The following is a 55,140-nucleotide window of genomic DNA, read 5'->3' as shown; positions in this document are numbered from 1 at the left end:
TGAAGGAGTTTTCTTTGAAAAATCAGTCAGTTGGAGCTAGTCCCTCACTACCGTCTCAGGCAGCGAGGGCGCGAACTATACGGACTACTGTGCTTCTGTGCAAGACTTTTTTCAGCTATCGCACAGCCCTCTTATTTTGAGGGGAATATTGAGGCCGCATCCGACCTCCCGACGATCACTTGTCCATGTTAGTTCGCACTCCCGCATAACTAACATAGTGTTGAGAAACACAAATACCAAAGGGAATCCTTAGAGATTAGTGCAGCTCCCTATCCTTCGCCTTTTCATCACTGGTTTTGTCGTTTCGATTGTCAGGTTTAGGGTGGACCCTTCCCCACAGCCACATTGCGGGCCCAGAAAGCGTGTAAAGCACAGCCAATGTCAGCAGTACCCCAGCTGGGTCTATGGTCACCAGACTAAACACAAGGATCACCGCAAGCATCATTACAAAAGGCACTCTGCCTTTGAAATCCAGCCCCTTAAAACTTGTGTAACGGAAATTGGAAACCATCAGAAGTCCAGCAGCAGTCGTTACCAGCGCGGCAATCATTGCAAGCCCGGTCCCAACTTCCACATCGTGCCCAGCCCAAACCATGCTGGCGACAATGGCCGCTGCAGTAGGACTGGCAAGACCGATAAATACCCCTTTGTCGACAGTATCCACCTGGGTATTAAAGCGAGCCAAACGCAGAGCGGCGCAGGCGGCATATAAAAATGCTATTGCCCAGCCAAATTTGCCTAAAGTTCCCAGCCCCCAACTAAACGCTACCAGTGCGGGGGCCAGGCCGAAGGAGACCATGTCCGACAGGGAGTCATATTGCACTCCAAAGGCACTTTGGGTATCGGTCAAACGCGCTACCCGTCCATCGAGACCATCCAGGACCATAGCCACGAAAATTGCGATCGCGGCGGCCTCAAAATTGCCGCTCATACCGGCAACGATCGCATAAAAGCCGCTAAAGAGGGCTCCGGTAGTAATCAAGTTGGGCAGGAGATAGACCCCCCGTGCGCGGACCTTCTTACCATTTTCCGCAACCTCTTCCTCAATGTGCTCGTCGACAGGCAGACGAATTTCCTCATTCAACCCGCTGGCTGGATCTTCGGACTGCTTATCATCGCCATGAACGCTCATAGACTCTCCGTTAATGCATTTTGCAGTCAGCGAGTGTACGCCATTGCCCTGTGCGCGCACAGGGCAAAAAAAAACGGCGGGAAAACCCCGCCGTTTTTTTAGTTTGGGAAGGATCAGCTGTTGCCTTCGGTCCGGTCAATAATTTTATTGGCTTTGATCCAGGGCATCATGGCACGCAGCTTGGCACCTACCTGTTCGATTTGATGCTCTGCACCAATACGACGCTCCGCCTTCAGGCGCGGCTGCCCAGCGAGAGATTCCAACATAAAGTCCTTGGCGAATTTCCCGGTCTGAATATCCTTCAACACTCGCTTCATTTCAGCTTTGGTTTCATCGGTAACAACCCGAGGCCCGGTAACATAATCGCCGTACTCAGCGGTATTGGAAATAGAGTAGCGCATGTCGGCAATGCCGCCCTGGTACATCAGATCGACAATAAGCTTCAGTTCATGCAAACACTCGAAATAAGCCATTTCCGGCGCGTAGCCCGCTTCAACCAGGGTTTCAAAGCCCGCAGTTACCAGTGCAGAAACACCACCACACAATACTGCCTGCTCTCCGAAAAGATCTGTTTCGGTTTCTTCTCGGAAATTGGTTTCGATAATCCCAGAGCGGCCACCACCATTCGCAGAGGCGTAGGAGAGGGCCAACTCTTTAGCCTTACCTGAGGCATCCTGATAAATTGCAATCAGGGTTGGCACACCACCACCTTCAAGATAGGTCGAGCGCACAGTGTGGCCGGGGCCTTTTGGTGCAATCATTATGACGTCCACATCGGCTGGCGGCTCAATCAGTTCAAAATGAACATTAAAGCCGTGGGCAAAGGCGAGCGCCGCACCAGATTTTAAATTAGGGGCCACCTGCTCCTTATAAATATTGGCCTGGTACTCATCCGGCGCTAGGATCATTACCACATCTGCATCTTTAACAGCGCTCTCCACCTCGGCCACGCGCAAGCCGGCATTTTCGGCTTTACTCCAGGAACTGGAGCCCTTGCGCAGCCCAACAACAATATTCTCCACACCAGAATCTTTGAGGTTATTGGCATGGGCGTGCCCCTGAGAGCCATAACCGATAATGGCAACATTTTTTCCGCGAATTAAGGAGAGCTCACAATCTTTATCGTAATAAACTTGCATGATTAAATTCCTGTTTCCTGCTATCTAAACACTTAATACTTTTTCACCGCGGGCGATTCCCGAAACCCCGGAGCGTACGACTTCCATAATGGTGTGCTCACCCAATGCCTGTAAAAATGCATCGAGCTTTTGACCAGTGCCGGCTACTTGCACCGTGTACATGCTGCTGGTGACATCCACAATCTGCCCACGAAAAATATCTACACTGCGCTTAACCTCATCGCGCTGTGCTCCATTTGCGCGAACTTTTACCAACAGTAATTCCCGCTCAATATGGGAGCCTTCGGTGAGATCAACCAACTTCACCACGTCGATTAATTTATTTAGATTTTTTGTGATCTGCTCAATCTTGTGGTCATCACCGATAGTCACCAAGGTGAGACGCGACAGGGTGGCATCCTCGGTAGGTGCCACCGTCAAACTTTCAATGTTATAGCCGCGCTGGGAAAACAGTCCCACAACTCGGGATAAGGCTCCCGGTTCGTTCTCCATCAAAACCGAAATAATTCTACGCATCGCCTTAACCCCTATGTCCGTTCGGTTTTGCTCAGCCACATATCGCGCATGGAGCCGCTCGGCATGACCTGCATCGGGTAAACATGCTCAGACGGGTCAACATAAACATCGATAAATACCGTACGATCTTTATGCGCAAAGGCTTCCTGCAGTTTTGTGTGCAAATCCTCTCGCCGCTCAATCTTCACGCCCAAATGGCCATAGGCCTCGGCGAGTTTGACGAAATCCGGCAGGGATTCTTCGTAGACACTATTGGATAGGCGCCCCTCGTACTGCATTTCCTGCCACTGCTTCACCATACCGAGGGCCTGGTTATTGAGGCACAGAATCTTGACCGGCAAATGGTATTGAGTGGCGGTGGACAATTCCTGAATGCACATCTGGATACTGCCCTCACCGGTCACACAAACGACCTCTTTATCGGGGTGGGCAATTTTCACCCCCAGTGCAGAGGGCAGACCGAAGCCCATAGTGCCGAGGCCACCGGAATTGATCCAGCGGCGCGGCTTGTCGAAGTGATAGTACTGGGCTGCAAACATCTGGTGCTGTCCAACATCAGAAGTAACGAAAGCATCCCCCTCGGTTATATCGTAAACCGCGCGAATCACCTCCTGCGGCATGATCAAGGCACCGTCAGTCTTATAGCGCGGGGCCGTATAGAGACCATGGCGCTCACGCCAGTCGTCGATCTGCCGCCACCAGTCAACGATGGCCGACTGGTCCGGCTGCTCCTCGCTGGATTTGAGCGCTTCCAACATATCCGCCAGTACAGACTGGACAGTACCCACGATAGGAATATCGGCGACGATCGTTTTGGAAATAGAGGCCGGATCCACATCGATATGGATAATCTTGGCCCCAGGGCAGAATTTACTGGGGGTATTGGTGACGCGGTCATCAAAACGCGCCCCTACCGCCAGTATGACATCGGCGTGGTGCATCGCGGTATTGGCCTCAAAAGTGCCGTGCATACCGAGCATACCGAGGAAGCGTTTATCGCTACCGGGGAAGGCACCGAGCCCCATCAGTGTATTGGTCACGGGGTAATTCAGATGGCGAGCCAACTCGGTGAGCAGTTCGGAACCCTCCCCCTGTATTACACCACCACCGGCGTAAATCACCGGTCGCCGGGCTGACAGCAACAGCGCCACCGCCTTGCGTATTTGTCCGCTGTGCCCCTTGCCCGCCGGAGTGTATGAGCGCATGCGCAGCTTCTCCGGGTAGCGGTATGGAAAGCGCTCGGCGGGATTGGTCACATCCTTGGGCACATCGATAACCACCGGGCCGGGGCGGCCAGTAGTAGCTATATAGAAGGCTTTTTTGACAATCTCGGGAATATCCTCGGCATTCTTTACCAGGAAACTGTGCTTTACGATTGGGCGTGAACAGCCAACCATATCGGTTTCCTGAAAGGCATCCTCACCAATCTTGTCGCTGGGTACCTGGCCCGAAATCACCACCATGGGGATTGAGTCCATATAGGCAGTGGCAATCCCAGTTATCGCATTGGTGGCCCCTGGACCAGAGGTCACCAATACCACGCCCGCTTTGCCTGTAGAGCGTGCATAGCCGTCTGCAGCGTGGGTAGCGCCCTGCTCGTGACGCACCAGGATATGCTTGATGGACTTCTGTCTGAAGATGGCGTCATAGATATGCAGTGCCGAACCGCCCGGGTAGCCGAAAATCAAATCTACCCCTTCATCCTGCAGCGCGCGAACCAACATATCGCCGCCGGAAAGTAATTCCACTTGAGTCTCCTCAATTTACCTAGTTGGTAGGATAGCCATCACCAAAGAACCGCTAACCGAACGAACAACAAGAATGTTGAACGGCAATTGTAAAGGAAAATGGTGACAGATATCAGCCTGTTGCGTGTTTACATGCCGATTTTTAGGATGGAATCATCGCGCGCAGTAAAACACCCAGCCTGAGACCGACACGTCAGTGTCAGAATTGCAGGCTAGCAGGCCTCCAGGGGTAGGGAGAGCCTCTCGACGGAATTGCGGCGGAAGGGTGGTCCACCTGAGCTAGTGTCCTGGCCGCGGGTGTGCGGAGACGACTACTCGCCGAGGAAACAGTCGATTTTGCCAATCCAACCTTGACTGTCAATAGACATGAATGAAAGTGTTAAGAGAGTTACAGGAAAGTCCACCGATACCGGTACAATATGCCAGTTAAGGAAAGATAAAACGATGAGGGGTAATCCGATGCGCATCGCACTCGCAATGCTATTCTCCGGCCTGGCACTGGCCGCTCAAGCCAACGGCATCTACAAGTGGGTAGATGAGGACGGTGTGGTGCATTTTGGTGAGCAGCCACCTAACAGCTCCGAAGTCGAGGTGATTAAAAAGCCCAAGTCGGAACGCTATAAAAAGTGGGAAGCGGAACAACAGGCCGCACTGGCCGCAGAAAAAGCCAAACAGGAGGCTGCCAAGCCCACTCCTGAGAAAAAAAGTACTGCAAAACAAGAGCCTCAGGACCCGTCAAAGGTGGATGAGCAAGTTGCCCGCGCCCAGGCAGAGGCCCGCGCGCAACGCTGTGAATCCTCGCAGAAGAATTTGAAAGCCCTGACGACTCATGCGCGCGTACGCGAAATCGACGAGCAGGGCAATCAACGCATGCTGGGTGAGGACGAACGTCAGGAGCGTATCTCTAAAGAAAAACAGAGCATTCGCGATAACTGCTAACGCTCTCGGCGGCTACAACTCCTTGTAGGGCATATCGTTAAACTGCTCCAGGCTGTAGCGCTCGGTGTAATAACCGGGTTCAAACAGCCTGTCAGCCCTCGGCACGGTCACCCGGGCAATACTCAGCTGCTTGACCAGATAGGGGCCGTCCTGATCGGCGTCGCGGATCATCAGCCCATAGAATTCGAAGGGTATCCAGTGGCGTCCAGGCGGAAGCTCAACCGCATACTGGGTACTGCCAATAGGGGTCTGCTCATCGTTGTAGAGGGAGCCACGGAAATAAAAGCGGCCTTGCTGCAGTACCTCCACTTCAGCTTCCACCAATAGGTTGCCCTCACTGGTGAGCGAATCCCGCAAATTACCGGTGTAGCTGCCGGTATCCTCAGACAGTGTAAAAGCGGCGGCATCGCGTAGCCCGTCGATATCCGTATCCACGATGATTTTATAGATACCCGTTGGCAGCGACTGGCCCTGGTAAACACCTGCCTCCATTTCCGCTTCATAGACCAGGTCCCCATTGCTATCCGCGAAGGTCAGGGCACCCAATACATGTTGATCGTCCAATACCATCAGGGCAGTCAGGTCCGCCGGCACCTTGGCTCCATCACTATCGGTCTGATAGGCATAGACCCGCACGGTATCCCCGTACAGATAAAATTTCTGATCGGTCCATAGGGTCAGGGTATCTCCATTATCACTATAGGTTGTGCGTTGATCGGGGGCGTGGGTCTGGGAAATTGGATCTTGCGAGGCGCTCTTGATTGCGCGGTTTTCCGGTGGGTAGCGATGGAATTTGGCCAGATCGGAAAGCAAGGATTGGTGCAGTTCGGTCTTCACTGGCCGTGCTTGGATCTCCTGCCACACCTGCACGGATTTATCCTCTACTGGATCCTCCTCAACGAACTCGATCCGTCGTAACTCCGCCAGCTTTGGCCGGTGGGTATCTACCCCACCCGCCTCGGCCTTGGCAACAACCGCAGTGGAGACTTCCCCAGCCTCTCCAGTGAACCAATAAGCCACTGCTGCGGCGATCAAGACAATAGATCCCAGGATGGCTAGGCGCCCCTTGAGGCGGTTGTTGCTGGCGGACATGGACTATCTCCCGCAAAAATTACTGAGTACAGGCAGCGATGCGGCCTGCGCTGTTTTTACCAACCCCGCAATCCAGACCGTCGGGGATACCGTCGTAATCTGGAGACAGAATACCGCCATTGCGCTGGGCATCGTGATCGGTATAGATACTGGCCAAGTTATAGGAACGGGCCGTACCCTTGTTGTCATTATTACAGGAGAAGGTGGCACTGCCGTAGGCAATCCCCATAAAGGTGTCGTACTGTTTCAGGTTTGACCAGAGGTTACGCTTGCCGGAACCGGAACAATTCATCTGAGAAGCGAGGTTGATGTAGCCGTCATCTTCGCCATTCAGCAGAGCAGAGGAAACACTTTCCACGCCGGGAAAACCTGCATAGCCACCGATGGTATAGACAGGGGCGCCCAGGTTAGTACCCACATAATTGCGTACCGTGTAAATATCGTTGGTCTGCATATAGCGTACCGCGGAGCACTCCCGGCCGAAGAAGAGGTCGTTGATCACCTCGTCATACCAAGTGCCATTACATATCCGGTCCACACCTTCGGTGCCGGTGATTGCGCCACCGGTAGTGAAAATCGCAGCCACTCCACTAATCGCACTATCAAAATCCACGGTTACCGCGTTGGTGTCACTCAGGCTGGCAACCTGCACTTCCTTGGTCACGGTTTTACAGCTCTTGCTGCCATACCAGGTTGTCGAGCACTTCTCGACTTCCTGCATTTCTGTATCGGTATCGTACTGCTCGTAAGCACGGTTGTAGTAAGGTGATCCCTCAACCGAATTACCAGCGATATACATCATCTGGGCAGCACCTTGGCTGTGGGAAATAATCCAGAAAGTATCATCGGCGGAACACTGGTTTTCGTGTTCGAATCTATCTCCCGCTCCACTGCGGATCTGAATAATTTGCCGGGCAATTTCACCGGATGTTTGATCGTGCCAATAGGGAAGTTCGCCTTCGTCGGTAGAGTTATACCCCACCACTCCGTAATTTCCGCCATTGACGAGTAGCTGATCGATGAAACTACTGTTTTTATATTCATCGAAATAGGTTTCACTCCAGTAGTCCAGTGCCGGCTGCACTAAACTCCCATTATTATCAGTGCTGGTTGTGTGCCCCTCGACTCCATGTCCATGGACCAGGATATAGCAGTTCTCAGCTACCGCTGAAGAAGCACCCACCATCGCAGCAAAAAAAACAGACAGGCCTGCGCCCAGTCGATTAGACAGTGTCATGGTTGTCGCCCTTTATAATTTTATAAGTGGAAATTTTCTGACCGCAGAGTCTCGAGGTATCCGTTTCGCAACACTCTGCAGACAACTGCAAGTTATCCGGTGAGGCTGGTATCGCAATAGGATTTTTGGCGCCAGAGGATGATCCAGTACGCCACGTGAGGCGACCAGCTCGTCATAATTCACATTTTTGTTTTCGTTGTTTGATGTGCCTTTGCTATGATCCAGTTAACGCCACCCGGACGGCAAAGAGTCATGAGAGACCAGAATAAAAATATGTCCGGCCATGCCGGCGTGCCTAAAATTTTCGCACCTTATTTTGTTACTGCCGCTGCGCGGCTAGGTATTCCTATTGGCACATTGATCGAGCGACTGCCATTCACTTTTAGCTGGAATCCCCGCGAAAGTGAACGGCTCAGTTATAGCGAGTTCAATGCGCTGATCGAAAACTTGGTGGCACTCTCCCCGGTTTCTTCGCCGGGGCTAAGCTTCAGTCGCTTTCCCATTATTTTGTGGCTGGAGGAAACGATTATCGAGGCGCAGCCCTCTCTTCGACGTCCACGGGAAATCTTGCGGCCTGCGGAAATTGTTTTATCACAAACCCTGGCACCGCTACTGCGTTTCGAAACCAAGCAAGAAAATGAATTCGAAATTCTCACTTTACACTGGCGTCTGGAATTATTTAACGAGTCAGTAAACTATTTCTTCGCCGAGATGTTGATGGCCCGTATCGCAGAATTACTGCGTACCCTAAACCCTCAATTTACCGAGGTATGCGGTGTTAAGTTGCGCAGTCCAAAGCCAGAGGATGATTCTATCTACGCTCGGATATTCCAGAGCCCGGTAGAGTTCGACTGTGAAAGCAACGCCATTATTCTCAGTGCAGAAACCCTGGACTTCCCTATTCCCAGTTATCATAAGTTGCTGCGCAGCCAGAGCCGCAATGTTTTAAAAACCGTTCTACACAACACCCTATCGAGCTACAATTTGGCGGCAAGCCTACGCTCCTGGCTGGAAAAGCATATCGTTCGCGAGGAAGTCACCATCAAACAGGCTGCCGCCCACTTCCGCACCAGTGGACGCACCCTGCAAAGGAGACTGAAAGAACAGGGGGTTACTTTTCAGGAGTTAAAAGAAAGTGTCACCCTGGCACTAACTAAGCGGCTACTGCTGTCATCCAGCGAATCCGTCGAAAGTATCGCTATAAAACTGCATTTTGCAGAGCGTGCGGTTTTCACCCGTTTCTTTAAAAAGCACGAGGGGGTAACCCCCAGCGAATACCGCCGCAGCAATGCCTCAAGGGATTTTCTCGACGCTTAGCTGCTTAGCTGCTTAGCTGCTTAGCTTAATAGCATCGCTCACGGTGCCTTTAACTTCCGTGAGCTTGAGCCTGTATCTTTTTGTAGTCTCGCCCTAAATACAGATACATGGCGGGCACAACAAAAAGTGTAAACAATGTACCAATGGTCATTCCTGAGGCGACCACCAACCCCATGGCAAAACGAGCCCCACCGCCGGGCCCGGAAGCAATCAGTAGGGGCACCATTGCCAACACCAGAGAGGCTGTTGTCATCAATACGGGGCGCAGCCGGATAGAGGTGGCCTCCTCTATAGCGGTGCGCTTATCCAGCCCCCCCATTTGTAATTTATTCGCGAACTCCACTATCAATATTCCATGTTTGGAAATAACACCAATCAGAGTCACTAGTCCCACCTGGGTATAAATATTGAGTGTGGTTAGACCAAGGCTGACAAAAATCATCGCGCCACATACGCTCATTGGCACAGTCACCAGCATAATGAGTGGGTCGCGCCAGGATTCAAACTGGGCTGCCAGTACAAGGTAAATCACTATCAGTGCGAAGAAAAAAGTTACTACTAATTCCGAGCCTTCCGTTTTGAACTGGCGGGACTGGCCGGAGTAATCCACCGAGTACTCCGCGGGTAGTATTTCGCTAGCTGCGCTTTCCAATACCCCAAGTGCCTCTCCCAGAGTCACACCGGGGCGTGGCACTCCGGAAATTGTCACCGCATTGAGTTGCTGGAAGCGTTTTAATTGTTGTGGCTCCACGGTTTGACGCAGATTGATCAGAGTATTGACCGGTACAAGATCGCCATTGATCGCACGAATGTAATATTGCTTCAATTGATCAGAGGTGAGACGGTCCACCCGCTCAACCTGTGGAATCACCTTATAACTACGATTATCGAGGGAAAAACGGTTAACGTAGGCACCAGAGAGCATGGCTCCCAGATCTCGGCTGAGATCCACCATGTCCACTCCCATGGTGGCAGCCTTTTCCCGATCTATTTCTATAACGATCTTGGGTTTATCAATTTTCAGATCGGAATCCAAAAAAATAAATTTTCTACTCTGCAATGCCTTCGCCATAATCTCACTGGCAACATCGGCGAGATTTTCCATAGGCTCTGTCGCCCCGATCACAAACTCCACTGGTAACTGACCACCCGCGGTGGGCAGGCTTGGCGGCACCACCACTGCCACTTTGAGTCCGGCAATCTTGCGGACATCTTCACTGATCAGCTCCTGCATTTCTTCGGTATCGCGCTGGCGTTTTTCCCAAGGTCCTAACACAAAACCCGCGGTGGCATTGTTGACGCCACTGCTAAAAGTACCTGCACCGTTGAGCAAGAAAATATTTTCTACCTCAGTGTAGAGATCGGCAATATCCACTAACTGCCCACTGTATTGCTCGACATAATCCAGAGTGGCATAGGCATCTGCAGTGGAGATAGTGAGAATCAAGCCCCGGTCCTCAGTGGGTTCCAACTCTTGAGGGGAGGTAATAAACAGGAAATAGCAACTTACCAGAACAATCAGTCCGAACAGCAAAATAACCCCGCGCTCTTCTAGCGCGCTGTGCAAACGTTTCTCAAACCCTTTTTGCAAATGGGCAAAGCGCCGTTCGAGCCAAGCCTCCAAGCGCGTGCCGCCACCCTCCCGCGGTTTCAGAATTCTTGAAGCCATCATCGGCGAGAGTGTCAAGGCTACAACGCCGGATAGCAGCACGGCACCCGCGAGGGAAAACGCAAATTCAATGAACAGGGTTCCGGTAAGGCCGCCGAGAAAACCAATAGGAATGTAGACGGCGATCAAAGTAGTGGTCATCGCTACTACTGGCCATGCCAGTTCGCGCGCCCCAACAATGGCCGCCTCTCGGGGCGAGAGCCCTTCTTCAATATGACGATGCACATTTTCCAAAACAATAATCGCATCATCCACCACTATGCCAATGGCCAGCACCATACTCAGCAGCGTCAATAAATTGATAGAAAATCCCATCAATAGCATTAGAAACATTGCGCCGACCAAGGAGAGAGGAAGAGCGATAGCTGGAATTAAAACACTGCGCAAAGAACCCAAAAACAGGTAGATCACCACGATAACGATGATCACCGCTTCAACAATGGTACTCACAACTTCAGAAATAGAATCCTGAATATATTCAGTGCTGTCATAGGGAATTTCTCCCAGCATTCCCTCGGGTAACTGCGGGAAAATTTCACCCTCCAGTTTTTGCCGCACCTGTTTGATAACATCCAGGGAGTTAGCATTCGGAGCCACTTCGATAGCGATAAAAGTGGCGGACTGCCCATTGAATGTCACCGAGCTATCGTACGTCTCGGCACCTAACTCAATATCGGCAATATCACCGAGCCGCACCAACTGGTCACCACTGGCGCGGACCACCAAATTTTGAAAATCTACCTGGCGGGAAATATCTGTATCCGCTCGAATTTCCATCGCCACTCTCGAACCCTTGGTCGCACCTACTGCAGATAGGACATTGTTGTTGCGCAGGGCATTGGACACATCATCGGGAGTCACCTCTAGCGCTGCCATTTCTTTGGGTTTTAGCCAGGCGCGCATGGCAAAAGTGCTATCGCCAAGCAAGCGTGCACGTTGCACACCGGCAACAGTAGCCAGCTTGGGCTGTACGACCCGGACCAGATAATCGGTGATTTGGTTATTGGCGAGAATTTCCGAAGAGAACGATAAATACATGGCGGCAGTGGTCTCCCCCTGCTGCATCTCTACACTGGAATCTTCAGATTCCTCGGGCAGATCACTGCGCAGTTTATTAACCTTGGCGACTACCTGTGTGAGCACTTCGTTCGGGTCATAGTCGAATCGCACATAGGCATTAATGGTGGACAGTCCCTGAACACTAGTCGACACCATATAATCAATGCCATCTGCCGTAGCAATCTCCTGCTCCAGTGGTGTGGTAATAAAGCCCTGAACCAGATCGGAATCGGCGCCCACATAAACGGTGGATACTGTAATAACCGCATTTTCCAATTCCGGATACTGGCGAATATTTAATTCAGTAATTGAGCGCAAGCCCAGCAGAAAAATAAAAAGGCTGACTACTGAAGCTAATACCGGTTTACGAATAAATATCTCTGTGAAGTTCACCGCAACTCCCTGCAGAAATTAACTATTCCCAGGCGTGGGAGATGGGTTTTCCGGTGGCTTGTTTTCATTATTGATCACAGCTTTCTCACCATTGCGCAATTTGAGCAATCCACTACTGGCCACCTCATCACCCTGCAATAACCCCTGTACAATTTCCACCAAATCACCACGCTCCTCTCCAGTTTTAACAAATCGCTTATTTGCGATGACACTGCTATTAGTAGCGTCCTTTTCCAGTACAAAAACCGAGACGCCGTAAGGAGCAAATAACAAGGCCGTGCGGGGTACGACAAGTACACGCCGGTGAGCTTCTATTTGCACGGAAACCTGGGCAAACATACCGGGGCGCAGGTGTTTCTTGGGGTTTTCCAGTGTCGCCTGTATCAGGAAGTTGCGGCTGGCCATATCCACTCTGGGATCTACGGCAGTAATCTTTCCGCTGTAGGTATTCTTAGGAAAGGCATCGGTAGTCAAGCTAATTGGCATGCCCTCTTTAACTAAGGCGTATTTCTGCTCCGGAAGGGAAAAATCGACAAAAATCGGATCCAGCTGCTGCAGCGTCACCACCGCATCTCCGGGGCTGACATTCTGGCCCAGGTCTATGCGCCGAATACCCAAAACACCATTAAATGGCGCCAGGACTCGCCGCTGATCGACCCTGGCGCGCTGTACTTCGATATTGGCCACTACCTGATCTAAGGTACTGCGCGCAGTATCTAGGTCTGCTTCGGTGGTCACCCCGCGCTCGGTGAGGGTTTTAATACGTGCATAATTGCGCCTTGCCAGACGCAGCTCAGCATCCAGAACCTGTAGCTGAGCCTTTTCCGGCTCAGCGAAGATTTCCAGTAGGAGATCATTTTTATGCACATACTGACCGGACTTAAAGTGGATGGCACTCACAACACCCTGGGCTTCAGTGGTGACTTCAACACCATTAATTGCGCGGACTGTCCCCACTCCACTTAAATCCTCCCGCCAATTTTGCACCTGGGCCTTTGCCGAGGTCACCGTGGGCGCCGGTAACGCCATAGTGTCCAGATATTGGTTCACCATACGATGGACAATAAATTTATACGCAAAAATGCCGCCAAACAGTACCAGGCAACCAAGCAGCATTAGCATCATGCGCTTACTGATAATTTACCCCCGATCGTTTACAACAATTCCGCAGTGAATAAGCTGGAAAGTAAGACAAGCCCCAACTCAGCAGGCCACTCATTTCAGTTTATAAAGAAAATCCCGTGTATACCGGCAGACACTGATGGGGTTGCAGAAGAAAACGAACTTAGGTGACAGGGGAGGAAGAGATATGCCAACACTCATGCGGAAAATAAAGCAAGAACGCAGGCAAAAACAGCAGTAGAGCCTAGCTCACGGGCCAATGAAACAGATAGAGACTTATCTGTTTCATTGGCGGAGTAAACGTCAAGATAATTGCTTAGCGAAATACCGCCCGATCGTCCTCTACATCCGCGTGGATAGTGGTTCCGGGCGTAAACTTACCGGCAAGTACATCCTGCGCCAGTGGATTTTCCAGCCAAATCTGAATCGCCCGTTTCAGTGGCCGGGCGCCATAGACCGGATCAAATCCCACCTCCGCGAGCTTGTTCAGCAAGCCCTCGGAGACCTCCAGTTTCAGGTCGCGTTCACTCAGGCGGCGACACAACTGGCGCAATTGAATTTCCGCAATGGAACGCACTTCCGCCTTATCCAATGGATGGAACACCACCACTTCATCGATGCGGTTAATAAACTCCGGGCGGAAATGATTGCCCACCACCTCCATCACCGCATTTTTCATCTGGCGGTAGCGGATTTCTGCATCCAGATCGTCGCCGTTTTGGGCACTGGCGAATTTCTGAATCAGATCGGATCCCAGGTTGGATGTCATTACCACAACGGTATTGCGGAAATCCACAGTACGCCCCTGACCATCGGTCAGGCGTCCATCATCCAGCACCTGCAGAAGAATATTGAACACATCCGGGTGCGCCTTTTCCACCTCATCGAGCAGTACCACCGAGTAAGGCTTGCGCCGCACCGCCTCGGTCAAATAGCCGCCCTCCTCGTAACCCACGTAGCCAGGAGGTGCACCGATCAGGCGCGCTACAGAATGCTTCTCCATAAACTCCGACATATCGATGCGCACCATGGCATCTTCGGTATCGAAGAGAAATTGCGCCAACGCCTTACAGAGCTCTGTTTTACCAACGCCTGTGGGGCCCAGGAATAAAAATGAGCCATTGGGGCGATTAGGATCGGCGAGACCCGCGCGGGAGCGTCGCACCGCATTGGCCACGGCGTCGACTGCTTCGCCCTGCCCTATAACACGCTTGTGCAGTTCATCTTCCATACGCAGCAGCTTTTCCCGCTCGCCCTCAAGCATTTTGGAAACCGGTATACCAGTCCAGCGGGAAACGACTTCGGCCACCTCTTCATCGGTTACCCGGTTGCGCAATAGGCGCGGCTCTTCTGTGGCCTCATGGGTAGCAGCAGACTTTAACTGCTGCTCCAGCTGTGGAATGACTCCGTATTGCAGTTCCGACATACGGGTCAGGTCCCCGGCGCGACGCGCCGACTCCATATCCAACTTGGCCTGCTCCAATTTCTCTTTTAAGTCGTGGCTACCGGCGAGCTGGGATTTCTCGGCTTTCCAAACTTCCTCAAGGTCAGAATATTCTTTTTCCAGCTGGTGAATTTCCTCCTCCAGCTTAGCTAGACGCTTCTGCGTAGCCTCATCGTCTTTATCCTTCTTGACCGCCTCGCGTTCGATTTTCAGCTGGATTAAACGGCGCTCCAGTTTATCCATGGACTCCGGTTTGGAGTCTATTTCCATACGGATGCGGCTGGCCGCTTCGTCGATCAGGTCGATGGCTTTATCGGGCAGCTGGCGATCGGTGATATAACGCTGGGACAGTTTGGTAGCGGCAATAATGGCCGAGTCGGTGATATCTACGCCGTGGTGCACCTCGTAGCGCTCTTTCAATCCGCGCAATATGGCAATGGTGTCTTCCTCGGTGGGCTCGTCCACCAATACCTTTTGGAAACGGCGTTCCAAGGCGGCATCTTTTTCGATGTACTTGCGATACTCATCCAGGGTTGTGGCGCCAACACAGTGCAATTCACCCCGCGCCAGTGCCGGTTTGAGCATATTGCCGGCATCCATAGCGCCTTCAGCCTTGCCAGCCCCCACCATGGTGTGTAATTCATCAATAAAGAGAATAATCCGCCCTTCCTGCTTGGAGAGTTCATTGAGTACCGCTTTTAAGCGCTCCTCAAATTCCCCGCGAAATTTGGCGCCGGCCAATAGAGCGCCCAGATCCAGAGACAGCAGACGCTTGTCTTTGAGACCTTCAGGCACTTCGCCATTTACGATCCGTTGGGCAAGCCCCTCGACAATCGCAGTTTTACCCACACCGGGTTCACCAATCAAAACTGGATTGTTTTTGGTGCGGCGCTGTAGCACCTGAATCGTGCGACGAATTTCATCGTCGCGGCCAATCACCGGGTCGAGCTTGCCGGAGATCGCGCGTTCGGTCAGGTCCAGGGTGTATTTATCCAACGCCTGGCGCGCTTCTTCCGCATTAGGGTCGTCAACTTTTTCATCGCCACGCACTTTTTGTATCGCCGCCTCTAATTGTTTTAAGTCGCCATTGGCGTTGAGAATTTTAGAAATTTCCCCCGCAGCGGAATCAAATGCCGCGAGCAAAACTGTCTCACTGGAAATAAAACTGTCACCATTTTTTTGCGCTTTTTTATCCGTGAGATTCATCAGGCGCATAAGCTCCTGCGACATGCCCACATCCCCTGTTGGGGAGCTGATCGTTGGCAGCTGATCCAATCTTTTGGCTAAATCGTTGCGCAGGCCATTTAGATTAAACCCCGCCTGGGATAAAAATGCGGGCACACTGCCGTTATTTTGGTTAAGCAGCGCTAGTAGCAAATGTTCTGGGTAAATTTGGTTGTGGTCCCTGCCAACGGCCAGGGATTGTGCATCGGCAAAAGCTGCCTGCAGCGGGTTTGTCATTCGGTCTATGCGCATGAATGCAACTTCTCCTACTCGGGATTTTGTGTAGCACTGCGTCGATAGCAACCGGGAGGCGCCACGCTTCAGTGTAGTGATGAGAAGTAAAATAGGGGCGGGGGAAAGGTTTTCAATGATTTAAATCAATTGGTGGGAATTTCTGACATAAGTTGTTAATACACAAAATAATTTTTGCCAGAATGCAGTTTTAGCTTCCCACCTCGACTTGATTTGTGTGCGCGGCGCCCCAACAACGATCAGATGAAAACGGCGCGCTCTGCCATAGCCTTACCGTAAGTGAGACCGTATAAGTGAGACCATAAGTGGAGAGAAGCGCGAGCGACATAGAGAGTAAAATAAAACCCACTCGCTCTGGTTCTTTTAATCAGCTTTCATCATTAGCCAACCAGATTAACGAAGCCATACGACCGGTGGTTTTTTCCCTGCGATAGGAAAAAAAGCGTTCGGCCTCACTCACTGTGCAGTGTTCACCACCATAAATGTTCTCAACGCCGAGTTCAGCCAGTTCAGCTCGCGCCAAGGCATAGATATCGGCGAGGAAATGCAAAGGCTTCTGGCTGTGGGGGCGGAAACACTGGGCAATCGCCTCGGTGTGCGCGCCACTCTGGGCATGCTCGAAAAAGGCTTCCAAAACATCGACTCCCGTTTCAAAAGCCTCGGGGCCAATCGCGGGGCCCAGCCAGACCAGTAATTCTTGTGGGTCGCATTCGAGTGCCGCAACTGTATTTCGCAATATGCCCTCGGCTAAGCCTCGCCAGCCCCCATGCGCCGCCGCTACCTTGGTGCCAGCCTTGTCGCAAATAAGTACCGGTAGGCAGTCAGCGGTGAGAACTGCGCAGACGGCCCCACCCCCAATGTTAAAGCTGGCATCGGCGGTACGTACAAGCCCGTCAGCCTGTGCCTGAATAACCTTGTCACTGTGAATCTGTTCCAGCCACTGAGGCACCGCCGGCAGCTTCAACTCCTCCAACAACTGCCGCCGATTGGCCTTCACTGCAGGTTCCTCATCCCCCACATGAGCGCCGAGATTGAAGCTGCTAAAAGCCCCGCTGCTGGCACCGCCATTGCGCTGGGTAGTCACCGCGCGCACCCTGGCTGGAGCCGGCCAAGAGGGAATCAGGTAATGATCGATGGACATGGTATTTCTGCTTTATAACGATGTTGCGAAACGGACAGTGACTGTGCGCTTCACCTCAAGTGGCTAGGGCCACTGACATTCACTCGCGCTGGTCCCTACCGAGAAGATCGAGCAACTGGAGCATATCCGTTGGCATGGGAGCACACCAGTGCATATTTCCCCCAGTCAGTGGGTGGACCAGAGCCAACTCTGCAGCGTGCAAGGCCTGACGTGGGAATCCCTGCAGTGCCTGGACCAGCTCTCTACTTGCCTCTGCGGGCAGCTTAGGCCTGCCCCCATAAATCGGATCGCCCACCAAAGGATGGCGAATATGGGCCATATGAACGCGAATCTGGTGGGTGCGCCCAGTTTCCAACTTACAGCGCAGTAAAGTGTGAGCGCGAAAGCGCTGTTGCACCTGATAGTGGGTGATGGCTTCTTTGCCACCAAAGTCCAATACGGCCATTTTCAGGCGATTTTGCCGATGGCGACCGATAGGTGCATCGACGCGCCCCGGCCCGGTTATAAAGCCTTGCACCAGGGCATCGTATTGCCGACTGACCGTTCTCCGTTTCAACTGGTCTACCAGATGAACTTGCGCTGGCAGAGTCTTGGCGACAACCATCAAACCGCTGGTGTCCTTGTCCAGACGGTGCACAATGCCCGCACGGGGAATCTTTTCCTGGTTTGGACAGTGGTGCAACAGGCCATTCAACAGGGTGCCATCGGGGTTGCCGGCAGCTGGGTGAACCACCAGGCCAGCGGGTTTGTTAATCACAATGAGGCTGTCGTCCTCATAGACAATATTCAGGTCCAGGTCCTGGGCGGTCCAGCTCCCCTGAGGCTCCAGCTCTGCACGCAAGCTGAGCCGCTCACCGCCAAATAGCTTATCCTTGGGCTTGGCAGCAGCACCATTTAGGGTGAGTTGCCCGCCTTTGATCCAGGATTGCAGGCGAGAGCGGGAATAATCGGGAATTAATTCGGCTGCCGCTTGGTCTAATCTTTGACCAGCCATTGTGGCCGGTACTTCAATATCGAGTTTTAGGTGGTCATTCATCAAACAATTGCAAATACTTTGGGCAGCTCCGGGACTGTGTTTAAATGTCCGGAGCGCCAGATTAATCTTGGCGGATAGTTTAATAAGGTAGAGTGTGAGAATGATAGAGCGAGGGGCTATGCAAGCCTGGAAAATGCTGTGGCTGGCCTTGGTGTCCGCAATATTGGTTGCCTGCGCCAACACCGATGATTCAGAAGAGGGTCTGCCCACCGGCAACCGCACTGAACAGGCCTTCTACGAGGCTGCCCAGCGGCAACTGCGCACCAGCCAGTGGGACCTGGCGATCAAGAACCTGCGCGCCCTGGAAGACAACTTCCCCTTCGGCAACTACGCCGAACAGGCCCAGCTGGAGTTGATCTACGCCTACTACCGCAACTATGAGAACGATGCCGCCATCGCCGCCGCGGATCGTTTTATCCGACTGCATCCGCAACACCGCAACGTCGATTACGCCTATTACATGAAGGGGCTCTCCTCCTTCACCGAGGGCGCCGGCCTGTTTGAGCGCTTTATGCCCACCGATCTAACCAATCGCGATCCTGGCGCTGCGCGTGAGTCCTTCGCCTACTTCTCACAGTTGATGGCCCGCTATCCAGAGAGCCGCTACGCTGCAGACGCACAGAAACGCATGATTCACCTGCGCAACCTGCTGGCCCGCTATGAGATTCACGTGGCCAACTACTACTTCAAGCGCGGCGCCTACCTCGCCGCCGCCAACCGCGGCCGCTATGTTGTGGAGAACTTCCAGCAGACTCCGGCTGTGCCCGATGCGCTCGCAGTAATGGTTCAGGGCTACCACTTGATGGAGATGCCCGAGCTGGAGGCCAACGCCCTGAGCGTACTGCGCAACAACTACCCCAAGCACCCGGCTTTCAATGAAGATGGCACCTTCAACTACGCCTTCTTCAAGGGCGCCAGTGGCCGCAGCCTGGTCCACCGTGTAACTCTGGGGCTGTTTGAAAAATCTGACCCACAAGGCTTCGACAGCCGTGAGCTGTACAACCCCGAATACAATCGCGGTGAGGCTCCCCTCCCACCGGAGCTGATGTAAGCACCCCTTTTAAACGTAAAAAACGGCGCCTTATGGCGCCGTTTTTACATTCTGGGCTGGCTTATTCTCCAGCCTTCCAACCGTTGGTAATCGGATAGCGACGATCCCGCCCGAAGCCCCGTTCGGAAATCCGCACACCCACAGCGGCTTGGCGACGCTTGTATTCATTGCGTGCCACCAGGCGCACCACCCGCTCTACAATGCTGCGCTCAAAGCCCTGCTTGATAATTTGTTCGGCACTGTAATCCCTATCGACGTAGAGATTCAGAATCTCATCCAACACTTCATAGGGAGGCAGGCTATCAGTATCCGCTTGATCGGGAGCCAATTCAGCGCTTGGAGGCCGTGTAATCACAGTCTCTGGAATGACCTCCGAGACCGTATTGCGATAGCGCGCCAGCTCAAACACCAGCACCTTGGGCACGTCTTTTAAAGCGTTAAAACCACCCACCATATCGCCGTATAGGGTGGCATAACCAACCGCCATTTCACTCTTATTGCCGGTGGTCAGCACCATGGCTCCCTTCTTATTGGAGATAGCCATCAATAGCACTCCACGAGTTCGGGCCTGTAAGTTTTCCTCGGTGGTATCCCTTTCACTGCCGGCAAACTCTTCCGCCAAAGCTCCCATAAAGGCATCGAAAATGGGCTCGATACCAATCTCCCGGTATTCGACACCCAGGCGCTGAGCCTGATCGGCAGCATCGGTCTTACTCAGATCCGAGGTATAGTGGAACGGCATCATCACCGCTTCCACCCGCTCCTTGCCCAGCGCATCCACGGCAACTGCCAAAGTCAGGGCCGAGTCAATCCCGCCTGAGAGCCCCAGCACCACACCGTTGAAACCGTTCTTATTGACGTAGTCGCGCACCCCCAATACCAGCGCCTGGTAAACCGAAGCCAAGTCTCCCATAAGCGGGGCCACCTCGCCGGGCAATAAAGTCACTCTACCGTTCTGCTGGGAAACCGATACGGGTAATAATTGCTCGGCAAATTCTTCTGCCCTGGCGCAAACCTGCCCCTGAGCATCTACAGCCATGGTGCCCCCATCGAAGACCAATTCATCCTGGCCTCCACACCAATTTACATAAACAATCGGCGTTTCAACCGCACGCGCTTGCCTGGTTATCAACTCCTGACGCTGCAAAGCCTTACCACGATGGAAGGGGGAGGCGTTGATATTCAGAATCAACTTAGCTCCGGCCTCTACGGTCTTCTGTAAAGGCTCTGGATGCCAGATATCCTCGCAAATACTAAAGCCAATCGGGATACCCTTGATATCCACCACACAGGGCCCATCCCCCTTGGTGAAATAGCGTTTCTCATCGAAGACCTGATAGTTCGGCAGTTTTTGCTTGGCGTACTCCGCCACCAACTCCCCATCGGCAATCAGGCCTGCCATATTAAATAGCCTGCCATTGCGATGGCGGGGGTAGCCAACCAGAATCGCGCAGGGCAACTGAACCGCTTTCAAAGCTTCCAGTGCAGCATCAATACGAGTTTGCATACTGGGTCGCAGCAGCAAATCTTCCGGAGAGTAGCCACACAGAGTCAACTCGGGAAACAAGACTAGATCGGCACCCATTTCGCGGTGGGCCCTGTTAGCCACCTCGATAACTCGGGCGGTGTTACCGGGAATATCTCCTACGAGAGAATTGATTTGTGCCAGCACTAGCTGCAAAGTAGACATGGTTAAACCTCGGACAAGACAGGCCGCCATTGTAACCCCTGTGGGCTGTAACAGCAGCGGCCACCACAACAACAAACCGGGAAGACATCTTGAGTAGTGCCAGCAACACCAGTACCTCCCCCTCGTTTCAACACCATGAGTTATTGCGCATCTGCGCAATCTACCGGCTGTCTATCGCCCTGGTATTACTGGGCGTTTTCTATTCGGATATCGGCGCCGGTGCCTTTGGCGATGATGCACCGTTACTTTTCCTATACACAGTTGTGGTGTATGCCATTCTTAATTTTGGTTGGTTAATTTTTTTACGCCAGCAGGCCTATCAAGTGGGCACAGGCCAAATCGGTATCATTTTGGCCTGTGACATTTTGGTTTTCCTTTTATTGATAGAATCCAGTGGTGGCCTCAACTCGGGCCTTGGTTATCTACTGCTTATTAACTGCTCGATAGGTTCCATCCTCTTGGATCGCCGTATGAGTGCCTTCTTTGCGGCGCTGGCTAGTCTCGGAGTGATCGGACTGCAGTTATACAATTTGATCTCAGGCCGGGGTACCAGCCAGGATATCGTCGCTGCGGGAAGCCTGGGACTACTACTATTCGCCACGGTAAGCGCACTCCAGTATTTGTCTGCACGCATCCGCAGCGCCAATTTGCGTGCGGACCAACAGAGCCGCCAAGCCGCACACTTACAACGCCTGGCCCAGCAGATTATCGAACGTATGGGTACTGGGGTTCTGGTGATGGGCCCCGGCGGCCAACCCGAGCTGGTCAACCAGGCCGCCCGGCGACTCTTAGGAGAGCAGTTACACAGTGAAAGTAAAGCGGGGAGCGCATTACGCCAATCCATTCTCCAATGGCGCAACAATGAAGGACCCGATACTCCCCTGCTACAAGCGGAAAATGGCAGTGAACTGCACCTCAACTTCGCCAAGCTCAAACATGAAAGTGGCAGTAGCACACTGGTTTTTATGGAAGATAACCGCAAGCTGGCGGAAGCCGCACAGAAATTGAAGCTCGCCTCTCTAGGGCACCTCACCGGCTCTATCGCCCATGAGATTCGCAACCCACTGTCAGCTATCAGCCATGCCGCCCAGTTGTTGTCCGAATCCTCCCAATTGCGCGAGGAGGATCACTATCTTACCGAGATCATTTGCAGACAGAGCCAACGGGTGAACCAGATCGTTGAAAATGTTATGCAGCTATCCCGGCGTCGAGCCGGCAACCCCCAGGAGCATAACCTAAGTAGCTGGCTACAACAGCTTATGCAGGATTACACCGCCGGCTCTGATAAGGGAGACCGAGTCGAACTCGACTTGCCATCCCAGCCCCTCAACGCCAAGTTTGATGCAGCACAAATGGCCCAGGTCGTCACCAACCTAACCGACAATGCCCTGCACCACTCACAAGCGGCTACCGGCGAGCGCCAGGCCGAAATCCGCGTGCACTACAATCCAGAGCGCGGTTGTACCCAGCTAGATGTGAAAGATCGGGGGCCTGGAGTTCCACAGGAGCACCGAGACAAGGTTTTCGAGCCTTTTTTCACCACTGGCAATCGCGGCAGCGGGCTGGGCCTTTATATCGCCCGGGAACTGTGTGAAAGCAACCAGGCAACTCTCTACCACTGCCGCAGTGATGATGATATGAGCTGCTTCAGGGTTGAATTTGCTCACTAAACCGATGTGACTTGATTCTACTCAGGAATTTTTCCCAAAATGTATGGGATTATTCGTAAAGAATTTCTGACATAATCAGAATCGGCACCTTTGCCCACAATCTCCACAAAACAAGAAAAGACAGAGAATTGATGCTACCTCTGGCCCTGGTTGTTGACGACGAACCGGATATCTGCAAACTAATCACACTCACTCTGCAGCGCATGGATGTGAACTGCCACACCGCAGCCAACCTCGCGGAGGCAACACGCTTGCTCACAGAGAACCGCTACGACTTCTGCCTTACCGACCTGTGCCTGCCCGACGGTGATGGCCTGCAATTGGTGGAGCATATCCAGAGTGGCGTTCATCGAGATCTGCCCATCGCAGTGATTACCGCCCACGGCAATATGGATACTGCGATAAAGGCACTGAAGCTCGGAGCTTTTGATTTTGTCAGTAAACCGGTCGACTTGGAACGACTGCGCAACCTCGCCCAGCTGGCACTACGCCTAAATCGGGAGCGCGATCCTCAACTCAGCAAAAGCTCGGAGCAGCTACTTTTGGGGGAAGCGTCCAATATGCGCAAGCTGCGCGAGCAAATTGCCAAAGTCGCGCGCAGTGATGCCCCGGTTTATATCAGTGGTGAGTCAGGTTCCGGTAAAGAGCTGGCCGCCCGTGCCATCCACGCACAGGGGGCCCGTGCAGACAAACCGTTTGTACCCATTAACTGCGGCGCCATTCCCGCTGAGCTGATGGAGAGCGAGTTCTTTGGACACAAAAAAGGCAGCTTTACCGGCGCACATAAAGATAAGGCCGGCTTACTACAAAGTGCCCAAGGAGGCACACTATTTCTTGACGAAGTAGCCGACCTGCCCCTGGATATGCAGGTCAAGCTTTTGCGCGCGATACAGGAAAAGCGCATCCGCCCTATCGGCGCGAGCCAGGAAACCCAAATCGATGTGCGCATCCTCAGTGCGACACACAAAGATCTGGCCAAAGAAGTCAATGAGGGACGCTTTCGCAGCGACCTCTATTACCGTATCAATGTCATCGAAATATCAACACCACCATTGCGCGAGCGCAGTGAGGACATCCCCTTACTGGTCGATGCCATCATGCAACGCATCGCCAAAAATTCAGGTGAAATTCCTCCCGGCATCACCACCGATGCCATACAAGCCCTACAGACCTACCCCTTCCCCGGTAATGTACGCCAGCTGGAAAACATTCTCGAACGCGCCTTCACTCTATGTGACCAGCAGGAAATTCGCTGTGAAGACCTGCTTTTGGAAAAGGATGAGACGCCGCAGGAACGAGAAGCGTTTTCCATTGCGATAGAAAGTGAAAACTTATCTGAAAATCAACAGGAAAATAGCAACCGCTTTGATCCCAGTCAGTATAAATCCCTGGATGAGTTTTTACAGGAGATTGAGAAAGAAGCGATAGAAAGCGCGCTTACCAAAACCCGCTGGAACCGTACTGCTGCGGCCCAGAAGTTGGGGATCAGTTTTCGCTCACTGCGTTATCGGTTGAAGAAGTTGGGGCTGGAAACTTAGAAATATAAGCGAGCCGGGTTACATTTGCCCGGCCTGCCCAATTTTTCTAAATTAGTGATTACCAGCAATTAGCTGCATTCTTCCCAGAAGCATTTTTTACGCCGGCTTGGTTAAGAGTGAAATCTGTACAGCCACTGTCACCACCCTGCATAGATGTTGATACAGGTTTAGCACTTAGAGTGAAAGTAGTGGCCGTTAAAACCCCTGTAATCGAATAGTAGCCATTTTCTGTGTCCAGGCTATTGCCTCCAGAAATATCTCCCGCAACAGAGCAATTATCATCGTTGTAAGCACTATAAGCAGTAAAACAGCGCTGTAAGCGTTGCGCAGTATCGTTCAGAAAAACTTTTGCTTCGGCACGATTACTTTTTCTTACAGATTCCATGTAGGACGGGTAAGCAATTCCAGCAATAATTCCAACAATCGCGACCACAATCATCAATTCAATGAGCGTGAAGCCCCGATTATTGGATGGTTTATTAATATCCATCATAGCTCTTAAAATTTCCTCCAAGACAGGCGTGAGGGCGGCAAGCTATTATTTCCAGTTATATTTCGATATTTTCCAGAGGTTTCTGAAGTGGGAATATAAATCTTCTTACCAGCAGAAATATAACCGGAAAAACCATTACTCGCACTATCCTGCTTTGTATTTGGGTTATCTAAAACACCTATATTAGCAAATCTGGGATCACCTAGACCGATTAACTCCATTGTCCATCCTGTAGCACCATAAGCGCAGGGATCTTCTGAAGTTATCAATGTTGGGAAAATTAACCTATCCAAAATTAATAGAGGTTTACTAATGATTCTCTCACCCGTAGTTCCTACTTCCGATGAGCCGGCGTCCCCTGAAGAGCTTATCGTTGTGGATTCTATAGCACCAAAATCAAGGTACCAACCCAACTTGTCTTGCCACCAACTTGTATCATCGTCATTATCAATAGTACGAGTATCACCAGATTCGACTATCTTTTTTTCCATCAAAATATCCGAGCGATCCGAGCTATAAGTAATTCTTTCATTTTTATCAACTAGTCCGTAAAAGCTATTAATGATAGAACCTGGGCCATTGTCACTCGAGGTGAAATAACTACCCGTACCAAAATAAACCATTATGGAATTATCTATTGCAAAATTAGCACCAAGTGTTGGAGGTGCTGTAATTGGTTGAGGATTTCCATTCACATCCTTTGCAGTAAACAAAGGAAGATCATCATCTGAAGATTCATGTGTAAATGCCACATCCCATTTATCGGATGATTGTTCACTAATATCAAATTTCCAAAGATTTCCCTGAAGGTCTCCAGCATACACTGTGTTGATAACCCCCTTGGCATCCATCAAAAGTGAAGGGCCGCTTAAACCATTATTGAGCTGACTATTAGTGGAAATCACCTCAATATCAGCTGGATTCTCAAGGTCCACCACTATCAGGCTTGCTTTTTCATCTTCGGAATCATATCCATTACCAAAAATAAGCTTCCAACCAGCTGGTGTTGGCGCAATAAGTGGCTGCTCCAAAATGTGACCAATACTTTGCCCCGCGATACTATCAGAACTATCTAATTCAAAGAGTGTCTCGGGATTGCTTGGATTCGTCACATCGAGAACAAACAGACCTTTGGCGCCGGCACCATAAGTTCCCACCAAGATATTCATCCACTCTGCATTACCTGTACCCCCCTTTTTAAAATAGGCGTCACTCACATAAAGAGGGCCATCGACATAATATTGGTGTGGATTTTTCTCCGTGCCATAGTTTGACTCAGTAAGCGCTTTTAATTTCCCATAGACCCCCGTAGGAATATAAGCAAAGGTCTCTACACCAGTATCTGCATTAAAACCATGCAACATACCATCATTGGCCCCCACATAAAGGACCTCAGTGCGATCACTATTTTTTGTCTCACTAAGGTAGCTGGAGTAACTTGTTCCTCCAAGACTTGCAGGAAGAAGATGGTAATAAAAATTGTTATTACCAGCCAATACAGGACTGCTATTTACTATATCGCCCAGTAATTTCGAACGAACTCTCATACCGGTTTCATTCGCGCCTCGTATCCAGTTAAGCCTCCGAATACCAGTAGCTTCGTCATCAGCGCCTTTTAGTGCTGACTGTTGGAAAGAAGTTAACTTATCCCAAGTAAAATCTACGATCTTGGATCCATTGTAAGTGAATACATCACGATTAATTTCGGGAATATTGCCGGTTGAAGTCCATTTCGCGCTATCACTTAATGTACCGTCTGTATCCATCTCAATTGCCCTAACTTCGCCACTCCAATTATCAGAGTTAAAGAGCGCCTGAAATATAGCCGTATCCGTGCCAAGACGTGTTGAGTTCGCTGCAACAGAAGATGCTGAGCCCTGACGATCACTGATATCACTGAGAACCGCTGAAAGCTGCTCGGCGAAAGTTGTCGGATCTCCTGCACTATAAAACCCCCCCCGACTATTTACAGAAGCATGCAATAAATCATCTAACTTAGAGGCATCACTTGATGTGGGATCCCCCCAGGGAATAATCGTCTTAGTATCAATTGCATCAAATGCCGATGATGCCGGATTCACATTTCCCGCTACACCCAACGCAACGCCAAAAGTTACCATATGCTGCCAAGTTGCAGTATCTAAGCTACCCTCCGGATGGCTAATTTTATTATCTAGATTTTGATTTAAATCTTCCTTCCAGTAATACATTGCAATATCTGCCAAAGTATTGGAATAACCGTCAGAAAATGGAGGATCATAGTTTGAATCAACATTACCATAGCCAACTGAACCATAGTCACTTCCGTAACCATCAGTCATCAAGATTGTATAACTTGAGCGACAGGCTACATCAGCCGCGCTGGAGCCAATACCAGGTTTACCGGACCAAGGGCCGGTACTATCGGTACGACTATAATACTCACCTGCATTTTTTAAAGCCTTTAAAAGCGGAGTGCCCTGAGAAGGAATATCTACCTCATAGAGGTTTTCAAAAAATTTATCGCGATCATCTCCACTAAAAGCACGCACTCCTCTCAAGATAGTTTCAGTATATTTTCCATCAATATTTTTATATCCAGAGTTCAGCGTGCCAAATCCAACACGTAAATCTTCCCCCTGAGAAGCAAATGCTTGGCCAATACCCGCCCTTGACATCAAAACACGTGATCGGTAATAGCTATACCAATTAGCAAAATTTTGGATTTCTTCATCATAGGTACAGGCAGCTGTGTTGGCGCAATCCGTGCGGCCATCGCCCCCCACAAAAGTATTACCGCTTTTAATTTGTATGCGACTATAGTTTGCCGCATCAAGCACATCACCAGTACCACGGTAATTAAAATATGTGGCAGGATAAAATGTTATTTCATCATCTCTACAAGCATGATCTTTACCTGAGTTTTTATCAGCCCTACCTCGCAGCCAACAACTTGCACTTTGTTTATTATTTACAGTGAGATCTCTCCAGCCTTTTGTTATATCTGCTGGATTATGGTAAGCCTTTGTCGGCTGTGCAGCGGGCCAAAAGGTACCGTCTTCTTTTGCCCATGGATCATATCGAACAGTTGGGTCATAATAGGTTTTATTATTGTGAGATGATCGATAATATGCAGCCCACTTATTGCTACTACCAAACATAGGGACTACCTGATCCCCATTCTGCCAGTAATCACACGAGCTTGTTTTCCCTTCAGCGTAGGGACAATAAACAAAGTTTACTGATGCCGTATTGGTAGAGGAGTTTGGATATACATATACTACCCGGTCAAGATTATCAAAATAGTCAACTGCTTCAGAGGGAGTTACTTCGAACTGCATAGACCCAGAATCATCCAAAATAAACATAATATTAGGATCTGCTGAAGTCTGTAGGAATAAAGGCTGTTGGGAAATATCCAAAGATACGGCTGAGTGTGCAACTCCTAAACTTAAAAGACCTGCAATCAGGGCTGATAAAAATTTCTTATTTTCTCTTACCTTTAACATACCAGTCTTTCCAACCTTGATTTTTAATAAGCTTTGATGTTCGACTGTAGAATAACCACCGCAGATTCTGTGCCACCAACACCTCGACTGGTAATTCTGTAAAATTTCTCGGGATCACCACTCTCACTGCCAACCTTATCAATAGCCCCTCCACTAAAGCCGTTATTTCTTACTTCTAATTCAACTCTTTCAACTATATATACCGGCTGGCTAGCTACACCCTCTAACTCCAATTCCGTTTTCGCAATAGAGTCAGACCAATTAAAGCTGGACCAAAAACCTGTACTTGAAGAACCCTCCATTCTTTCTGCATAACCATCGGTATTTCCATTAAAAATATCTGTATAAGCTTTTGCCGTTTCCATCATTACCTTTTGCTCAGCAACACGTAATGCCGCCTCGGCCGCCTGGAATGCTAATTGGCGATCACGCATATTACCCGCCATTAATTCTTGCATCCCGCTACCACGCATCGCAGCCAATCCAATAAATGTCATGAGCAATAAAATAATCAAGCCGACCAACAAGGTGGCACCTTTTTGCTGCCGCTGAATTAACGGTATCCTTTTTATACGCATCTTTTATAAATCCACTTGAGGCATACGGCTTCGTATCGCGATTGTACTGGTAAATACCTGCCGCATTCGGCGGTCTTCGGGAGTTGTAGGCCCTTGATCATTAAAAGTATATGGCTGGGGCTCCTGAAGAATATTATCCTCTGGGGACACCAGGAGCAGCTCAACTTTAATAGCGATCAAATCATCCCAGTCTACAACCTCTGAAGCCGAGACAAACTCATCTGGCGCATCGTCACTATTGGTATCTACCCCATAAGTGAGTTGCATATTCTCTACCCCCTCCAGCAACTCTTGGGCCTCGCCATTTACTTCTCGGTAGAGACTGGGTTGCCCAGACGTTCCATTAGCCACATAGTAAAAAGTATTACTTGTTACCAGAACCTGTGCATCTTCTCCAAATTTATGGATATCTCCACCGTTTTCAAACTCATCATCCCAGTTGGCCACCTCATTTCCTGGCTCAAACCCACTCTCATCCGAATGGAAAATAGCAATCATTTCATCGCCACCGGCATCCGCGCCACTTTCAGAATCATCTTCGCCCCCAGAAGCTGAAGAATCGCTTGATGAATCCGTGTCAGACTCTTCATCCGGGCCACTTGTTATTTCGAAACCTGTGGCCTGGAAAACAAATATTTTTCGACAGTCAGCAAGTGTCACTATATCGCCTGCACAAAAGCCGCTATATTTATCTTCTCCCTCGGCACAGCCATCCTCCTCGACTCCAGTATTTTCAACGTATACTTTTTCTCCATCACTAATCGCTGCAACACCAACCGTTCTACCGTTGGCACTACGTATAGACAGAGCATCCGAGGTTTCCAGTCGATCTTCAGGGTAGTTATCATCCTTAACCCCGGCATCAACCCCCTTGATGGGTGTATCATAGCTGTAGAGCATTACCTCTTTTTCTTTAAGCAGGTTTTCATACGTCATGAATTTTCTTATTTCAGGATTAGAGAGGTTTGCACATCCCAAGTATCCAGCCATGCGGACATCTTCACTAAGAAAATCAATCGCCAAACGTCCACTTTCCTGAACTCGAGAAAGCCCCTGCTGGGTGGTGAAAGTCACTTTACTGGACAAAAATAGTTGTACTACCCCCGCCATTAAAACCAACCCCACAGTAATAGAGACCATTAGCTCTACTAGGGAAACCCCTCGCTGCTTATGCATTATCATTTCTTTAAATCCGTGTCATGTACTTAAAACTGGTTTTACCATCTGCACTACTTGCATCTTGCTCCCCCCAACGAATTGTCACAGTACAATTATTTTCATCATCACAACTTATACCACCAGTTCCCTCGGGCAACTTGTCTGCAAGAAGTCCCCTCCATTCAATCAAATCCTTTCCGGCTCTACTGGAACTTGTCGTCGGTGTCGTTGCGTTAACAGTTATTTCATAAGATGAAATGTTTGGGCGATTTGCTCTCATCCTTTCAAGGATGTCATAGGCGAACACGTTAGCCTGTGAGCGCATATAAGCGCTGTGATTATATTGCAGAGCTTTGTTTTGCAAGGCTGCCAGGCCCAGTAAAGATGTAGAGAGAATCAACACAGTGATCATTACTTCGATTAATGCAACACCACATTGTTTTGTTAATACTTTCATATAGGTATTACTCAGCAGCTGACCTTAGATACCGTAGCTATTCCAGACCCACTGACCATAATTGTGCGTGCACTGTTAGTGGTACAACCAGATACCTTTGAGTTAATCGTAGTCTGATTAAAGCGCCCTAAGGTACCCAAACTCGTGTACCGGATAAAGTTAGTGGCCGCCCCCTGCTCAACCGTAATTACCGCATTTTCATCAGCTTCCCAACTTCTTAGTACAGCACCTACATTAGGTGGAATAGTGTTATCATCGACAGCCACATCGACGAAAACTATCCAACCTTGCGACCATGTATCTGCTGCAGTGCAGCTAGCACCATCTGTGCTTGCACAAATAGAAACAGCTGCTCCACGTTTTACCGCTTCAGAACGCGCATAGCTCAAAGCACCAATAAATTCCTCTGAAAGCGCAATTGAACGATTATTGTTAATAGAGTTAGTAAAGCTTGGCATTGCAATACTGACTAAAATCGCCATCACCATAAGAGTGACCATTAGCTCGACTAAGGTAAATCCCCGCTGCCTGAAGTAATGTTTATGTTGAACTTGCTTATATCGCATTCACTTCTACTCGATCTGTACCAATAATTTGGTGTTTTCTTAACCGCCAGGCATCTAGATGGAAAACCTGCCTAGAGTTATATTCCCAAAAATAGCATTGCTGGTAGTTACCACACCAAGGTGATTCGACAAGTGGCAATTCCAGCAGATTCAATGGTCAAGAAACTGAGACCTGTTTCTAATAACCCATGGAGAGGGGATATGACTCAACAGGGCTTTACACTCCTCGAGTTACTGATCACCCTGGCGATATTATCGATACTTCTATTGATCGGTCTGCCAAGCTTTACACAAATGCTGCAAAACACTCAGCTGCAAACCGCAGCCGAGGAGTTTTTTGCTTCTGTGCAACTTACCCGCACCAATGCCATTACCCGTAATCAGCGGGTAACCATGCGCAATATGGGGAGCTGGGAGCAGGGTTGGGAGATATTTGCCGACATCGATAATGACGGGAATAGGGGTACTGATGAGGTGTTGATTCTTAGCAGTGGCCCGCAGGAAAAAGTCCGAGTTAAGACAAACAGACCAGTTGCAGATTATATTTCTTTTATTAGCACAGGGGAGAGCCGTAAGGTGGGCTCTCCTCAAGGGGCTCTTCAAATGGGAACGCTACATATCTGCAGCCAGGAAAATAGCGATGGAAAGGCCTTTATTCTATCCAGCGGTGGGCGAATGCGAATTGAGAAAGCAGATGAAAGTGATTGCTCATAATCCCACCTTCGCTTCAACCACCTCCATTTAGCGCAACTCCTTAGGCAGTGAAAAACGAATATTCTCCTCACGCCCATCCATCTCTTCGGGCAGGCTGGCGCCGAGCTTTTGCAGTTTGCCTATCACCTCTTGCACTAGTACCTCTGGAGCCGAGGCGCCGGCAGTGATGCCGATGGATTTTTTGCCGGTGAGCCAATCGGCATCAATATCTGCAGCGCCGTCGATCAATTTCGCATCAGCGCCGCAGCGCTCGGCCAATTCACGCAGGCGGTTGGAGTTGGAGCTATTGGGGCTGCCCACAACCAACACCATATCGCTCTCCAGGGCGAGCTGGCGCACGGCGTCCTGGCGGTTTTGGGTGGCGTAGCAGATGTCGTCCTTGCGTGGGCCGCGGATATTGGGGAAACGCTGGCGCAGGGCGTCGATCACACGGGCGGTGTCGTCCATAGAGAGTGTGGTCTGGGTTACATAAGCGAGGTTGTTCTCGTCTTTTACCTGTAGCCTTGCCACATCCTCCTCATCTTCGACCAGATAGATAGCACCACCGGCGGCACCATCGTACTGGCCCATGGTGCCCTCCACTTCCGGGTGACCAGCGTGGCCGATCAGTATGCACTCGGCGCCATCGCTGCTGAACTTACTGACTTCAATGTGCACTTTAGTAACCAGTGGGCAGGTGGCATCGAACACGCGCAGATTGCGATCCTCCGCCTCCTGCTGTACGGCCTTGGATACGCCGTGAGCACTGAAAATAACGATGACATCATCGGGCACTTCCGATAACTCATCCACAAATACGGCACCGCGCTCGCGCAGGCTCTCCACCACAAACTTATTGTGCACCACCTCGTGGCGCACATAGATGGGCGCTCCAAAAACATCCAGGGCGCGGTTGACGATATCAATCGCGCGGTCGACGCCGGCACAGAAGCCGCGGGGATTAGCCAGTCGGATTTGCATTTTTACTTCAGCACTCTTTCGATAACCAGTTCAAAGGGTGAAAAATTGCCCTATTGAATTGAATCCACTGCGATAATTTTTACGTGGAAGTTCAGCGTCTGCCCTGCCAAGGGATGATTGAAGTCAACGGTCACTTCATCTTCTTCAATCTCGCGAATTACTCCCGGCAATTCACCACTGCCATTGTCAAAAGACACCACCAAGCCAGGTTCCAGTTCAATATCTGGAGAAAAGCTATCGCGGCGAACCTTTTGCATATTGGCCGGGTTGCGCTGACCAAAACCCAGCTCGGGGGGAATTTCAATTTCCGCTTCATCGCCGGCCTTGAGACCAAACAGGGCTTTTTCAAAGCCCGGCAGGAGACTGCCATCCCCCACACTAAAAGAGGCGGGATCGCCTTTAAAGGTAGAATCCACTTCGGTACCGTCATCCAGCTTAAGGCTGAAATGCAGAGTTACGCGGCTGTGTTCGCCGATAACGCTATTACTCATGGTTCGTTAAACTTCCGCGTTATTTTTTGTCTTGTCGCCGTCTTTTTCTGCAAAGAAAAGCAACTCTATTACCAGCATGGCTGCGCCGATACTGATGCCCATATCCGCCACATTAAACACAGGGAAATGCCAACTGCCGTAGTACACGGAAATAAAGTCCCGTACATACCCCAGCAAAATACGATCCCACAGGTTACCTAGGGCGCCGCCAAGAATCAGGGCCAGGGCACAGGGTTCCCAGCGCTTTAGCGCTGGCAAACGCCACAGCCAAATAGTGACAACTATGCTAAAGACCATTGCGATCACGCCAAAAAACCACCGCTGCCAGCCCCCTGCATCAGACAGGAAGCTAAACGCTGCGCCGTAATTTTCCGCATAGGTAAACTGCAGAAACCCCGGAATTATTTGCACCGCTGGGCCGTGCATAAATTCACCCACGGCCCAAACCTTAGTGGCGACATCTAGAACCACAACAGCCAGGGCCAGCCAATACCAGCGCCAGGGATGGCCGAGCAGCAAATTGGTCTTAGGCATAGTGCCTTACCTCGCCTTTACCAGTCACGTTCTCTACACAGCGACCGCATATATCCGGGTAATCACTGTTCTCACCCACGTCTGCACGATAGTGCCAACAGCGCGCACATTTGGGGTGATCTACCTTACTCACACCAATTTTAAGGCCTTCAAGCTCGGTAGCCTCGGCGCCCCCCGCATCGCTGAGCGGCTGCACTGAAGTGGAGGAGCAAATCAGCACGAAGCGCAGCTCATTTTCCAGCTCGAGTAATTTCTCGCGCAGGTCATCATTGGCATATAGAGTAACCGCAGCCTGTAGGGATCCACCGATGGCTCCGGCTGCACGCTGCTCTTCCAATACCTTGTTTACCGCCGTTTTTACCTCGGCCATTACGGCCCAGTATTCTGCACCTTTATTGGCCTCTACCGGCAACTTGGGCAGTGGATACCACTCTTCAATAAAGACGCTATCGGCATTGTTACCTGGAATAAACTGCCACAACTCCTCAGCGGTAAAGCTCAGAATCGGTGCTATCCAGCGCACGAATGCCTGCACAATATGGTAGAGCGCACTCTGTGCCGAGCGGCGCGCGATACTGTCTTCCTTGGTGGTGTACTGACGGTCCTTGATAATATCCAGATAGAAACCACCCATTTCCACTACGCAGAAGTTATGCAATTTCTGGTAAATCTGGTGGAACTGGTAATTATCGTAGGCCGCCAAAATCTCGTCCTGCAGATGCGCAGCTTTATCCAGCGCCCAGCGATCCAGCGCCAGCAATTCATTTTCTGGCAACAGATCTTTCTGCGGATCGAAACCAGCCAGGTTCGACAGGAAGAAGCGCGCAGTATTGCGCAAGCGTCGATAAGAATCTGCGGTACGCTTGAGAATTTCGTCGGAAACGGCCATTTCCCCACTGAAGTCGGTGGCCGATACCCACAGTCGCAGGACATCTGCACCCAGCTTGTTGATCACATCCAGGGGGGCGACAGTATTGCCGATAGACTTCGACATCTTGCGTCCCTGGGCATCCACGGTGAAACCGTGGGTCAAAACCTGCTTATAAGGTGCACAGCCATTGATAGCGATGGAAGTCTTCAGGGAGGACTGGAACCAGCCGCGATGCTGGTCGGACCCTTCCAGGTAGAGATCGGCTGGGAAGCGCAGACCTTCGCGACGCTCCAACACGGCGTAATGGGTCACGCCAGAATCGAACCAGACATCGAGGGTATCGGTCACTTTCTCGTATTGATCCTCCTCATCACCAAGAAGATCACGAGCATCCAGATCAAACCAGACATCCATCCCTTTTTCGTCGACCAAAGCGGCCACTTTATCCATTAGTGCCGGGGACTCCGGGTGCAGCTCGTGAGTCTCTTTGTTCACAAACAGGGCAATAGGCACTCCCCAGGTACGCTGGCGAGAGATGCACCAGTCTGGACTGCCATTGAGCATGGAATCGATACGAGCCTTGCCCCAGCCAGGTATCCACAGCACGTCATCTGCCGCTTTCTGCGCCTGCTCCAGCAGGTCATTTTGCTGCATGCTGATAAACCACTGAGGTGTCGCACGGTAGATCAGTGGTGTCTTGGTGCGCCAGCAATGCGGGTAGCTGTGCTCCAGCTTGCCCTTATGCAGTAGCACACCGCGCTCCTCTAGTAATGCAACAATCTTGTCATCCACTTTATAAACATGCTCGCCGGCAAACAGCGGCACGTTGTCGCGGTAGACACCGTTATTATCAATGTAGTTTAGGGTTTCAATGCCGTAGCGCTTGCCTACCTGGAAGTCATCCGGGCCGTGGTCCGGGGCTGTATGCACACAGCCGGTACCGGCATCGGTGGTGACATGATCGCCGAGGACGATTGGCAGCAGCTTGTCGTAGAACGGGTGGTGTACTTTCAGGTGCTCGAGGGCGGCGCCACGAATGCGCCCCACAACTTCCCCTTCGAAGCCTGCGCGAGCTAGAACCGCATCCTTCAGCGCTTCCGCAACCAGCAAACGACGCTTGCCCGCCTGTACCACCACATATTCCAGTTCGCCGTTTACGGAAACCGCCTGGCTCGAGGGCAGAGTCCAGGGTGTTGTAGTCCAAATGACCACCGACAGCGGGCCCTCCCCCGCGTGGCCACCAGAGGCATCGGCTATGGCCAGATCCGCCTCTTCACTTACCGGGTAGCAGACGTCGATGGAATAAGAGGTTTTATCCTGATACTCCACTTCCGCTTCAGCCAGCGCAGAACCGCCCACCACACTCCAATACACAGGTTTGAAACCACGCGCCAGATGGCCATTTTTCACCACGCGGCCGAGCGCGCGAATAATATCGCCCTCAAACTGGAAATCCATGGTGCGGTAGGGGTTATCCCATTCGCCAAACACACCCAGACGTACAAAATCTTTCTTCTGCCCTTCCACCTGCTTGGCGGCATACTCGCGGCATTTCTGGCGGAAAGTCTTGTGATCCACTTTACTTCCGGCCTTGCCAATTTTTTTCTCTACGCGGTGTTCAATCGGTAAGCCGTGGCAGTCCCACCCAGGTACGTAGGGAGCATCGAAACCACTCAAGGTTTTCGACTTGATAATGATGTCTTTGAGAATCTTGTTAACTGAGTGACCAATGTGAATATCGCCATTCGCATAGGGAGGGCCATCGTGCAGAATAAACTGCTCGCGCCCGGCGCGCGCCTCGCGAATTTTTTCGTAGAGCTTGTTGTCCTGCCATTTTTTCAGAATTGCCGGCTCACGCTGCGGCAAATTGCCACGCATGGGGAAGTCGGTCTCAGGCAAATTCAGGGTCGCTTTATAATCAGTCATTGGATGTCTACTTCAGCTCTAGTAGAAAAATAAATTAGGTCGTCTCAGTTTATGGATGCGGTCGAGGGTTTTGTTTAAACCACTGCCGGGCATTATCGATATCCTCGGCGATACGAGCCTTGAGAATATCCAACGAGGCGAACTTCTCCTCGTTGCGCAACTTGTGGCAGAACTCTACGGCGAGTTCCCGCCCGTAGAGATTGCCATTGAAATCAAACAGGTTTACCTCCAGCAAAGGACGCGCGCCCTCCCCCTCTACAGTGGGGCGAAATCCCACATTGGCTACGCCATCTATCTCTCGGCGCCCACTGGCGAGTTCAGAACTATCGGTGGCGGTGGTACGCACCGTATAAACGCCAACCAAGGGGGAGCGATAGCGATGCAGGCGCACATTGGCCGTGGGCGCACCCAGCTGACGGCCGAGTGAACGCCCAGGCGCTACCCTGCCGGTTATCTTGTAGGGCCGCCCCAAGAGGGCCTCAGCCAACTGGAAATCGCCGTCCTGTAAGGCTTCGCGAATACGGGTACTGCTGACCCTAGCACCGCGTATTTCCAAAGTCGCGGTATCTTCCACGCTGAAGCCGCTCTGCGTACCCATCTTTTGCAGGAGTTCGTAGTCACCACTGCGGTCGCAGCCAAAGCGAAAATCATCGCCAACCACCAGGTGGCGAATGCCCAGGCCGTCGAGCAATATCCGCTGGATAAAAGCCTCGGCACTGAGTCCGCGCAGGGTTTCATTAAACTGCAGGCACAAAACCCGATCCACGCCCGCATCGAACAGTGCCAGCACCTTTTCCTTGAAACGCATCAAGCGCGCGGGAGCTTTCTCACCAGAAAAGAATTCGTGGGGCTGGGGTTCAAAAATAATGGCCACCGAGGGAAGGCCCCACTCCAGCGCGCGCTGTTGCAGCTGGGCAATAATTGCCTGGTGACCGAGATGTACACCATCGAACGAGCCGATCGTCGCCACGCATCCCCGGTGGCGGGGGCGCAGGTTGTGCAACCCGCGAATTAGTTCGCGCTCCTGGGCCAAAACGATCTTCCCATCCTCATAAAATCGAGCCGCACAGTATAGCGGATTCCCACCGGGCGGCCAGTGGCTACTGGCCCCGTGCGATAAACGTCATTACGGAGCTTATAGTTAGTAGCTAGTAGCGAGCTAGCTTGTAGCGCGGAAGTGACGCGGGCGCAGGCCTGAAACAAATAGGGCCAGAAGATAGGCCGAGCCTCCTGCGGCCACTATCACCCCCATACGCCAGGCACGTTCGAACCAGCCCCAAGCACTCCAGGCCTCCCAGACGTGGAGAAGCCCCATCAACACAGCCACCATCGCCAAGTTGGCAGCGAGTAATCGCAACAGATAGCGCCCCCAGCCAGCCTCGGGTACGTATACGTCGTCCCTACGCAAGCCCTTGTACAACAGCCAGGCATTGATCGCCGCCTGGCAGGCAGTAGCCAGCGCCAAACCCATATGGCCAAGCTTAAAATAATGATTCAACGGAATAACAAACAGGAGGCTCAGCACCATCTTGGCTGAAATCGCAATCAAACCGAAACGCACGGGTGTATAGGTATCCTGGCGGGCGAAATAGCCAGGCGCCAACACTTTGATCAACATAAAAGCCAACAGCCCCAGGGCATAGGCCCTCAGGGACCAGGCCGCCATCTGCATGTCGCGGGGCTGCATCTGGCCGTACTGAAAGAGTGTGGTCAACAGTGGCTCAGCCAGCACCACCAATGCTACCGCCGCGGGCAGGGAGATAAGCGTGACACTGCGCAGCGCCCAGTCGAGGGTATGGCGGAATCGACGCGGATCCCCATCACTGTGCAGACGCGACAGGCTCGGCAATATCACCGTGGCCACAGCCACACCAAATACACCCAGCGGTAATTCGGTCAGGCGATCGGAAAAATACAGCCAGGAAACACTGCCGCTGGGCAGGAATGAGGCCAACAGGGTATCCAGCACCAGGCTGATTTGTGTGACTGAGACGCCAAAAATCGCCGGGGCCATCAAGCGCAGGATTTTACGGACCCCCGGATGGCTCCAATCCCACTTGGGCCTTGGCAGTAACCCCTCGCGCGCCAAAAAAGGCAACTGGAATAGCAGCTGCACCACCCCGGCGAAAAGCACACCCCAGGCCAGGGCCAGAATCTCTGGTTCGAACCAAGCCGTACCCACCGTTGCCGCACCGATCAAAACCAGATTCAGCATGATCGGCGTCAATGCCGGGATAGCAAAGCGGTCGAAACTATTCAGAATGGCCCCGGTGAAGCCCGCCAAAGAAATCAGCATCAGGTAGGGAAAAGTAATTTGCAGCATACCGGCGGCAAGATCGAACTTCTCTCTTTCGCTGCCGTCCCACCACCAGCCAAAAGCAAAAATTCCGGTCACTATTGGCGCGCACAACACGCCAAATAGAGTAACCAGTAACAGGACACCGCCGAGCGCACCCGCGACCCGGTCATTCAGTGCTCGCGCTGCGGCAATTCCGCCCTTTTGGCGATACTCCGCAAGAACCGGCACAAATGCCTGGGCAAAAGCGCCCTCAGCAAACAAGCGGCGGAAAAAGTTGGGGATTTTGAAGGCCACAAAAAAGGCATCGGCGGCGTCCCCTGCCCCGGCAAAGCGCGCTAGTGCCATATCCCGAGCCAGGCCGGCAACCCGGGACAGCATAGTCGCAGCCCCCACCACCGAGCTGCCGCGCAGAAGTCTGGACGTACCGGATTTTTCAGTGGGTTGGTCTTGGGTTGGGGGCAACTGGGACAACGCTGTGACTCCTGGATTTGGGCGAGACCTGCTGGCCGGCAAGTCTACCGCAATTCCACGGAAACCATGGAGATATGGGTAATTGTGTGCTCCTACGACCTGGAGCCCGCGAGCCTATACTAGCTGTGAGCTAGTTACGCGTCCCACGGAACCGGTGGCGCGGGGAGAAGACAGGATGACCATTAACGCTTTGATTATTGCCCTGGCACTGGCGATTGTGCTTTACATTGCGATAATGCGCGGCCCCCGCCCACAGCGAGTTCGTGTCCGCGTAGATTCGCCCCGCGACCGGCGCTATCACCGCCTGAAATAACAGGACACCACCGGTTGCCACATTTCGCCACAATTGCGCGGTAGTTTGCCACTACTGCGCCCCGCCAGCGCCACCTTGGAGCTTTTTAATAACACTCAAACGGGCCAAACACACAGCCCACCGAGTAAAAAAGAAAGCCTCCAAGGAGAGTAGCAATGAAAAAAGCATTACTGGTTGCAGCCCTGACTTCCCTGATCGCCTCTGGTACCCAGGCGAATGAACTCAATGAATCAAAACTGACCCCGGCCAAACAGGCCACGGTCTTTACCACGGCAGCCGTTGCCGGTGCCGCTGTAGGGGGCCCAGTCGGATTTATCGCCGGTGCAATCGGCGGTGCCTGGCTCGGCGAACAGGTCAAGCAAGCAGAAGAGGCAGATATGCTGGCAACACAACTGACAGAGAGCCGTGCAGAGCTCAGCAACCTGGCACAGCAACTGGATGCGGCTCGACTGTCCGCGAATGATGCCAGTCAAGTGGCACTGGATTCACTGCAATTCCAGATGTTATTCACCACCGGAGAAGATGAGCTTCAGGCCACCCAGCTTCAACAGCTGAATGCCATGGCTGACTTTCTGAAACGTCACCCCCATCTGCAGATTCATCTTGAGGGACATGCCGACCCAAGGGGCAGCGATGGTTACAACAACGTACTGTCCGACCAGCGCGCCCTGAGTGTTGAGCAGGCACTGATCTCCCTGGGCATCGACGCCTCCCGAATCAGTCGTCAAGCCATGGGGGCCACCTACTCCCAGGCACCCAAAGGGGATGTTGACGCCTATGCCATGGAACGTCGCGTGGATATCCGCTTCTCTCTGCCGGAAGCCATGGCCGGACACTTCTAAAGACTGCCAAGCCCCACGGCAAAACGCCGCGATGGACTACAAATCCTCGCGGCTGCGCAAGGCGACTTCAAATCGCTGTTGCACCTAGTCGCATATATATAAGCGGATTACAAATACGCCAAAACTCTCCCCCTGAAAGAAACCCTGTTGTTTGCGGGCCATTTGTGCCCGCCTTTTTGCCAATAAGCTGCAATTTCGTGCATGATTCTCCGCCACAAAAGAAGCCGTCGGAATCAACCATGAGTGCAACTATCGCTATTGTCGAAGACGAGCGCGCCATCGCCGAAAATTACCGCGATGCACTGCGCCGCAGTGGTTATCGAGTCGATCTCTACAGCGCAAGGATTGAGGCCATGGAGGCTTTTCGCCAGCGACTGCCAGATCTTGCCGTTATCGACGTCGGGTTGGGTAGCGAAGTAGAAGGCGGCTTTGAGCTGTGCAGGGAGCTGCGTGCCATGGCCCCCAGCTTGCCGATTCTGTTCCTCACCGCCAGGGATTCCGAGCTGGATATTATTTCCGGCCTGCGTCTCGGCGCCGACGACTACCTCACCAAGGATATCTCCCTACCCCATATGCAGGCGCGTATCAACGCGTTGCTGCGCCGGGTCAGCGTACTACGCGATCAGGGCAATGAAGGAGAAAGCCTGACCCAGGGTAAGCTGGAGCTGGATATCTCCCGATTGCACTGCCACTGGAACGGGCTGGCAGTGGACCTCACTGTCACAGAATTCTGGATAGTCCACGCCCTGGCCAAACGCCCCGGACATGTGAAATCCCGCAGCCAGTTAATGGAGGCCGCTCGAGTAGTTTTGGACGACAACACCATTACTTCCCATGTAAAGCGGATCCGCAAGAAATTTCAGGCCCTGGATAGTGAATTTAACGCTATAGGCACGGCTTATGGCATGGGATATCGCTGGCAACTTTAATAGCCCTTACAGCGGATAACCCTAACAGCACACCTGCCGGCCCACAGTATTTCGAGAGCTCATACATGAAACTTCGCCGTCAACTCCTGCTGGTGAGCCTTGTGGCGCTGGCCCTGCCTTGGGCAGGCTGCCAATACCTCCGCCAGGTGGATGCGGCACTGGCACAGGGCCAGTTGCAGGCCCTTGAGGCCACAGCTGCGGCGATTGCCGCGCGCCTGGCAAGCGCCCCGCAGTTGATCGCTCCAGACCCTGCACGCCACGCGCGACCACCGGGCAGCCAACTCTACCTCAATCCACTTTCCCACCCTCCGGTCGTGGATGGCTACGGAGATGACTGGCGCACCTGGGAGCTCACACCTAGGGAACTGCTCAATGAGCAGCTCATGCCCCAGGCGCAAATCACCCTCGGCCAGTTTGAGGATCAGATTTACCTGCTATTAACAGTCAGTGATGAGACCCCCGCTTACCGAGACCCTCGCACAAATCTGCTTGCGGGAGGGGATACTGTCGAGCTGTTTACCAGCGGGCGCCATTACTTGTTGCCGGTGGCGAGCCGGGGCCCGGTCGAGGCTTTGTGGCACAACCCACGCGAAGGTGATTACCAACGCGAACTACGCCTGCGCGGGCGTTGGACCACCTCACCCAAAGGGTATCAACTAGAGCTCACCCTTCCCTATGCACTCACCGGTGGCGGCCTGTCCATTCGAGTACAGGACCGCGCCAATAGCAACGGTGCGACACCAATCCACAGCGCCAACACCCTTCCCGCCGATGGCCAACCGGGGCGTTTAGTTGCCCCGCTGCCTGAACTACAGAAAGAACTCGATCACTTTGCCCGCCCAGGCTTGCGCCTGGCAGTCGTAGATAGCGAGGGATTCCTGCTTGCCAGTAACGGCCAACCACAAGAGATTAATGTGGAGGAGAGCGCACCTCGGCCCTGGCTGCGCAGCTGGATTTACCGCAAGTTACTCGCCAGAGAAGAGCTACCAAAACTGCCCGAAAATGATCTGCCTCTCAGCAGCGGTATAGGGCGCGATACTGCAGAGCAGTGGTTTGGCGGGCCACTGCAGTCGCGTATTGGCGCAGTCAGTGTGCCCGTGATTACCCGAGCTGATGAAGTCATAGAGCGGCCACTACTGGGACGGGTACTCGTACTGCAATCCGCCGAGGTCATGCAATCGGTAACTGAGGGCGCCGCGCACCGGCTATGGCTGATTAGCTGTGCGGCAGCGGCAACCGCACTGCTGTTTTTACTGGGCTACGCCAGCTGGCTGTCGTGGCGTATTCGCAAACTGCACCGCGCCGCACGCAATGCAATCGACAGTAACGGCAAATTGCGCGGCAACTTCCCCCGTTCCTCCGCCAGTGATGAACTGGGCGCACTTAACCGCGCCTTTGCCAGCCTTCTGGGAGAGCTGGACCAGTATCACCAATACCTGCGCACCCTTGCCAGTAAGCTGTCCCACGAGCTGCGCACACCTCTCGCGGTGGTGCGCTCCTCCCTCGACAATCTCTCCGCAGGCGAACTGGATGAAGATAGCCGTCGCTATGCCGAACGTGCGATGGATGGCAGTGCCCGCCTATCCGGAATCCTCAACAGTCTCTCCGCAGCCAGCAACCTGGAAGCCAGTATTCATCAGGCAGAGCGAGAGCGCTTTGACTTGGCAGATCTGCTGGAAGTCATGGTGCAATGCTACAGCGATGCCCACCCTCGCCACCGCTTTTCACTGAACAAACCCGACGGCGAGCTTTTCTGCGAGGGGGCCCCGGAGCTATTGGCACAGCTTTTAGATAAACTGGTAGATAATGCCTGCAGCTTCGCCCCAGAGGGCAGTGAGATCCAGCTTTTAGCTCGAAGTGAAAAGGGCGGCTACCTGATCAGTGTGAGTAACGATGGCCCACTGCTACCCAATGGCTATGCTCACAAGCTGTTCGATTCACTGGTATCGGTGCGCAAGGAGGGTGACAACGCCGGGCATTTGGGCCTTGGGCTCCATATCGCTAAGTTGATCGCTGACTTTCACCAGGGCCGCCTGGAGGCCCGAAATCGTGTTGATAATAGCGGAGTAGAGTTCAGCCTGAAGCTGCCGAGCCGCTAACCTAGCACCGGTATTGAAAGTAAAGCGCAAGGCGTCTGCGCAGATGGTTGACAAACAACCAGCTGTGGGGATAATGTCGCGTCCCGATCGGGCCCCAGGGCCTGTTAGTTACAGATTTATAGATTCCAGACAGGAGCAACCGGTGGCCAACTCACCTCAAGCGAAGAAACGCGCGCGCCAAAACGACAAGCGCCGCAAGCACAACGCCAGTCTGCGCTCCATGGTGCGCACCTACATCAAGAAGGTAGTTGCGGCCATCGATGCCGGCGATGCGGAAAAAGCAAAAACTGCATACGCAGAAGCGGTTCCCGTTATTGACCGTATGGCAGACAAAGGCATTATTCACAAGAATAAAGCCGCTCGTCATAAGAGCCGCCTGAACGCTCAGGTTAAAGCTCTGGCCGCCTAATTCCTTAGGTAGCAGACATAAAAAAACCCCGCATTGCGGGGTTTTTTTATGTCTGAAAGTCGGAACTACCACTACAGCAAGATAAGGTTATCCCGATGTATCAGCTCGTCATCATCACGATAGCCGAGCAGGTCGACAAAGCGCTCCGATGACTGGCCGAGAATCCTGGCACTCTCACTACTATCGTAATTCACCAGGCCGCGGGCGACCTCTTGTCCCGCACTATTACGGCAAGAAACCAAGTCTCCCCGGTGAAAGCGACCCTGCACCTCAGTCACCCCAACGGATAGCAGGCTTTTGCCGCCATCGCGCAACGCCTTCTCAGCACCATTATCGAGAGTGAGGCTGCCGCGGACCTGCAGCTGCCCGGCAAGCCAGCGTTTGCGCGCTGCCAGGGGGCCCGCCTCAGGCAGCAGGAGAGTACCCAAGGCCTCCCCCTTCCATACCCGTGTGACTACTTCCTTCCTGGCACCTCCCGCAATCACGGTGCAGGCTCCAGAGCGAGCGGCCAGTTGTGCCGCGCGCACCTTGGTGGTCATACCACCGCGCCCGAGGCCACTGCGGGAGTCTCCTGCCATTCCCAGCAGCCTGGAATCCAATGCCGACGCCTCACCAATTAGCTCCGCATCGGGGTTATCGCGGGGATCCTCGGTAAAGAGTCCGTCGGCATCGGTCAAAATCAGCAGGGTATCCGCCTCCACAAGATTCGCCACTAACGCCGCCAGAGTATCGTTATCCCCAAAACGTATCTCATCGGTTACGACGGTATCGTTTTCATTGACGATCGGTACAGCCCCCAAAGAGAGCAGAGTTCGCAACGTACTGCGCGCATTGAGATAGCGGGTGCGATTGGAGAGATCATCGTGATCCAGCAAAATCTGGGCACTGCGGATATCGAAGCGGCCAAAAGCCTGCTCGTAAACCTGCACCAGATGGCTCTGCCCGACCGCTGCGGCGGCCTGCAGCTGATGGATCGATTCCGGCCTGCGATGCCAGCCGAGGCGATCCATACCCGCGGCAACCGCCCCAGAGGAAACCAACACCACTTCAACGCCCTGCTGACGCAATTCGGCGATCTGTGCCACCCAGGCGGAAATGGCCACACTATTGACGCCGCGACCATTGTCAGTGAGCAAGGCACTGCCAATTTTCACCACCCAGCGCCGCCCCTTAGAAAGCCCCCTGCGGGACATTGATACGGAGCCCATACTTCCCCCTGGACACCGGCCCCTCGGGGCCTATCGAGTGATCAATTTATTTGCCGAAAAGAGCGGGAGCCGACTGAAATTCTACCCGACGGCAAGGGCATGCCGCCGGAAAGGTACAATTCAAGGGCGGTACTCGATATCGACATCGTGGTCGTCATCATCCCAGTCTTCATCATCATCCACCAGGCCCTTCGCAGCCTTGCGCTTGGCGCGGTGGCTCTCCCGCAACTCCTCAATGCGCTCGCGGGCTTCGCGCTGCATCTGGCGCTGCGCCTCCAGCTCGGCCTCGGCCAACTCCGGATCGCGATCTTCCTGTTCTTGACGGTCTTCCAGGTAGTCCATCAAACGACCACTGAGTACATCGGTGCCTTCACCGCGTATAGCCGCCACGCGGAATACCGGCCCCTTCCAATTCAACGCATCCACAACCGACTGACAGCGCTCTTCCAGCTCAGCAGCCGGCACCAGATCAGTCTTATTCAGCACCAGCCAGCGCTCGCGACCAGCCAGAGTGCTACTAAAAGTAGCCAGCTCACGCTCGATGGCGCGGGCATTCTCCACTGGGTCTGAACCGTCAAATGGCGCCAAATCCACCAGGTGCAGCAACACTCGGCAGCGGGTTAAGTGTTTGAGGAACCGGATACCCAGACCCGCTCCTTCCGCTGCCCCCTCAATCAATCCCGGAATATCGGCAATCACAAAACTGCGGTGCTTCTGCACCTGTACCACCCCCAGGTTTGGCACCAAGGTCGTGAAGGGGTAATTGGCCACCTTGGGCTTAGCTGCAGATACCGCCCGAATAAACGTAGACTTGCCAGCATTGGGCAACCCCAGCATCCCCACATCTGCGAGCACCTTCAGCTCCAGCTTCAGGTTGCGGAACTCACCCTCAGAACCATTAGTGGTCTGGCGGGGGGCCCGGTTGGTACTGGACTTAAAGCGTGTGTTACCCAGGCCATGAAAGCCTCCCTGGGCGACCAGCAGGCGTTCACCCGCCCGGGTCATATCGCCGATGGCCTCGCCAGTATCCACGTCAATCACGGTTGTACCCACGGGCACTTTCAAGACAAGGTCTTCGCCCTTGCCCCCGGTACAATTGCGCCCGCGGCCGGGCTGACCACTTTCAGCGGCATAGCGGGGCTGGTAACGGTAGTCTACCAGGGTGTTAAGGGAGTCATCGGCCTCCAAATAGACGGAACCGCCATCGCCGCCGTCACCACCATCCGGGCCACCTTTTTCTACAAACTTTTCTCTGCGGAAGCTCAGGCAGCCATTGCCACCCTTACCCGCCTGCACAAAGATGGGCGCCTCATCGACAAACTTCATAATCACTCCACCGCCACAGCGGTTGTCTCATCCGGTGCGCACATATTCGCACCTACCATCATATTCATCATACCAGCCGACAAGCCGCCCCACGCAGGCACCTGCCACCCCAGCTTCCCGTCACTGTACTATCGGGACTTTTCCAACAAAAAAGCCCCGCAATAGCGGGGCTTTTTATGAAGCTAGGGCTTGTGACCGCTTAAGCAGTTTCGATAGAAACGAACTTGCGGTTATTGGGGCCTTTAACTTCGAACTTCACAACGCCGTCCGCGGTGGCGAACAGGGTGTGATCTTTGCCCATACCAACGTTAACACCGGCGTGGAACTTGGTGCCACGCTGACGAACGATGATGTTGCCTGCTGCTACAGACTGGCCGCCAAAGCGCTTCACGCCCAGGCGTTTACTCTCGGAATCGCGACCATTTCGCGTACTACCGCCAGCTTTCTTATGTGCCATGAGTCGTTACTCCTCTCTTATGCCTTGATGCCAGTGATTTTAACTTCGGTGTACCACTGACGGTGGCCCTGGCGCTTCATGGAGTGCTTACGACGACGGAACTTGATGATTCTCACCTTCTCGCCGCGGCCGTGGCTTACCACTTCAGCAGATACTTTAGCGCCGTCTACAACGGGAGCGCCGATGTTGATTGTGTCGCCATCAACGACCATCAGCACTTTGTCGAAATCGATGGTTTCGCCAGTAGCTACTTCCAGCTTTTCCAGGCGAAGTACTTCACCTTCTTCTACACGGTGTTGCTTGCCACCGCTCTCAATAACAGCGTACATATTTCTATGCTCCGATATGGACGACACGAAGCAGCGGGAGGACTATTAAGTCACTGCTCCGCATTTCGGGAGCTTGCGCCGTGTTGTTTAACATCTATTTCGCCGGCGGTACCATCGGCTCTAAAAACCGCGGAGCCCACAATCGACGGGGCGCAGATTCTAATCAATTCGCCGGGTTGATACAATAGCGGCCCTCCGCCGCCCGAGCCTTCGGCGGCGCTTGTCTAGTCGTATTAAGGAACTCTCAAATGCTGCCTTTTCACCGGGTCGCCGCCGAAGACTTTGCCGCGGTCAACCAGCGTATTCTCGACCAACTGCACTCGGATGTCCCCCTGGTGGAAAATATAGGCCACTACCTGGTTGAGGCCGGCGGCAAGCGCCTGCGCCCCCTATTAGTGCTGCTTTGTGCCAGGGCCTGCAACTACCGAGGTGAGAGCCATATTGATCTGGCCACCATTATCGAATTTATCCACACCGCCACCCTACTTCATGACGATGTGGTGGACACCTCCGATATGCGCCGCGGCCGCCTTACCGCCAATGCCAAATGGGGCAATGCACCCAGCGTCCTGGTGGGAGACTTTCTATACTCCCGTGCCTTCCAGATGATGATTGCCCTGCAGGACATGCGCATCATGGCAATCCTCTCTGACACCACCAATACCATTGCCGAAGGTGAAGTACAGCAGCTGGTAAACGCCGGCGACCCAGAGGTCAGCGAAGAAAACTACTTCAGTGTAATTTACAAGAAAACCGGAGCGTTGTTCGAATCGGCCTGTGAGACCGCCGCCGTTTTGGCCGACTGTTCCGCCGAGGAACAAAATGCCCTGAAGCTGTATGGACGCCATTTAGGCCTCGCATTCCAGCTGGTGGATGACGCCCTGGATTATCGAGGCAACCCGGAAGAACTAGGCAAAAATGTCGGCGACGATCTTGCGGAGGGCAAGCCTACACTGCCCCTGATCTACACCATGGCCAATGGCAGCCAAAACCAGGCGGCTCTGGTAAAGGAGGCAATTGAACAGCGCAGTGCAGCAAAGCTGGTAGAAATTGTCGAGGCTATTGAGGCCTGCGGAGCACTGGATTACACCATGGAGCGGGCCCGCGCTGCCGTGGAGGATGCCAAAACTCAGCTGGATTTCCTACCCGAGAGTGATCAAAAAACCGCACTACAACAACTAGCCAGCTTTGCCGTGGAGAGAAATGTCTAGCAAGCTCGGAGTATCGTCCTAGCCCTAGATACGAGAAGGCCAGATGTCGTAAACCAGCACCCATTAAAAAAGCCCCATAAATGGGGCTTTTTTAATTTCAAAGCGGCAGCTCATGAAGCCTATTCAGAGCTGATCAGGAAATCATGAACGAATCAGCTTGAGTAGCTCTTCGGTCTTCTCACGCATCAAAGCCTTATCCCCGCGGGACTCAACATTGAGGCGAATCACTGGTTCAGTATTGGACATGCGTAAATTAAAGCGCCACTCGGCATAAGCCACACTCAGACCATCCACATGCTCGACACTGAGTGCATCTGCACCATACTTTTCCTCTGCAGCTTTAATAACCGCTGCCGCATCCTGCACCTTGGAATTGATCTCACCCGAGCAGGGGAAAGCTGCCATGCGCTCTCCGACCAACTGGGACAGAGTCTTACCGCTTCGGCTGACCAGCTCTGCCACCAACAACCAGGGGATCATGCCACTATCGCAGTAAGCGAAGTCACGGAAATAATGGTGTGCACTCATCTCGCCACCATAAATCGCATCTTCTTTGCGCATACGCTCCTTGATAAAGGCATGGCCAGTTTTACTTTGAACCGGCTCCCCCCCAGCAGTACGCACAATATCTTCCGTATTCCACAACAGGCGCGGATCGTGAACTACTTTGGCGCCTTTGTGCTTCACCAGGAAGGCCTCCGCAAGCAGGCCGACCACATAGTAGCCCTCGATAAAATCGCCGTTCTCATCGAAGAAGAAACAGCGATCAAAGTCACCGTCCCAGGCAATACCAAAGTCAGCACCACTCTCCCGCACCGCCTCTGCAGTCGAAGCGCGGTTTTCCGGCAGGAGTGGGTTGGGAATCCCATTGGGGAAGTTGCCATCTGGCTGATGGTGCACCCGCACAAACTCAAACGGCAAGTGCGGCGCCAGCGCATCGACGACGGCACCCGCACCACCATTGCCCGCATTGACCACCAACTTAAGGGGCTTCAGGGCTTTGCTATCGACATAGCCAAGCAAGTGCTTCACAAAATCTGCACGGTGCTCAAAACGCTGCAGGCTCCCGCGCTCCGCAACAGGGGCAAAATCATTCTCTTCCGCCAAGCGTTTGATATCGAGCAAACCGGTATCGCCACTAATCGGCCTACTACCCGCGCGAACAAACTTCATGCCGTTGTAATCCATGGGGTTATGGCTGGCGGTCACACAGATACCACCATCAAAATCACCATGGAAAGTGGTGAAATACACTTCTTCAGTGCCGCACTCACCAATGTGGAAGACATCGGTACCAGCGTCGCGCAAACCATTCACCAGGGCGTCTGTCAGCTCACCACTGGTAAGTCGAATATCATGGCCAACCACGACACGTTTCGCCCGCAGAAATTGGGCAAATGCCCGCCCCACCCGATAAGCCACTTCGGTATTCAGCTCATCAGGCACGCGGCCGCGCAAATCATAGGCTTTAAAGCAGGTCAGCTCTGACACTTATTTTTTCTCCTGGGCGGCCTGTTCCGGCAGATACACATTTTCAAAGACGTGGTTAGTGGCCTCAATAAACCCTTCCACCGAGCCACAGTCAAAGCGCCGCCCCTTAAAGGCGTAAGCAAGAACACAACCCTGGCGCGCTTGGGTCAGCAACGCATCGGTAATTTGCACTTCCCCATTTTTGCCCGGCGGAGTATCGCGGATCAGATCAAAAATATCCGGGGTAAGGATATAGCGGCCGATAATCGCCTTATTACTTGGCGCATCTTCAGCAGCCGGTTTTTCCACCATATCCGTTACCTGATACAGACCCGGCTTGATTTCATTGCCCGCAATCACACCAAACTTATGAATCTGCTCCATCGGCACCTCCTCGACGGCAACGATCGAACAGCGGAACTGCTTATAGAGCTGCACCATTTGCGAGAGCACACCCAGGTCATCATTTAGGCACAGGTCATCCGCCAGCACTACCCCAAATGGCTCATCTCCCACCAGGCGGCGCCCCTGCAATATCGCATCACCCAAGCCGCGCATTTCACCCTGGCGGGTATAGGAAAAGCTGGCGCTGTCGATCACCTGTCGAACGGAATCCAGGTAGCGCTCTTTACCAGTCCCGGCAATCTGGTGTTCTAGCTCGTAATTGGTATCGAAGTGATCTTCGATGGCACGCTTGCCACGTCCAGTGACGAATCCTATCTCTGTCAGGCCCGCCTCGATAGCCTCTTCCACACCGTATTGCACCAGCGGTTTGTTCACCAGCGGCAGCATTTCTTTCGGCATCGCCTTGGTGGCTGGCAGAAAACGGGTGCCGTAACCGGCAACCGGGAATAAACATTTCTTGAGCATTATGCTCCCCCATGATCTAAAAACGAGCGCTCCCCCGCACTCGGCGGGAACCTAACATAGCTAAAAAGAGAGTTCACTTACAAAGGATGACGCCAAATTCCTCTGATGTGTCAGCGCTCTACACAATTGATCATATAAGATGTTGTGAAAGTAATTACTACGACAGTCACAAAAATAATTTTGACTGACTGGACAAGCGACACACAGCGCTTAGAATGCCCGCTCTTACAAAAACGCTCAACATAAGTTGCGTAACCACCCACAATCGGGGAGAAGATGAGTAATTTTGTTCAAAAAAGTAGCTACGACAGAGAGGAGCTACTGACCTGCTCCACTGGTGAGATGTTTGGCCCAGGCAATGCCCAATTGCCGGCCCCCAATATGCTGATGCTGGACCGTATCACCCATATATCAAAAGAAGGGGGAGCCTTTAACAAGGGGGAGCTGATCGCCGAGCTGGACATCCACCCCGATCTCTGGTTTTTCGAGTGCCATTTCCCCGGTGACCCGGTAATGCCCGGCTGCCTGGGCCTGGATGCCATGTGGCAGCTGTTGGGCTATTTCCTTGCTTGGAAAGGCAACCCAGGACACGGTCGCGCCCTCGGTTGTGGCGAAGTCAAATTTACCGGCCAAATACTTCCTACCAGCAAGAAAGTGACCTATCACATTCAGTTGAGCCGGGTTGTTGAGCGAAGACTGGTCATGGGGATCGGCGACGGTACAGTATCTGTAGATGGGCGTGAAATTTACACCGCGAAAGATCTTCGCGTAGGCTTATTCACCCGTACCGACAATTTCTAACCCCATGAAACCAATACCGGTAGAAACCATAAAGGCCTCTGCCAACAAGTAATGCTGGAGATCACTATGCGTCGGGTAGTCATTACCGGGATGGGCATCACATCCTGTATCGGTACTAACACAAAAGAAGTTACCGAGTCCTTGAGAGCAGGCCGCAGCGGCATTCGCTTTCAAGAAGAGTACAAAGAACTGGGCCTACGCAGCCAGGTAGCAGGGCCTGTCGATATCGATTTCAAGGAACACATCGACCGCAAACAACTGCGCTTTATGGGGGATGCCGCCGCCTATGCCTATATTGCTATGCGCGAGGCTATCGAAATGTCCGGTATGGAGGAGAGCGACATCTCCAACCCCCGCACCGGTATTGTGATGGGATCGGGCGGCACCTCCACTCAGCAGATTATTGATGCCGCCCATACTCTCAAGGAAAAGGGGGTTCGCCGCGTCGGCGCCTACCGAGTTCCCCAGGTGATGAACAGCACTGTTTCCGCCTGCCTAGCCACTCCCTTTAAAATCAAGGGCGTGAACTACAGCATTTCCTCCGCCTGTGCCACCAGCGCTCACTGCATTGGCCACGGGGCCGAGCTAATCCAGATGGGCAAGCAGGATGTTATCTTCGCCGGTGGTGGTGAAGAACTCGCCTGGAGCCTCACTCATCTGTTCGATGCCATGGGCGCTCTTTCGAGTAAATACAATGACGAGCCAACCAATGCCTCGCGCCCCTATGATGCCGATCGCGATGGTTTTGTCATCGCCGGTGGTGGTGGGTGCCTGATTCTGGAAGAGATGGAGCATGCCCTCGCTCGCGGAGCAACCATTTATGCCGAACTCACCGGCTATGGCGCCACTTCCGATGGATACGACATGGTAGCCCCGAGTGGTGAAGGCGCAGTGCGCTGCATGCAGCAGGCTCTCGCGGGCATGGATGGCAAAGGGCTCCAAGGCAGTGTGGATTACATCAACACCCACGGTACCTCAACCCCGGTTGGCGATATCGCAGAACTGAAAGCCATGGGCGAAGTTTTTGCCGGCAAAGTGCCCCCATTTGCCTCCACAAAATCCCTGACCGGACACTCCCTGGGAGCCGCCGGTGTGCAGGAGGCGATCTACAGCCTACTAATGATGCAAAACAACTTTATTGCCGCTTCCGCGAATGTGGATCACCGAGATCCTGCGGCAGAAGGGATGGACCTAGTCACAGAGTTGCGTGAATGCGAGATTAAACGTGCCATGTCCAACAGTTTTGGCTTCGGCGGCACCAATGCCTGCCTGGTATTCGATAAGGTATAGAGCTGCAGACTCAATCTAAACAAAAAAGGGCGCCAAATTGGCGCCCTTTTTTGATAGCAAGACTATTCATGCCGCTCCGCATCCAGGCGCTCCAACCACAATTCCACCTGCCTGGTCAGGCCCTGTCGCCAGCTATGCTGCTGTATACCGAAGACATCGCGCAGCTTACCGCAGGCTAATACTACCCCCTTGTCCCTTTGGTCCGGCCCGGTTTCCAGCGCACTGAATTGTGCAAACCTACCCTCGTCGTAGAGTGACTGGGCTCGCTCCACAACCTCAAGGGCAAACTCTACCGCAGTACAGCTATCCGAGCTGCCGTAATGATAGATCCCTCGAGCCTCAGCACCACTGGCCAGCTGCTGCGCTACGGCAACGGCAACGCGAGCCAAATCCAAAGCAGTGACGGGATTACCACTATTGCACCCATCCAGCGCGACTGGCTCGCCAGTGATGAAGCCGCGCAGTACCCGCCCAAGCAAAGCATCTGGATTGCTATCCACCAGCCAGCCAAAGCGCAGAATAGTCAGGTTTTCGTGGCCGGCCAGGGCCTCCTCACAGGCCAGCCATTGCCGTCCACTGCGAGCCTGCGGTGCCGCTACTTCGTCCTCGTCATATTTTCTCGGTTCACCACCGGCAAAGACCGCATAGGAAGAGAGATGAATAACATGTCGGCAGGAACATTGTGCCAGCGCCTTGGCGACCTGCAGCGCCTCTGGCATCCCCTGGTCATCCGCGCATGCCGATGCATTGATAACAATAGAGGCGGGACGCAACTTATCGAGTTCAGAGGGCCCAAGTTGCTGAATGCGAAAGCCAGCGCGCTGCAGGCGTTTCTGCAGCGCGTTGTCGATATCGTTTCCGGCGCGAATTAACGCAACCCGGTCCGGCTTGTATCCGGTATGTAGATCAGACACAGGGCAGGCCTGCTTTAGAAGGGAATATCGTCGTCGAAGCTGTTATCGAAACCACCGGCAGGGCCCTGGCTTGGTTGCTGTGCGGGCTGCTGTTGGTTACCGGGCGCTGGGCGTCCCTGATTACCCTGCTGGTAGCCACCTTGTTGGAAGCCGCCCTGCTGTTCGTAACCACCCTGGCCGCCCTGATGACCACCCATCTGGCCGCCCATTCCGGCTGCACCCATTGCGGCACCGCCCATGCCCTGACCGAAGCCACCCTGCTCTCCTCGGCCATCGAGCATTTGCATCTCACTGGCGACAATCTCGGTAGTGTAACGATCCTGACCGCTACTCTTATCCTGCCACTTGCGCGTGCGCAGTGAGCCCTCAACATAGACCTTGGAGCCCTTGCGCAAGTACTCGCCGGCGATCTCAGCCAGGCGATTAAAAAATACTACACGGTGCCATTCGGTGCGCTCCTGTTGCTGACCAGTCTGCTTGTCCTTCCAGCTCTCACTGGTGGCCAGGCTGACGTTGGTCACCGCACCACCGCTCGGCATATATTTGGTCTCCGGGTCGTTACCCAGGTTGCCGATTAAAATTACTTTGTTGATACCCCTGGCCATGGCCCTCTCCTCTCTTCGACCCGGGTCCCACCCGGAGCAATAATCATTCAATAATTAACTACAAGGTGCGGTTTCACACGCACTTTTAGTCTGTAAACAGGCAGCCGCCCACAGCGACAACCAGTGTATTTTTATACAGCAGCATACAACAGACATCCGCTGTTAGTAAGCACTACCCTCGCGGACACCCGAGACCCGTTCACGCAGAAGCCACCAGAGCAGTATCCAAATTGCCACTACCGCAAAACCAAGCCCCGCCACTGCACTGGTGCCACCGATTCCGTACAGATATCCACCCAGACTGCCGCCGACAAAAGTGCCGAAAAACTGCAACGTTGCATAGAGGCCCGAGGCAGCCCCGCGGGCATCCTCCGGGGCTTTGCGAGTTAACTGTGCCGGCAACAGGGCTTCCAGTAAGTTGAAGCCAATAAAGAAAATACTCAGCAGCAGTACGACCGCTACAGTCCCATTCATCGGCAGTAGCGCCGCGCTGCCAGCAATCAGGGCGAGCGCCGCCAGGTTCAGTGCGAGCGGCACCTTACCGGCACGCTCAGCCATACGCATCATGGGCAACATAACGATAAAGGTGCCGAGCATCAGTGGACCATAGAGTTTCCAGTGCTCTTGCGCCGGCCAGCCCAACCGATCGACC

Annotated in this window: 47 protein-coding genes (1 of these 47 only partly in view); 14 read left to right on the top strand and 33 right to left on the bottom strand. The window is 52.8% G+C overall.

Annotation, left to right across the window (positions count from 1 at the left end; translation table 11 throughout):
* Positions 1–256: 256 nt before the first annotated feature.
* The 4 genes from pssA to ACJJID_RS20355 form a co-directional block, all read right to left on the bottom strand.
* Positions 257–1,132 carry a CDP-diacylglycerol--serine O-phosphatidyltransferase gene (gene pssA, locus ACJJID_RS20370; protein ID WP_444920997.1) on the bottom strand — a complete coding sequence of 292 codons (876 nt, stop codon included), beginning with the start codon at positions 1,130–1,132 and terminating at the stop codon, positions 257–259.
* Between the two features lie 113 nt (positions 1,133–1,245).
* Positions 1,246–2,271, bottom strand: a complete 1,026-nt coding sequence (ilvC, locus tag ACJJID_RS20365) for a ketol-acid reductoisomerase (RefSeq protein ID WP_152451267.1) — start codon at positions 2,269–2,271, stop codon at positions 1,246–1,248.
* A 24-nt stretch (positions 2,272–2,295) separates the two neighbouring features.
* Positions 2,296–2,787 (bottom strand): acetolactate synthase small subunit, encoded by a 492-nt coding sequence (gene ilvN / locus ACJJID_RS20360; protein ID WP_152451264.1) that lies wholly within the window; start codon positions 2,785–2,787, stop codon positions 2,296–2,298.
* Between the two features lie 11 nt (positions 2,788–2,798).
* Complete coding sequence (locus ACJJID_RS20355; RefSeq protein ID WP_444920996.1) at positions 2,799–4,535, bottom strand: acetolactate synthase 3 large subunit; 1,737 nt, start codon at positions 4,533–4,535, stop codon at positions 2,799–2,801.
* Positions 4,536–4,994: 459 nt separating this feature from the next.
* Between ACJJID_RS20355 and ACJJID_RS20350 the strand changes: the two genes are divergently transcribed.
* The gene (locus ACJJID_RS20350; RefSeq protein ID WP_444920995.1) at positions 4,995–5,474 is read left to right on the top strand and encodes a DUF4124 domain-containing protein; all 480 of its coding nucleotides are present in this window, start codon (positions 4,995–4,997) and stop codon (positions 5,472–5,474) included.
* Positions 5,475–5,486: 12 nt separating this feature from the next.
* On the opposite strand, the gene ACJJID_RS20345 is transcribed toward ACJJID_RS20350, so the two are convergent.
* Together ACJJID_RS20345 and ACJJID_RS20340 are read right to left on the bottom strand one after the other, a co-directional pair.
* Complete coding sequence (locus ACJJID_RS20345; protein ID WP_444920994.1) at positions 5,487–6,566, bottom strand: DUF4785 family immunoglobulin-like domain-containing protein; 1,080 nt, start codon at positions 6,564–6,566, stop codon at positions 5,487–5,489.
* A gap of 19 nt (positions 6,567–6,585) precedes the next feature.
* Positions 6,586–7,803 (bottom strand): hypothetical protein, encoded by a 1,218-nt coding sequence (locus ACJJID_RS20340; protein ID WP_444920993.1) that lies wholly within the window; start codon positions 7,801–7,803, stop codon positions 6,586–6,588.
* 252 nt (positions 7,804–8,055) lie between these two features.
* Between ACJJID_RS20340 and ACJJID_RS20335 the strand changes: the two genes are divergently transcribed.
* Complete coding sequence (locus ACJJID_RS20335; RefSeq protein WP_444920992.1) at positions 8,056–9,120, top strand: helix-turn-helix domain-containing protein; 1,065 nt, start codon at positions 8,056–8,058, stop codon at positions 9,118–9,120.
* Between the two features lie 49 nt (positions 9,121–9,169).
* On the opposite strand, the gene ACJJID_RS20330 is transcribed toward ACJJID_RS20335, so the two are convergent.
* From ACJJID_RS20330 to rluD, 5 genes are all read right to left on the bottom strand, one after another.
* Positions 9,170–12,241, bottom strand: coding sequence for an efflux RND transporter permease subunit (locus ACJJID_RS20330; RefSeq protein ID WP_444920991.1), 3,072 nt, complete (start codon positions 12,239–12,241; stop codon positions 9,170–9,172).
* Between the two features lie 18 nt (positions 12,242–12,259).
* Positions 12,260–13,366, bottom strand: a complete 1,107-nt coding sequence (locus ACJJID_RS20325) for an efflux RND transporter periplasmic adaptor subunit (RefSeq protein WP_444920990.1) — start codon at positions 13,364–13,366, stop codon at positions 12,260–12,262.
* 313 nt (positions 13,367–13,679) lie between these two features.
* Positions 13,680–16,283 (bottom strand): ATP-dependent chaperone ClpB, encoded by a 2,604-nt coding sequence (gene clpB, locus ACJJID_RS20320; protein ID WP_444920989.1) that lies wholly within the window; start codon positions 16,281–16,283, stop codon positions 13,680–13,682.
* Between the two features lie 367 nt (positions 16,284–16,650).
* A complete protein-coding gene (gene pgeF / locus ACJJID_RS20315; RefSeq protein ID WP_444920988.1) occupies positions 16,651–17,424 on the bottom strand; it encodes a peptidoglycan editing factor PgeF in 774 nt (257 codons plus the stop codon).
* 79 nt (positions 17,425–17,503) lie between these two features.
* Positions 17,504–18,460 (bottom strand): 23S rRNA pseudouridine(1911/1915/1917) synthase RluD, encoded by a 957-nt coding sequence (gene rluD / locus ACJJID_RS20310; RefSeq protein ID WP_444920987.1) that lies wholly within the window; start codon positions 18,458–18,460, stop codon positions 17,504–17,506.
* A gap of 100 nt (positions 18,461–18,560) precedes the next feature.
* Here rluD and ACJJID_RS20305 point away from each other — a divergent pair, with 100 nt between their 5' ends.
* Complete coding sequence (locus ACJJID_RS20305) at positions 18,561–19,511, top strand: outer membrane protein assembly factor BamD (RefSeq protein ID WP_444920986.1); 951 nt, start codon at positions 18,561–18,563, stop codon at positions 19,509–19,511.
* 61 nt (positions 19,512–19,572) lie between these two features.
* Here ACJJID_RS20305 and ACJJID_RS20300 read toward each other — a convergent pair whose 3' ends face one another.
* Positions 19,573–21,201 carry an NAD+ synthase gene (locus tag ACJJID_RS20300; protein ID WP_444920985.1) on the bottom strand — a complete coding sequence of 543 codons (1,629 nt, stop codon included), beginning with the start codon at positions 21,199–21,201 and terminating at the stop codon, positions 19,573–19,575.
* Between the two features lie 89 nt (positions 21,202–21,290).
* Between ACJJID_RS20300 and ACJJID_RS20295 the strand changes: the two genes are divergently transcribed.
* Both ACJJID_RS20295 and ACJJID_RS20290 read left to right on the top strand, forming a co-directional pair.
* Positions 21,291–22,871 carry a sensor histidine kinase gene (locus tag ACJJID_RS20295; protein WP_444920984.1) on the top strand — a complete coding sequence of 527 codons (1,581 nt, stop codon included), beginning with the start codon at positions 21,291–21,293 and terminating at the stop codon, positions 22,869–22,871.
* 131 nt (positions 22,872–23,002) lie between these two features.
* Positions 23,003–24,409: a sigma-54-dependent transcriptional regulator gene (locus tag ACJJID_RS20290; protein WP_444920983.1), complete on the top strand. Its 1,407-nt coding sequence runs from the start codon at positions 23,003–23,005 to the stop codon at positions 24,407–24,409.
* Positions 24,410–24,467: 58 nt separating this feature from the next.
* Here ACJJID_RS20290 and ACJJID_RS20285 read toward each other — a convergent pair whose 3' ends face one another.
* The 6 genes from ACJJID_RS20285 to ACJJID_RS20260 are packed head-to-tail and all read right to left on the bottom strand — an operon-like array spanning position 24,468 to position 31,149.
* The gene (locus tag ACJJID_RS20285; RefSeq protein ID WP_444920982.1) at positions 24,468–24,902 is read right to left on the bottom strand and encodes a type IV pilin protein; all 435 of its coding nucleotides are present in this window, start codon (positions 24,900–24,902) and stop codon (positions 24,468–24,470) included.
* Positions 24,903–24,907: 5 nt separating this feature from the next.
* Positions 24,908–28,390 (bottom strand): pilus assembly protein, encoded by a 3,483-nt coding sequence (locus ACJJID_RS20280; protein WP_444920981.1) that lies wholly within the window; start codon positions 28,388–28,390, stop codon positions 24,908–24,910.
* A gap of 23 nt (positions 28,391–28,413) precedes the next feature.
* The gene (locus ACJJID_RS20275) at positions 28,414–28,968 is read right to left on the bottom strand and encodes a pilus assembly PilX family protein (protein WP_444920980.1); all 555 of its coding nucleotides are present in this window, start codon (positions 28,966–28,968) and stop codon (positions 28,414–28,416) included.
* A 3-nt stretch (positions 28,969–28,971) separates the two neighbouring features.
* On the bottom strand, positions 28,972–30,144 hold the full coding sequence (locus tag ACJJID_RS20270; RefSeq protein ID WP_444920979.1) for a PilW family protein: 1,173 nt from the start codon (positions 30,142–30,144) through the stop codon (positions 28,972–28,974).
* A 10-nt stretch (positions 30,145–30,154) separates the two neighbouring features.
* Positions 30,155–30,583, bottom strand: a complete 429-nt coding sequence (gene pilV, locus ACJJID_RS20265; RefSeq protein WP_444920978.1) for a type IV pilus modification protein PilV — start codon at positions 30,581–30,583, stop codon at positions 30,155–30,157.
* A gap of 11 nt (positions 30,584–30,594) precedes the next feature.
* On the bottom strand, positions 30,595–31,149 hold the full coding sequence (locus tag ACJJID_RS20260; RefSeq protein ID WP_444920977.1) for a GspH/FimT family pseudopilin: 555 nt from the start codon (positions 31,147–31,149) through the stop codon (positions 30,595–30,597).
* 201 nt (positions 31,150–31,350) lie between these two features.
* On the opposite strand from ACJJID_RS20260, the gene ACJJID_RS20255 reads away from it, so the two are divergent.
* A complete protein-coding gene (locus tag ACJJID_RS20255; RefSeq protein ID WP_444920976.1) occupies positions 31,351–31,863 on the top strand; it encodes a GspH/FimT family pseudopilin in 513 nt (170 codons plus the stop codon).
* 27 nt (positions 31,864–31,890) lie between these two features.
* On the opposite strand, the gene ispH is transcribed toward ACJJID_RS20255, so the two are convergent.
* From ispH to murJ, 6 genes are all read right to left on the bottom strand, one after another.
* The gene (ispH, locus tag ACJJID_RS20250; RefSeq protein ID WP_444920975.1) at positions 31,891–32,823 is read right to left on the bottom strand and encodes a 4-hydroxy-3-methylbut-2-enyl diphosphate reductase; all 933 of its coding nucleotides are present in this window, start codon (positions 32,821–32,823) and stop codon (positions 31,891–31,893) included.
* Between the two features lie 50 nt (positions 32,824–32,873).
* Positions 32,874–33,314: an FKBP-type peptidyl-prolyl cis-trans isomerase gene (locus ACJJID_RS20245; protein WP_152451225.1), complete on the bottom strand. Its 441-nt coding sequence runs from the start codon at positions 33,312–33,314 to the stop codon at positions 32,874–32,876.
* 6 nt (positions 33,315–33,320) lie between these two features.
* Positions 33,321–33,848 (bottom strand): signal peptidase II, encoded by a 528-nt coding sequence (gene lspA / locus ACJJID_RS20240; RefSeq protein WP_444920974.1) that lies wholly within the window; start codon positions 33,846–33,848, stop codon positions 33,321–33,323.
* Positions 33,841–36,645: an isoleucine--tRNA ligase gene (ileS, locus tag ACJJID_RS20235; RefSeq protein ID WP_444920972.1), complete on the bottom strand. Its 2,805-nt coding sequence runs from the start codon at positions 36,643–36,645 to the stop codon at positions 33,841–33,843. The genes lspA and ileS overlap by 8 nt, the downstream gene beginning before the upstream one ends.
* A gap of 49 nt (positions 36,646–36,694) precedes the next feature.
* Positions 36,695–37,678: a bifunctional riboflavin kinase/FAD synthetase gene (gene ribF / locus ACJJID_RS20230; protein WP_444920971.1), complete on the bottom strand. Its 984-nt coding sequence runs from the start codon at positions 37,676–37,678 to the stop codon at positions 36,695–36,697.
* A 126-nt stretch (positions 37,679–37,804) separates the two neighbouring features.
* Positions 37,805–39,415 (bottom strand): murein biosynthesis integral membrane protein MurJ, encoded by a 1,611-nt coding sequence (gene murJ, locus ACJJID_RS20225; RefSeq protein ID WP_444920970.1) that lies wholly within the window; start codon positions 39,413–39,415, stop codon positions 37,805–37,807.
* A 175-nt stretch (positions 39,416–39,590) separates the two neighbouring features.
* Between murJ and ACJJID_RS20220 the strand changes: the two genes are divergently transcribed.
* The 5 genes from ACJJID_RS20220 (at position 39,591) to rpsT (ending at position 44,007) form a co-directional block, all read left to right on the top strand.
* Complete coding sequence (locus tag ACJJID_RS20220; protein ID WP_172975300.1) at positions 39,591–39,728, top strand: hypothetical protein; 138 nt, start codon at positions 39,591–39,593, stop codon at positions 39,726–39,728.
* A 155-nt stretch (positions 39,729–39,883) separates the two neighbouring features.
* The gene (locus ACJJID_RS20215; protein ID WP_444920969.1) at positions 39,884–40,570 is read left to right on the top strand and encodes an OmpA family protein; all 687 of its coding nucleotides are present in this window, start codon (positions 39,884–39,886) and stop codon (positions 40,568–40,570) included.
* A 239-nt stretch (positions 40,571–40,809) separates the two neighbouring features.
* Positions 40,810–41,499: a proteobacterial dedicated sortase system response regulator gene (pdsR, locus tag ACJJID_RS20210; protein WP_152451215.1), complete on the top strand. Its 690-nt coding sequence runs from the start codon at positions 40,810–40,812 to the stop codon at positions 41,497–41,499.
* A 65-nt stretch (positions 41,500–41,564) separates the two neighbouring features.
* On the top strand, positions 41,565–43,598 hold the full coding sequence (locus ACJJID_RS20205; protein ID WP_444920968.1) for an ATP-binding protein: 2,034 nt from the start codon (positions 41,565–41,567) through the stop codon (positions 43,596–43,598).
* A gap of 142 nt (positions 43,599–43,740) precedes the next feature.
* Positions 43,741–44,007, top strand: a complete 267-nt coding sequence (rpsT, locus tag ACJJID_RS20200; RefSeq protein WP_226648798.1) for a 30S ribosomal protein S20 — start codon at positions 43,741–43,743, stop codon at positions 44,005–44,007.
* 71 nt (positions 44,008–44,078) lie between these two features.
* Here rpsT and proB read toward each other — a convergent pair whose 3' ends face one another.
* The 4 genes from proB to rplU all read right to left on the bottom strand — a co-directional run bounded on the left by proB (position 44,079) and on the right by rplU (position 47,327).
* On the bottom strand, positions 44,079–45,200 hold the full coding sequence (proB, locus tag ACJJID_RS20195) for a glutamate 5-kinase (protein WP_444922658.1): 1,122 nt from the start codon (positions 45,198–45,200) through the stop codon (positions 44,079–44,081).
* A gap of 135 nt (positions 45,201–45,335) precedes the next feature.
* The gene (gene cgtA / locus ACJJID_RS20190; protein WP_444920967.1) at positions 45,336–46,541 is read right to left on the bottom strand and encodes an Obg family GTPase CgtA; all 1,206 of its coding nucleotides are present in this window, start codon (positions 46,539–46,541) and stop codon (positions 45,336–45,338) included.
* 199 nt (positions 46,542–46,740) lie between these two features.
* Positions 46,741–46,998 carry a 50S ribosomal protein L27 gene (gene rpmA / locus ACJJID_RS20185; protein ID WP_073277572.1) on the bottom strand — a complete coding sequence of 86 codons (258 nt, stop codon included), beginning with the start codon at positions 46,996–46,998 and terminating at the stop codon, positions 46,741–46,743.
* Between the two features lie 17 nt (positions 46,999–47,015).
* A complete protein-coding gene (gene rplU / locus ACJJID_RS20180) occupies positions 47,016–47,327 on the bottom strand; it encodes a 50S ribosomal protein L21 (protein ID WP_152451207.1) in 312 nt (103 codons plus the stop codon).
* Positions 47,328–47,575: 248 nt separating this feature from the next.
* On the opposite strand from rplU, the gene ispB reads away from it, so the two are divergent.
* Positions 47,576–48,538 carry an octaprenyl diphosphate synthase gene (gene ispB, locus ACJJID_RS20175; protein ID WP_444920965.1) on the top strand — a complete coding sequence of 321 codons (963 nt, stop codon included), beginning with the start codon at positions 47,576–47,578 and terminating at the stop codon, positions 48,536–48,538.
* A gap of 141 nt (positions 48,539–48,679) precedes the next feature.
* Here the strand turns inward: ispB and ACJJID_RS20170 are convergent, their stop codons facing one another.
* Positions 48,680–50,029, bottom strand: a complete 1,350-nt coding sequence (locus ACJJID_RS20170) for a phosphomannomutase (RefSeq protein ID WP_444920964.1) — start codon at positions 50,027–50,029, stop codon at positions 48,680–48,682.
* Positions 50,030–50,878, bottom strand: coding sequence for a UTP--glucose-1-phosphate uridylyltransferase GalU (gene galU / locus ACJJID_RS20165; protein WP_444920963.1), 849 nt, complete (start codon positions 50,876–50,878; stop codon positions 50,030–50,032). It lies immediately after the preceding gene.
* Positions 50,879–51,154: 276 nt separating this feature from the next.
* Between galU and fabA the strand changes: the two genes are divergently transcribed.
* On the top strand, positions 51,155–51,679 hold the full coding sequence (gene fabA, locus ACJJID_RS20160) for a 3-hydroxyacyl-[acyl-carrier-protein] dehydratase FabA (RefSeq protein ID WP_152451199.1): 525 nt from the start codon (positions 51,155–51,157) through the stop codon (positions 51,677–51,679).
* 66 nt (positions 51,680–51,745) lie between these two features.
* Positions 51,746–52,969, top strand: coding sequence for a beta-ketoacyl-ACP synthase I (gene fabB / locus ACJJID_RS20155; RefSeq protein ID WP_444920962.1), 1,224 nt, complete (start codon positions 51,746–51,748; stop codon positions 52,967–52,969).
* Between the two features lie 62 nt (positions 52,970–53,031).
* On the opposite strand, the gene ACJJID_RS20150 is transcribed toward fabB, so the two are convergent.
* The 3 genes from ACJJID_RS20150 to ACJJID_RS20140 form a co-directional block, all read right to left on the bottom strand.
* Positions 53,032–53,883: a sugar nucleotide-binding protein gene (locus tag ACJJID_RS20150; RefSeq protein WP_444920961.1), complete on the bottom strand. Its 852-nt coding sequence runs from the start codon at positions 53,881–53,883 to the stop codon at positions 53,032–53,034.
* A gap of 14 nt (positions 53,884–53,897) precedes the next feature.
* Positions 53,898–54,488, bottom strand: coding sequence for a single-stranded DNA-binding protein (gene ssb / locus ACJJID_RS20145; RefSeq protein ID WP_152451193.1), 591 nt, complete (start codon positions 54,486–54,488; stop codon positions 53,898–53,900).
* A gap of 162 nt (positions 54,489–54,650) precedes the next feature.
* On the bottom strand, positions 54,651–55,140 hold the final stretch of the coding sequence (locus ACJJID_RS20140) for an MFS transporter (protein ID WP_444920960.1). The gene runs 692 nt beyond the window's last position; only the last 490 of its 1,182 coding nucleotides appear in the window; its start codon lies beyond the right edge, outside the window — the gene reads right to left on this strand; it ends in the stop codon at positions 54,651–54,653.

This window comes from Microbulbifer sp. CnH-101-G (assembly GCF_052466775.1).
The sequence above is the reverse complement of the archived record's forward strand: the minus strand, read 5'-3'. Positions and strand labels throughout refer to the sequence as shown.

Coding starts and splice junctions, on each gene's coding strand:
- ACJJID_RS20305 (WP_444920986.1), top strand. CDS start 18,561: ATGATAGAGCGAGGGGCTATGCAAGCCTGGAAAATGCTGTGGCTGGCC.
- ACJJID_RS20270 (WP_444920979.1), bottom strand. CDS start 30,144: ATGCATAAGCAGCGAGGGGTTTCCCTAGTAGAGCTAATGGTCTCTATT.
- fabA (WP_152451199.1), top strand. CDS start 51,155: ATGAGTAATTTTGTTCAAAAAAGTAGCTACGACAGAGAGGAGCTACTG.
- ilvN (WP_152451264.1), bottom strand. CDS start 2,787: ATGCGTAGAATTATTTCGGTTTTGATGGAGAACGAACCGGGAGCCTTA.
- ACJJID_RS20300 (WP_444920985.1), bottom strand. CDS start 21,201: ATGTCTACTTTGCAGCTAGTGCTGGCACAAATCAATTCTCTCGTAGGA.
- pgeF (WP_444920988.1), bottom strand. CDS start 17,424: ATGTCCATCGATCATTACCTGATTCCCTCTTGGCCGGCTCCAGCCAGG.
- ACJJID_RS20345 (WP_444920994.1), bottom strand. CDS start 6,566: ATGTCCGCCAGCAACAACCGCCTCAAGGGGCGCCTAGCCATCCTGGGA.
- ispB (WP_444920965.1), top strand. CDS start 47,576: ATGCTGCCTTTTCACCGGGTCGCCGCCGAAGACTTTGCCGCGGTCAAC.
- ACJJID_RS20260 (WP_444920977.1), bottom strand. CDS start 31,149: ATGCGATATAAGCAAGTTCAACATAAACATTACTTCAGGCAGCGGGGA.
- rpmA (WP_073277572.1), bottom strand. CDS start 46,998: ATGGCACATAAGAAAGCTGGCGGTAGTACGCGAAATGGTCGCGATTCC.
- ACJJID_RS20215 (WP_444920969.1), top strand. CDS start 39,884: ATGAAAAAAGCATTACTGGTTGCAGCCCTGACTTCCCTGATCGCCTCT.
- ilvC (WP_152451267.1), bottom strand. CDS start 2,271: ATGCAAGTTTATTACGATAAAGATTGTGAGCTCTCCTTAATTCGCGGA.
- pssA (WP_444920997.1), bottom strand. CDS start 1,132: ATGAGCGTTCATGGCGATGATAAGCAGTCCGAAGATCCAGCCAGCGGG.
- pdsR (WP_152451215.1), top strand. CDS start 40,810: ATGAGTGCAACTATCGCTATTGTCGAAGACGAGCGCGCCATCGCCGAA.
- ACJJID_RS20335 (WP_444920992.1), top strand. CDS start 8,056: ATGAGAGACCAGAATAAAAATATGTCCGGCCATGCCGGCGTGCCTAAA.
- proB (WP_444922658.1), bottom strand. CDS start 45,200: ATGTCCCGCAGGGGGCTTTCTAAGGGGCGGCGCTGGGTGGTGAAAATT.
- ileS (WP_444920972.1), bottom strand. CDS start 36,645: ATGACTGATTATAAAGCGACCCTGAATTTGCCTGAGACCGACTTCCCC.
- ACJJID_RS20205 (WP_444920968.1), top strand. CDS start 41,565: ATGAAACTTCGCCGTCAACTCCTGCTGGTGAGCCTTGTGGCGCTGGCC.
- ACJJID_RS20280 (WP_444920981.1), bottom strand. CDS start 28,390: ATGTTAAAGGTAAGAGAAAATAAGAAATTTTTATCAGCCCTGATTGCA.
- ispH (WP_444920975.1), bottom strand. CDS start 32,823: ATGCAAATCCGACTGGCTAATCCCCGCGGCTTCTGTGCCGGCGTCGAC.
- ACJJID_RS20290 (WP_444920983.1), top strand. CDS start 23,003: ATGCTACCTCTGGCCCTGGTTGTTGACGACGAACCGGATATCTGCAAA.
- ACJJID_RS20325 (WP_444920990.1), bottom strand. CDS start 13,366: ATGATGCTAATGCTGCTTGGTTGCCTGGTACTGTTTGGCGGCATTTTT.
- rplU (WP_152451207.1), bottom strand. CDS start 47,327: ATGTACGCTGTTATTGAGAGCGGTGGCAAGCAACACCGTGTAGAAGAA.
- rluD (WP_444920987.1), bottom strand. CDS start 18,460: ATGAATGACCACCTAAAACTCGATATTGAAGTACCGGCCACAATGGCT.
- clpB (WP_444920989.1), bottom strand. CDS start 16,283: ATGCGCATAGACCGAATGACAAACCCGCTGCAGGCAGCTTTTGCCGAT.
- ACJJID_RS20285 (WP_444920982.1), bottom strand. CDS start 24,902: ATGATGGATATTAATAAACCATCCAATAATCGGGGCTTCACGCTCATT.
- lspA (WP_444920974.1), bottom strand. CDS start 33,848: ATGCCTAAGACCAATTTGCTGCTCGGCCATCCCTGGCGCTGGTATTGG.
- pilV (WP_444920978.1), bottom strand. CDS start 30,583: ATGAAAGTATTAACAAAACAATGTGGTGTTGCATTAATCGAAGTAATG.
- ACJJID_RS20350 (WP_444920995.1), top strand. CDS start 4,995: ATGCGCATCGCACTCGCAATGCTATTCTCCGGCCTGGCACTGGCCGCT.
- ACJJID_RS20340 (WP_444920993.1), bottom strand. CDS start 7,803: ATGACACTGTCTAATCGACTGGGCGCAGGCCTGTCTGTTTTTTTTGCT.
- ssb (WP_152451193.1), bottom strand. CDS start 54,488: ATGGCCAGGGGTATCAACAAAGTAATTTTAATCGGCAACCTGGGTAAC.
- ACJJID_RS20245 (WP_152451225.1), bottom strand. CDS start 33,314: ATGAGTAATAGCGTTATCGGCGAACACAGCCGCGTAACTCTGCATTTC.
- cgtA (WP_444920967.1), bottom strand. CDS start 46,541: ATGAAGTTTGTCGATGAGGCGCCCATCTTTGTGCAGGCGGGTAAGGGT.
- ACJJID_RS20255 (WP_444920976.1), top strand. CDS start 31,351: ATGACTCAACAGGGCTTTACACTCCTCGAGTTACTGATCACCCTGGCG.
- ACJJID_RS20275 (WP_444920980.1), bottom strand. CDS start 28,968: ATGCGTATAAAAAGGATACCGTTAATTCAGCGGCAGCAAAAAGGTGCC.
- fabB (WP_444920962.1), top strand. CDS start 51,746: ATGCGTCGGGTAGTCATTACCGGGATGGGCATCACATCCTGTATCGGT.
- ACJJID_RS20220 (WP_172975300.1), top strand. CDS start 39,591: ATGACCATTAACGCTTTGATTATTGCCCTGGCACTGGCGATTGTGCTT.
- galU (WP_444920963.1), bottom strand. CDS start 50,878: ATGCTCAAGAAATGTTTATTCCCGGTTGCCGGTTACGGCACCCGTTTT.